Source organism: Shewanella sp. BJSY2023SW001 (assembly GCF_047314685.1).
Taxonomy (GTDB): domain Bacteria; phylum Pseudomonadota; class Gammaproteobacteria; order Enterobacterales; family Shewanellaceae; genus Shewanella; species Shewanella indica.
In genome coordinates this window covers 1-44820 of record NZ_JBKORF010000083.1, presented here as the reverse complement: position 1 = coordinate 44820, position 44820 = coordinate 1, and the positions used below count along the sequence as shown (strand labels likewise).

40 protein-coding genes, 9 tRNA genes and 2 pseudogenes are annotated in these 44820 nt (G+C 50.5%); 18 read left to right on the top strand and 33 right to left on the bottom strand.

Annotated features, from left to right (window positions below):
- From rsxC to ACMHXH_RS19865, 9 genes are all read right to left on the bottom strand, one after another.
- Nucleotides 1-1561, bottom strand: a 1561-nt coding sequence (gene rsxC, locus ACMHXH_RS19905) for an electron transport complex subunit RsxC (RefSeq protein WP_413738515.1), incomplete at its 3' end; no start/stop codon positions are given.
- Entirely contained in the window at nucleotides 1555-2124 is a 570-nt protein-coding gene (rsxB, locus tag ACMHXH_RS19900) for an electron transport complex subunit RsxB (RefSeq protein ID WP_039033980.1), read from the bottom strand. The genes rsxB and rsxC, both read right to left, overlap by 7 nt.
- Nucleotides 2125-2128: 4 nt before the next feature.
- Nucleotides 2129-2707, bottom strand: coding sequence for an electron transport complex subunit RsxA (gene rsxA / locus ACMHXH_RS19895; protein WP_039033981.1), 579 nt, complete (start codon nucleotides 2705-2707; stop codon nucleotides 2129-2131).
- A gap of 115 nt (nucleotides 2708-2822) precedes the next feature.
- A complete protein-coding gene (locus ACMHXH_RS19890) occupies nucleotides 2823-4727 on the bottom strand; it encodes an EAL domain-containing protein (RefSeq protein WP_039033982.1) in 1905 nt (634 codons plus the stop codon).
- Nucleotides 4728-4817: 90 nt separating this feature from the next.
- Nucleotides 4818-4893, bottom strand: a tRNA-Asn gene (locus ACMHXH_RS19885).
- Nucleotides 4894-4921: 28 nt separating this feature from the next.
- A tRNA-Asn gene (locus ACMHXH_RS19880) sits at nucleotides 4922-4997 on the bottom strand.
- Between the two features lie 28 nt (nucleotides 4998-5025).
- Nucleotides 5026-5101, bottom strand: a tRNA-Asn gene (locus ACMHXH_RS19875).
- A 21-nt stretch (nucleotides 5102-5122) separates the two neighbouring features.
- A tRNA-Asn gene (locus tag ACMHXH_RS19870) sits at nucleotides 5123-5198 on the bottom strand.
- A 52-nt stretch (nucleotides 5199-5250) separates the two neighbouring features.
- Nucleotides 5251-5326, bottom strand: a tRNA-Asn gene (locus tag ACMHXH_RS19865).
- Between the two features lie 891 nt (nucleotides 5327-6217).
- Here ACMHXH_RS19865 and uvrB point away from each other — a divergent pair.
- Nucleotides 6218-8230 (top strand): excinuclease ABC subunit UvrB, encoded by a 2013-nt coding sequence (gene uvrB / locus ACMHXH_RS19860; protein ID WP_039033983.1) that lies wholly within the window; start codon nucleotides 6218-6220, stop codon nucleotides 8228-8230.
- Nucleotides 8231-8365: 135 nt separating this feature from the next.
- Here the strand turns inward: uvrB and rrtA are convergent, their stop codons facing one another.
- Nucleotides 8366-8908 carry a rhombosortase gene (gene rrtA / locus ACMHXH_RS19855; protein ID WP_335912934.1) on the bottom strand — a complete coding sequence of 181 codons (543 nt, stop codon included), beginning with the start codon at nucleotides 8906-8908 and terminating at the stop codon, nucleotides 8366-8368.
- Between the two features lie 29 nt (nucleotides 8909-8937).
- Nucleotides 8938-9690 carry a 7-cyano-7-deazaguanine synthase QueC gene (queC, locus tag ACMHXH_RS19850; RefSeq protein WP_335912933.1) on the bottom strand — a complete coding sequence of 251 codons (753 nt, stop codon included), beginning with the start codon at nucleotides 9688-9690 and terminating at the stop codon, nucleotides 8938-8940.
- A 180-nt stretch (nucleotides 9691-9870) separates the two neighbouring features.
- Between queC and queE the strand changes: the two genes are divergently transcribed.
- On the top strand, nucleotides 9871-10539 hold the full coding sequence (gene queE / locus ACMHXH_RS19845) for a 7-carboxy-7-deazaguanine synthase QueE (protein ID WP_215774314.1): 669 nt from the start codon (nucleotides 9871-9873) through the stop codon (nucleotides 10537-10539).
- Between the two features lie 62 nt (nucleotides 10540-10601).
- Here queE and ACMHXH_RS19840 read toward each other — a convergent pair whose 3' ends face one another.
- The 4 genes from ACMHXH_RS19840 to ACMHXH_RS19825 form a co-directional block, all read right to left on the bottom strand.
- Complete coding sequence (locus ACMHXH_RS19840) at nucleotides 10602-11666, bottom strand: PLP-dependent cysteine synthase family protein (protein WP_101055947.1); 1065 nt, start codon at nucleotides 11664-11666, stop codon at nucleotides 10602-10604.
- 179 nt (nucleotides 11667-11845) lie between these two features.
- Nucleotides 11846-11930, bottom strand: a tRNA-Tyr gene (locus ACMHXH_RS19835).
- Between the two features lie 32 nt (nucleotides 11931-11962).
- Nucleotides 11963-12047: transfer RNA gene (locus tag ACMHXH_RS19830), tRNA-Tyr, on the bottom strand.
- Nucleotides 12048-12085: 38 nt separating this feature from the next.
- A tRNA-Tyr gene (locus ACMHXH_RS19825) sits at nucleotides 12086-12170 on the bottom strand.
- 125 nt (nucleotides 12171-12295) lie between these two features.
- On the opposite strand from ACMHXH_RS19825, the gene ACMHXH_RS19820 reads away from it, so the two are divergent.
- The 3 genes from ACMHXH_RS19820 to ACMHXH_RS19810 all read left to right on the top strand — a co-directional run bounded on the left by ACMHXH_RS19820 (nucleotide 12296) and on the right by ACMHXH_RS19810 (nucleotide 15533).
- Nucleotides 12296-12784 (top strand): VC2046/SO_2500 family protein, encoded by a 489-nt coding sequence (locus ACMHXH_RS19820; protein ID WP_039033987.1) that lies wholly within the window; start codon nucleotides 12296-12298, stop codon nucleotides 12782-12784.
- 69 nt (nucleotides 12785-12853) lie between these two features.
- On the top strand, nucleotides 12854-13144 hold the full coding sequence (locus ACMHXH_RS19815) for a DUF406 family protein (protein ID WP_039033988.1): 291 nt from the start codon (nucleotides 12854-12856) through the stop codon (nucleotides 13142-13144).
- 202 nt (nucleotides 13145-13346) lie between these two features.
- Nucleotides 13347-15533, top strand: coding sequence for a putative bifunctional diguanylate cyclase/phosphodiesterase (locus ACMHXH_RS19810; protein ID WP_413738511.1), 2187 nt, complete (start codon nucleotides 13347-13349; stop codon nucleotides 15531-15533).
- 63 nt (nucleotides 15534-15596) lie between these two features.
- Here ACMHXH_RS19810 and ACMHXH_RS19805 read toward each other — a convergent pair whose 3' ends face one another.
- Nucleotides 15597-16076: a YchJ family protein gene (locus ACMHXH_RS19805; RefSeq protein WP_335912824.1), complete on the bottom strand. Its 480-nt coding sequence runs from the start codon at nucleotides 16074-16076 to the stop codon at nucleotides 15597-15599.
- Nucleotides 16077-16685: 609 nt separating this feature from the next.
- Between ACMHXH_RS19805 and ACMHXH_RS19800 the strand changes: the two genes are divergently transcribed.
- From ACMHXH_RS19800 to corA, 6 genes are all read left to right on the top strand, one after another.
- On the top strand, nucleotides 16686-17261 hold the full coding sequence (locus tag ACMHXH_RS19800) for a YceI family protein (protein WP_039033990.1): 576 nt from the start codon (nucleotides 16686-16688) through the stop codon (nucleotides 17259-17261).
- A gap of 141 nt (nucleotides 17262-17402) precedes the next feature.
- The gene (locus ACMHXH_RS19795) at nucleotides 17403-17753 is read left to right on the top strand and encodes a DUF3802 family protein (RefSeq protein WP_039033991.1); all 351 of its coding nucleotides are present in this window, start codon (nucleotides 17403-17405) and stop codon (nucleotides 17751-17753) included.
- Nucleotides 17754-17777: 24 nt separating this feature from the next.
- Entirely contained in the window at nucleotides 17778-18143 is a 366-nt protein-coding gene (locus ACMHXH_RS19790; protein ID WP_039033992.1) for an STAS/SEC14 domain-containing protein, read from the top strand.
- A gap of 83 nt (nucleotides 18144-18226) precedes the next feature.
- Nucleotides 18227-19108, top strand: a complete 882-nt coding sequence (locus tag ACMHXH_RS19785; RefSeq protein ID WP_071476198.1) for a RimK/LysX family protein — start codon at nucleotides 18227-18229, stop codon at nucleotides 19106-19108.
- Nucleotides 19109-19625: 517 nt separating this feature from the next.
- Nucleotides 19626-19991 (top strand): hypothetical protein, encoded by a 366-nt coding sequence (locus ACMHXH_RS19780; RefSeq protein WP_039033994.1) that lies wholly within the window; start codon nucleotides 19626-19628, stop codon nucleotides 19989-19991.
- Between the two features lie 98 nt (nucleotides 19992-20089).
- Entirely contained in the window at nucleotides 20090-21037 is a 948-nt protein-coding gene (corA, locus tag ACMHXH_RS19775) for a magnesium/cobalt transporter CorA (RefSeq protein ID WP_039033995.1), read from the top strand.
- Between the two features lie 27 nt (nucleotides 21038-21064).
- On the opposite strand, the gene ACMHXH_RS19770 is transcribed toward corA, so the two are convergent.
- Together ACMHXH_RS19770 and ACMHXH_RS19765 are read right to left on the bottom strand one after the other, a co-directional pair.
- The gene (locus ACMHXH_RS19770) at nucleotides 21065-21376 is read right to left on the bottom strand and encodes a DUF3135 domain-containing protein (protein WP_039033996.1); all 312 of its coding nucleotides are present in this window, start codon (nucleotides 21374-21376) and stop codon (nucleotides 21065-21067) included.
- Between the two features lie 123 nt (nucleotides 21377-21499).
- On the bottom strand, nucleotides 21500-22759 hold the full coding sequence (locus tag ACMHXH_RS19765; RefSeq protein WP_335909050.1) for an HD-GYP domain-containing protein: 1260 nt from the start codon (nucleotides 22757-22759) through the stop codon (nucleotides 21500-21502).
- Between the two features lie 115 nt (nucleotides 22760-22874).
- Here ACMHXH_RS19765 and ACMHXH_RS19760 point away from each other — a divergent pair, with 115 nt between their 5' ends.
- Complete coding sequence (locus tag ACMHXH_RS19760) at nucleotides 22875-23573, top strand: 2OG-Fe(II) oxygenase (RefSeq protein WP_039034019.1); 699 nt, start codon at nucleotides 22875-22877, stop codon at nucleotides 23571-23573.
- 3 nt (nucleotides 23574-23576) lie between these two features.
- Here ACMHXH_RS19760 and ACMHXH_RS19755 read toward each other — a convergent pair whose 3' ends face one another.
- The 5 genes from ACMHXH_RS19755 to ACMHXH_RS19735 all read right to left on the bottom strand — a co-directional run bounded on the left by ACMHXH_RS19755 (nucleotide 23577) and on the right by ACMHXH_RS19735 (nucleotide 27980).
- On the bottom strand, nucleotides 23577-24926 hold the full coding sequence (locus tag ACMHXH_RS19755) for a sensor histidine kinase (RefSeq protein WP_071476196.1): 1350 nt from the start codon (nucleotides 24924-24926) through the stop codon (nucleotides 23577-23579).
- Nucleotides 24917-25591 carry a response regulator gene (locus ACMHXH_RS19750; protein WP_025011466.1) on the bottom strand — a complete coding sequence of 225 codons (675 nt, stop codon included), beginning with the start codon at nucleotides 25589-25591 and terminating at the stop codon, nucleotides 24917-24919. Before ACMHXH_RS19750 ends, ACMHXH_RS19755 begins: the two co-directional genes overlap by 10 nt.
- A 235-nt stretch (nucleotides 25592-25826) precedes the next feature.
- Nucleotides 25827-26162 carry a hypothetical protein gene (locus tag ACMHXH_RS19745; RefSeq protein ID WP_071476195.1) on the bottom strand — a complete coding sequence of 112 codons (336 nt, stop codon included), beginning with the start codon at nucleotides 26160-26162 and terminating at the stop codon, nucleotides 25827-25829.
- 151 nt (nucleotides 26163-26313) lie between these two features.
- Nucleotides 26314-27066: a LysE family translocator gene (locus tag ACMHXH_RS19740; RefSeq protein ID WP_335912822.1), complete on the bottom strand. Its 753-nt coding sequence runs from the start codon at nucleotides 27064-27066 to the stop codon at nucleotides 26314-26316.
- An 89-nt stretch (nucleotides 27067-27155) separates the two neighbouring features.
- Nucleotides 27156-27980, bottom strand: coding sequence for an AraC family transcriptional regulator (locus tag ACMHXH_RS19735; protein ID WP_335912820.1), 825 nt, complete (start codon nucleotides 27978-27980; stop codon nucleotides 27156-27158).
- 124 nt (nucleotides 27981-28104) lie between these two features.
- Between ACMHXH_RS19735 and nadE the strand changes: the two genes are divergently transcribed.
- A complete protein-coding gene (gene nadE / locus ACMHXH_RS19730; RefSeq protein ID WP_039034002.1) occupies nucleotides 28105-28935 on the top strand; it encodes an ammonia-dependent NAD(+) synthetase in 831 nt (276 codons plus the stop codon).
- 45 nt (nucleotides 28936-28980) lie between these two features.
- Here nadE and ACMHXH_RS19725 read toward each other — a convergent pair whose 3' ends face one another.
- Complete coding sequence (locus ACMHXH_RS19725) at nucleotides 28981-29457, bottom strand: DUF6942 family protein (protein WP_335912818.1); 477 nt, start codon at nucleotides 29455-29457, stop codon at nucleotides 28981-28983.
- Nucleotides 29458-29547: 90 nt separating this feature from the next.
- Here ACMHXH_RS19725 and ACMHXH_RS19720 point away from each other — a divergent pair, with 90 nt between their 5' ends.
- Entirely contained in the window at nucleotides 29548-31008 is a 1461-nt protein-coding gene (locus ACMHXH_RS19720; RefSeq protein WP_039034003.1) for an alpha/beta hydrolase, read from the top strand.
- Here ACMHXH_RS19720 and ACMHXH_RS19715 read toward each other — a convergent pair.
- Complete coding sequence (locus ACMHXH_RS19715) at nucleotides 30974-33142, bottom strand: diguanylate cyclase (protein WP_335912816.1); 2169 nt, start codon at nucleotides 33140-33142, stop codon at nucleotides 30974-30976. The two genes, ACMHXH_RS19720 and ACMHXH_RS19715, sit on opposite strands and share 35 nt — an antisense overlap.
- A gap of 286 nt (nucleotides 33143-33428) precedes the next feature.
- Complete coding sequence (gene yejK, locus ACMHXH_RS19710) at nucleotides 33429-34457, bottom strand: nucleoid-associated protein YejK (protein WP_039034005.1); 1029 nt, start codon at nucleotides 34455-34457, stop codon at nucleotides 33429-33431.
- 79 nt (nucleotides 34458-34536) lie between these two features.
- On the opposite strand from yejK, the gene ACMHXH_RS19705 reads away from it, so the two are divergent.
- The 3 genes from ACMHXH_RS19705 to ACMHXH_RS19695 all read left to right on the top strand — a co-directional run bounded on the left by ACMHXH_RS19705 (nucleotide 34537) and on the right by ACMHXH_RS19695 (nucleotide 36869).
- A complete protein-coding gene (locus ACMHXH_RS19705; protein WP_039034006.1) occupies nucleotides 34537-34749 on the top strand; it encodes a YejL family protein in 213 nt (70 codons plus the stop codon).
- Between the two features lie 102 nt (nucleotides 34750-34851).
- Nucleotides 34852-36633, top strand: a complete 1782-nt coding sequence (locus ACMHXH_RS19700) for a DUF3413 domain-containing protein (RefSeq protein WP_335912815.1) — start codon at nucleotides 34852-34854, stop codon at nucleotides 36631-36633.
- Between the two features lie 159 nt (nucleotides 36634-36792).
- Nucleotides 36793-36869: transfer RNA gene (locus tag ACMHXH_RS19695), tRNA-Pro, on the top strand.
- Nucleotides 36870-37021: 152 nt separating this feature from the next.
- Here the strand turns inward: ACMHXH_RS19695 and ACMHXH_RS19690 are convergent.
- From ACMHXH_RS19690 to ACMHXH_RS19670, 5 genes and pseudogenes are all read right to left on the bottom strand, one after another.
- Nucleotides 37022-37161 (bottom strand): annotated as a pseudogene (locus tag ACMHXH_RS19690) (IS5/IS1182 family transposase); the annotation flags it as partial.
- 1141 nt (nucleotides 37162-38302) lie between these two features.
- A pseudogene (locus ACMHXH_RS19685) lies at nucleotides 38303-38695 on the bottom strand (IS3 family transposase); the annotation flags it as partial.
- 48 nt (nucleotides 38696-38743) lie between these two features.
- On the bottom strand, nucleotides 38744-39397 hold the full coding sequence (locus tag ACMHXH_RS19680) for a transcriptional regulator (RefSeq protein WP_039036134.1): 654 nt from the start codon (nucleotides 39395-39397) through the stop codon (nucleotides 38744-38746).
- A 44-nt stretch (nucleotides 39398-39441) separates the two neighbouring features.
- Complete coding sequence (locus ACMHXH_RS19675; RefSeq protein ID WP_335912814.1) at nucleotides 39442-40716, bottom strand: serine dehydratase subunit alpha family protein; 1275 nt, start codon at nucleotides 40714-40716, stop codon at nucleotides 39442-39444.
- Nucleotides 40713-41048 (bottom strand): hypothetical protein, encoded by a 336-nt coding sequence (locus tag ACMHXH_RS19670; RefSeq protein ID WP_335912812.1) that lies wholly within the window; start codon nucleotides 41046-41048, stop codon nucleotides 40713-40715. Before ACMHXH_RS19670 ends, ACMHXH_RS19675 begins: the two co-directional genes overlap by 4 nt.
- A gap of 13 nt (nucleotides 41049-41061) precedes the next feature.
- Between ACMHXH_RS19670 and ACMHXH_RS19665 the strand changes: the two genes are divergently transcribed.
- Complete coding sequence (locus ACMHXH_RS19665) at nucleotides 41062-42369, top strand: amino acid permease (RefSeq protein ID WP_226684593.1); 1308 nt, start codon at nucleotides 41062-41064, stop codon at nucleotides 42367-42369.
- Nucleotides 42370-42488: 119 nt separating this feature from the next.
- Here the strand turns inward: ACMHXH_RS19665 and ACMHXH_RS19660 are convergent, their stop codons facing one another.
- Together ACMHXH_RS19660 and ACMHXH_RS19655 are read right to left on the bottom strand one after the other, a co-directional pair.
- The gene (locus ACMHXH_RS19660) at nucleotides 42489-43574 is read right to left on the bottom strand and encodes an AI-2E family transporter (protein ID WP_039036131.1); all 1086 of its coding nucleotides are present in this window, start codon (nucleotides 43572-43574) and stop codon (nucleotides 42489-42491) included.
- Nucleotides 43575-43801: 227 nt separating this feature from the next.
- Nucleotides 43802-44632 carry a TonB-dependent receptor domain-containing protein gene (locus ACMHXH_RS19655; RefSeq protein WP_413738506.1) on the bottom strand — a complete coding sequence of 277 codons (831 nt, stop codon included), beginning with the start codon at nucleotides 44630-44632 and terminating at the stop codon, nucleotides 43802-43804.
- Nucleotides 44633-44820 lie beyond the last annotated feature (188 nt).

Below are 44820 nucleotides of genomic sequence, written 5' to 3'. Positions count from 1 at the left end.
TAGCAGCGGTCGCCACAGAGGCTTCGGCGGCTTTTTTCGCCTTGATCCTGGCCATAGCCTCGGCTACGGCATCTTTCTCACCACTGCCCATGGCGGCGCGGCGCTTATCGGCTGCGGCTTTGGCCTTGGCTTCCCGCGCCTGTTTCTCGGCCTCCAGCCGTTTGAGCCTGGCATCGAATCTCTGCTTGGCCTGCTCGGCCAGCTGTTTCTCTTCGTGATTACGCTTAATGGCCGCCTTGGCAATGCGATAATACTCCACCAGAGGAATATCCGATGGGCAAACATAGCTGCAACAACCGCACTCGATACAGTCTCTGAGGTTGTAGGCGCTGGCCTTGTCGTATTCTTCGGCTTTACTGTGCCAATAGAGTTGCTGGGGCAATAGCGACGCCGGGCATACCTGAGCACATTCTCCGCAGCGAATGCAGGCCTTTTCCTCGGCCGGTGGGCTGATTTCGCTGGCCGATGGCACCAAGACACAGTTACTGCCCTTGAGCAGCGGTACTTTGATAAGGGGCAGGGTGTAGCCCATCATGGGGCCGCCTATGATGACGGTATCCTGACCGCTGGCGGTAAAACCGCTTTGCTCCAGTATATGGGCTATGGGCGTGCCCAGTGGCACCCAGTAATTACCCGGCTTGGGAATATTGCCGCCGGTCACAGTGACAACCCGCTCTATGAGAGGCTTGCCCTGGCAAACGGCTTCGCGAATGGCGAAGGCGGTGCCTACGTTGTGCACTACTATTCCCAGTTGCGCCGGAATGGCGCCGGAAGGCACTTCTTGTCCGGTAATGATCTGGATCAGCTGCTTTTCGCCGCCGGAAGGGTATTTGGTCGGGATCACAGTGATCCTGATGCTGCCCTTAGGCAGATGGCAGCTATCCAGCGCCTGCTGCATCGCCTGAACGGCTTCGGGCTTGTTATCCTCAATGGCGATAATCACCCGTTTGGGATTTAGCAGCCCGTGAACAATTTCAATGCCGTCCAGAATTTCGCTGGCGTGTTCGCGCATCAATCTGTCATCGGCACTGATATAAGGCTCGCATTCCACGCCGTTGATCAACAGCAGTTCAATTTCACTGGCGGGGTTGAGTTTGATGTGAGCCGGAAACATGGCACCGCCCAATCCGGCTATCCCGGCTTGGCGAATGCGGCTGAGGATCTGCTCGCGGCTCAGTGCTGAGACCTCTTGCTGCTCAAAATCTATGGCTTGATCCTGGCCGTCGGCTTCCAGCACACAGGTCAAGACCGGCAGGGCAGAAGGGTGGTTGCTCGGTCTTTGCTCTATGGCGCGAATGATGCCTGAGGTGGGGGCATGCACCGCCAGATACATGGCGCTCAGTCCGCGGGTCAGCGCCTGGCCCTTGAGCACTCTGTCGCCCACTTTGACTTCGAGCACGGCGCTGTCACCAACCTGGGGCACAGGCAATAAGAATTCGCTGGCAAGTGGTAGACGCCCAATAGGACTGCCGTTGGAGAGGTCTTTCATCTGCGGCGGATGAATTCCGCCGGTCAGGCGCCACTGAGTTCCTTTATCCAACTGTTCGAGTAATGTCAGCACGGCTTATCCTCTTCCACCAACTTCACTGGAATTGCGTTAAGCTGCCAGTCCCAGGTTTTCAGATCCTGTTTCACCGGGATCATATCGATACAATCCACAGGGCAGGGTTCAACACAGAGATCGCAGCCGGTGCAGTTGCTGGTCAGGACTGTGTGCATCAGCTTGCCCGTGCCTATGATGGCATCTACCGGACAGGCCTGAATGCACTTGGTACAGCCGATACACTCATCTTCGCGAATATAGGCGACCTTTTTGACCTGGGTTTCAACACTGGCATCGAGAGGCTCGGGATCGACCCCCATAAGATCGGCCAGTTTCTCCATAGTGGCGGTACCACCCGGCGGGCAGCGATTGATCTTCTCGCCGTTGGCTATGGCCTCGGCGTAGGGGCGGCAACCAGGGTAGCCGCATTGACCACATTGGGTTTGTGGCAACAGGGCTTCGACCTGATCCACTATCGGATTGCCCTGAACTTTAAACTTCTCGGCGGCGAAGCCGAGTAAAACGCCGAATACCAGCGCCAGCAGAGACAATAAAATGACTGCAATTAGCATGGAAGACATAACTCTATTTGACTAAACCGGTAAAGCCCATGAAGGCCAGCGACATCAGGCCGGCGGTGATCATGGCGATGGCGCTGCCTTTGAAAGGTGCGGGCACATCAGCCGCCGCCAAACGTTCGCGCATTGCCGAAAACAGGATAAGCACCAATGAAAAGCCCGCGGCAGCGCCGAATCCATAGACAGCACTCTGCATAAAATCGTGGTTTTCATTGATATTCAGTAAGGCTACGCCCAACACGGCACAGTTGGTGGTGATAAGTGGCAGATAGATCCCCAGCGCCCTATGCAGAGTCGCACTGGTTTTCTGCACCACCATTTCGGTGAACTGTACCACCACTGCGATAACCAGAATAAAGCTCATGGTACGCAGGTAGCCGAGCTCGAAGGGCAGCAGCAGATACCGGTTAACCAGGTAGCTGAGAATGGCGGCCAAGGTCATGACAAAGGTAGTTGCCATGGACATGCCTATGGCTGATTCCAGCTTGCTGGATACCCCCATAAATGGGCACAGCCCAAGGAATTTCACTAATACAAAATTGTTGACCAGCACAGTGCCAATCAACAACAGGAGATACTCACTCATCTCATTACAGGTGTTGTGACTTCTTGGCGGTTATTATCAGTGTTTCAGTGGTCATAAACAACATATAGAAAGCAGGGTTTACCTTCTTTGCGCCCTTAATGAGTCATAAACGGCATTAATTTCTGTTCATTTCGGCGAGGTCCAGCTGTTGGGGCCTGGCAATGTAGAAGCCTTGCATACCATCAACCAACAGTTTTTCGACGACCATTTTCTCTTCCTGGCGCTCTATGCCGCAGGCTATCACCTTGACACCACTGCGGCGGGCCACATCGACCAGCATGCGGACAAAGAACTGGTTATTGGTATCTTCATCTATTGCCTGGGTATAGCTGGGATCCAGTTTGATATAGTCGGGGCGCACCTCACGGAAGAATTTGAATGAGGTAAAACTCATGCCGAAACGCTCTACCGATACCCGGCAACCGACGCTATGCATGGCGCGAACAAACTTGTGACTGGCGGCCAGGTTACCTTGCATGCCTGCTTCGTTGATTTCGAACACCAGTCTTGAGGCTAATCTCGGATGTTTGGAGAGCAGATCTTTGGCCCAGGCAATAAAGCTTTCTTTGGAGGCTGAGCCCGGGCTCAGATTGACGCCGATATTACCGCTGAGGTTTGGCAGGCTCTGCAGTAGTTTCAAGGCGCTGAGTAGCACCAGTTTATCCAGCTCTTGGCTCATGCCGTGACGTTCGGCCATGGCAATCACTGTGGCTGTCGGTAGAAACTTGCCTTCACCGTTGTAAAAGCGTGCCAACAGCTCACGGTAGCCATCTACCTCGCTGCGACAGGGTTGAATGGGCTGTTGGTAAAATTTGAGTGCCCGGCGCTTCAGCAAGTCTTCAATGGCCAGTTTCCAGCGGTTATCGCCGAGTGTTTCATTCAGCAAATTTTTATCCTGGAATTGCACTGCATTCGGACCCAAGGTTTGCGCCACATTGGCGGCGGTATCGGCCATGGCAAGAGTGCTTATGGGATCTTTGTCGCTGGCGTAGGCCACTATGCCGCTATGGGCGATGGAGTCGGTTTGCAGTTCTGCTTGGTATTCTTCCAGCTCACGCTTGAGCTGGGTGGCAAAGGTTTGCGCGTCTTTCAGCACAATTGAGGGGACAAAGATGGCAAAGTCAGTACTGGCAATGCGAAAGCTTTCGCTGTTGTTGTAACCCTGGAGTGCCCGGCGAATACAAACCGCGACGCGGGCAAGATAGTCATCGCCGCCCTGACGGCCGCGCAGTTGATTGATATGGGCAAGCTCGGTGGCTTTTACCAGGATTAGCACCCCAATCTGGGATTTGCCGGAAAGTGATAACTGTTGCAGTTTTTCGGTGAAGTGTTGGCGGGTGCCAAAGCCGGTTATCGGATCTTCGTAGGCGAGTTTTTTCAGCGATAGGTTTTCTGACTCAAGTTTCTCAAACCGCTGTTTTATCAGCTGCCGACTTTGTTCCAATGCTTGCCCCAAGGGCCTGAGCTCACCCCGAAAGCGGCTCTGCGCCAGCGCATTGAATTCACCTTGAGACATTTTTGTCAGATATTCGGCTGCATATTTAAGGACACTATTGTGGCGTTTCATCATCAAGGCAAAGATTAACGCCAATACCAAATAAAGGGGTAATAAGCGCAATCCGTCAAGCCAGAGGGTATGGATCCCTTGTTCTCGAAGAGGGCTGAGGTCGGGCTTAAGTAACACTCGCCCGGAAGCGAAGCGGTATTGGGATTCGAGTTGCAATGGCAGTAGATAATATTGCCAGTTCATCTCCGGCAGGAAATGTCCTCGAGTGAGATTATTCTGACCATCGACGTCATCAGTATATTGAAAAAACTGCAATGACACTTTGTCTTGTAATTGCCGGTAAAAGATAGCGGCATCATCTGCGCCCTGGGCTTGCTCCTGCGCTTGTTGTAATCGCTGTAACAGGACATCAGCTTGCTGCTGCAACACCTGTCGTTCCTGTTGCAACAAGACCAAGCCGGTTGCCAGAAAGCTCAATAACAGTAACAGTTGAAAAAAGCGCGAAATGCCCATCTTTTCCAGAATTCAGACCAGGTTAAAGGGATGTCAGAATTGTATACGTATTTGTTATAAATACAAAACGCAGGAAGAGATAAGATAAGGTGGCTCCCCTGACTGGATTCGAACCAGTGACATACGGATTAACAGTCCGCCGTTCTACCGACTGAACTACAGGGGAATTGAAATTTTCAGGGGCAAAATCGAAGTGGCTCCCCTGACTGGATTCGAACCAGTGACATACGGATTAACAGTCCGCCGTTCTACCGACTGAACTACAGGGGAACAGATTTCGCTCAGGTTAATCTTGAAGTGGCTCCCCTGACTGGATTCGAACCAGTGACATACGGATTAACAGTCCGCCGTTCTACCGACTGAACTACAGGGGAACAGATTTCAACTAATTAAATTGGCTCCCCTGACTGGATTCGAACCAGTGACATACGGATTAACAGTCCGCCGTTCTACCGACTGAACTACAGGGGAATAATTTATTTAGCTAGGATTAACCTATTGTTTTCAGGTGACTTGCGTAAATTGGCTCCCCTGACTGGATTCGAACCAGTGACATACGGATTAACAGTCCGCCGTTCTACCGACTGAACTACAGGGGAATCGTTATTTATTGCTTGTCTCGCTGAGAACGGAGCGCATAGTAAATCGCTCTGTGGGTAGAGTCAACTCGCAGCCCCAAAAAAAGTGTCATTAAGCTGTTAATTGCTTATCTAATGCTCATAGTGATGGATAAAACTGCTTTGGGGAGATTTTTTGCTTAAAAAATAACGGCTAAACACAGATATTCCGTGTCATTTCAATCAAAGCGGGTTTCATTGGAAGGCCAAGGTGCGTGAGTTTCGGCGGCTTTTGCCTGTCCACAGGGCTGAAATCTGACAAGCAGGAGGTTTTTGAGCAATTTACCTGGAGTCTAACTCGTCATGAAAGCAGCGCAATAAAGGTGCAATTCAGCTGCTTTGAGTTCATTTTGGTGCATCTTACCTTTCAAGGTGAGTGCCACACTTTCATATGTTCTTTTATTACAAAAGATCCAGCAACATGCATTGGCTTACACTGCTTGCCGCAATCCCTCATGGTTACAGGGTTAGACTGACTTATCCACTAAATCTGTGGATAAACCTGTGAGCTTCCCGACTTTATGGGCTGCAAACCCTTGTGGCATCTGCATTGAACTTAAATTGGTCAGTTTGAATGGTTAAAAAATAAATTCAATCAAAACAATTAGATGTGAAAGTCAAGCTGCTTTGGTTTGCTTGGTGTTTTTTGTAACAAAGCTGTAAGGAAGTATCTGCCGATCCTTGTGCATTAAATCTACCTGTTTGACTTATTTGGGTGGAATTCCCGCCTTCGACCGCCACATCTGTCGTCTTGTTGCTGAGTTTCAGCACAAGCTGCTACTGACATCATGTTGGCAGGAGTCTTGTGGCTTTTGGCTTGGCCTTATCTGGCTCAATGGGTAAAATAAACGGCTTAACCGAAGGAGCATTAAAGTGTCAGCTACGCCGTTTCGCTTGGAGTCTCAGTATTCCCCTGCAGGAGATCAGCCCACCGCCATTGCCAAATTGATTGATGGACTGGAATCCGGGCTCGCTAATCAGACTTTGCTGGGGGTAACCGGTTCAGGAAAAACTTTCACTATTGCCAATGTGATTGCCAATCAGGGGCGGCCAACCATCATTATGGCACCCAACAAGACTTTGGCGGCGCAACTCTACGGCGAGATGAAAGAGTTTTTCCCCCATAATGCGGTGGAATACTTTGTTTCTTACTATGACTACTACCAACCGGAAGCCTATGTGCCTTCGACCAACACCTTTATTGAGAAGGACGCTTCGGTCAACGCTCATATTGAGCAGATGCGACTCTCTGCCACCAAGGCCTTGCTGGAGCGGCGTGATGTGGTGTTGGTGGCCTCGGTCTCAGCCATCTATGGTCTTGGCGACCCCGACTCTTACATGAAGATGCTGCTGCACCTGCGCCAGGGCGACATCATGGGCCAGCGGGATATACTGCAGCGGCTCAGCGAGTTGCAATACAGCCGCAACGATATTGAACTGCAGCGCGGTACCTTCAGGGTGCGCGGTGAAGTAATAGATATCTTCCCGGCCGAATCGGACCGGGATGCTATTCGGATCGAGTTGTTCGATGATGAGATAGAGCAGCTGTCGCTATTCGACCCTTTGACCGGTCAGGTGCGTAAACGCATTGCCCGGGCCACGGTTTACCCCAAGACTCACTACGTGACCCCGAGAGAAAAAATATTGGCGGCCACAGAGCAGATAAAGGCCGAGCTCAGAGAACGGCGCCAGCAGTTACTGGACGCCAACAAGCTGATTGAGGCACAAAGGATCAGTGAGCGGGTGCAGTACGATGTGGAGATGATGACAGAGCTGGGTTATTGCTCCGGTATCGAAAACTACTCCCGTTATCTCTCCGGGCGTGCACCGGGAGAAGGGCCGCCGACTTTGCTGGATTATCTGCCGCCGGATGGTCTGCTGATCATCGACGAGTCCCATGTAACAGTGCCGCAGATAGGTGCCATGTACAAGGGCGACCGTTCGAGGAAAACCACCCTGGTGGAGTACGGTTTTCGCCTGCCATCGGCACTGGATAACAGACCGCTCAAGTTTGAAGAGTTCGAGTCCTTGATGCCGCAGACGATTTATGTGTCGGCCACACCGGGCAGTTATGAACTCGAACGCAGCGGCGGCGATGTGGCCGAGCAAGTGGTCAGGCCCACAGGTTTGTTGGATCCTGAGCTGGAAGTGCGGCCGGTGGCGATTCAGGTGGATGATCTGCTCTCTGAGGCCAATAAACGCATTGCCGTCAATGAACGTGTGCTGGTGACCACGCTGACCAAGCGGATGGCGGAAGATCTTACCGAATATCTCGATGAACACGGGGTTAAGGTGCGTTACTTGCACTCGGATGTGGATACCGTGGAGCGGGTGGAGATCATTCGCGATTTACGTAAGGGGGTCTTCGACGTGTTGGTCGGCATCAACTTGCTCAGGGAAGGGCTGGACATGCCGGAAGTGTCTCTGGTGTGTATTCTCGATGCCGATAAAGAGGGTTTCCTGCGCTCCGAGCGCTCACTTATCCAGACCATAGGCCGCGCCGCCCGTAACATTAATGGCAAGGTGATCCTCTACGCCGATAAGGTGACCCCTTCAATGGCCAAGGCCATGGATGAAACCAATCGTCGCCGCGAGAAACAGCACGCCTTCAACCTGGCCAATGGCATAGTGCCCAAAGGCTTGGTGAAGAAGATAACAGATGTTATGGATGTGGGAGATTCCCCTTCATCGGCAGCGCCGCAGCCGGGTGCCCGTAAGGTGGCAGAGCGCAGGTCGGCTTATCAGGTGGACGCTGCCAATCTGGCGCATGAAATCGACAGGCTGGAAAAACAGATGCACCAGCATGCCAGGGATCTGGAGTTTGAGCAGGCCGCTGCACTGCGTGATGAAGTGGCAAGGCTCAGAGAGGAGCTTATCAAGGCCTAAATCCCTAAAATTGACCCATTGACAAAGAACCCGGCAAAAGCCGGGTTCTTTGTGCTGTTTATCTATCAACGGCTTTAAAAAGCCTGATTTAAAAGCCTAATTTAAAAAAACCTATTGAAATGCTTGAGCTTGGTATCAAAGTTTTAGTGCTTTATAGGTACTCTGTCGCCATAAACCAAACAGTGCGATACCGCCAATCAGGCCAACAAGATGCGCTTCAACCGCGACTCTGGCACCAATCAGGGCGCTGACTTCTGAAGCCGCGCCTTGCCATTGCTCCCAGCCGACTTTGGCAATAACGCCAGCAAGCAGCAGGTAACCCGAGTTTCGACCGCTGCGAATATCGGCCAAGGCGCCGAAGGCAAACAGGCCGTGCAGTATGCCACTTAGGCCCACATACCCCATAAGCTCAGGGTAGCAAAGATAAAGCCCTACGCCTTCAAACAGACACAGTGCCAGGGTCAATATCAATACGCCCAGGGCGTTATAGTGTTCCTTATGCAGATAAAGGATCACCCAAAACCCAGCGAGGTTCATCAGCAGATGCCAGAAGTTGGTATGCAGCAGATTGCCGCTGACAAGCCGCCACAGCTCACCTTGTTCTATGGCGCTGCGGCGAAAGGCCAATAGCTCAGTGAGCGGCAGAGAATACAGCAGCAGCGCCAGGGCTGTTAACACAACTCCTGAAAAATAAGCGGAGCTCGGCTTCACGCTGTCTTGGCCGCCAGTATTGCCTGGATGCTGTCCGGTGTTGCCAGATACTCATCCAGCCCTTTTTGGCGCAGTAAACAGGCGGGGCAGGTGCCACAGCCTTTGCCCAGAATGCCGTTATAGCAGGTAAGGGTTTCATCTCTTACCAGTGGCAGTTGCTGGTATTTATCTGCCAGTGCCCAGGTTTCGGCCTTGTTGAGCCACATGAGTGGCGTAACCAAACGCAGCTGTCTGTCCATGCCTTGTATCAGCGCAGTTTCCATTGCCTTGATAAAGTCATTACGGCAGTCCGGGTAGCCGGAGAAGTCAGTCTCGCAGACGCCTGTGATGACGGCATCGGCGCCTATTTGATAGGCATAGATCCCCGCCAGGGTCAGAAACAGAATATTGCGTCCGGGAACAAAAGTATTGGGCAGACCATTGTCCATCAAGTCGTTTGATACCGGAATATTGTCGCGGGTGAGGGCCGAGATGGCCAACTCATTGAGCAGAGTAACATCCAGCACCTTGTGACTGGCACTGCCGAGCTTTTGCGCCAGTTGCTTGGCAACTTCAATCTCCTGGCTGTGGCGCTGGCCATAGTCGAAGGTGATGGCATGTACTTCATCATACTGGGCCAAGGCCTGAATAAGGCAGGTGGTGGAGTCCTGACCGCCGCTGAAAACGACTATCGCCTTGGAAATAGCTGGCTTAGTGCTTTGGGTCGGCTCTGCGGTTTGGGTTTGCGGTGCGTTTGATTCTGATGACATAAGCGATTGATTGGATGAAGACATAAGCGTCTATTCAAAGGGATGACTCAATCGTCACAGTTTACCCTAATTTGGTTGGCTGTCAGCGCCGACTGGATAAAAAACGGAAAATTCGCTCATCCTTGCGCTTGGGGCTAAATTCCTCTATAAATGCCGCCCTGGCAAATATGAGGAACCCCGATGTACTACCCCGTCAACGAAGTCTTTGAAACCCTGCAGGGGGAAGGTGTATTTACCGGCGTTCCGGCCATTTTTGTGCGTTTGCAGGGTTGCCCTGTGGGGTGTCCTTGGTGTGATACCCGCCAGACCTGGGACAAGCTTGAGCACAATCAGGTGAAACCTGCCGATGTGATCCGCACCGATGGCAGTATCGGCCGCTGGGCCGAGCATGATGCCAAGTCGTTACTGGAGGCGTTTAAACTGCAGGGATTCAATGCCAGGCATATAGTGATCACAGGGGGTGAGCCTTGTCTCTATCCGCTCACTGAAATGACAGAAGCATTTAATGCCGCAGGCTTTCGCACTCAAATTGAAACCAGTGGCACCTTTGAGGTGAATTGCAGCGCAGATACCTGGGTCACAGTCTCGCCCAAGGTCGGTATGAAGGGGGGGATGCCGGTACTGCGTCAGGCGCTGGAGCGGGCAAATGAGATTAAGCATCCGGTGGCGACCGAGGCTCATATTGAGGAACTGGATCAACTGCTGCTGGGGTTGGATCTCAAAGACAAGACTATCTGCCTGCAGCCCATCAGCCAGAAGAGCCGGGCGACGGCGCTGGCGATGAAAATCTGTATCGAACGCAACTGGCGTTTGTCTATCCAGACTCACAAGTATCTGGATATCGATTAATCTGTAGTGGTAATCGACAAAAAGCCGCATTGATGCGGCTTTTTGTTATCTGAAGCGCGCTCTTAGCAGCAGAGCTCACCCGTGGTTTCAAACAGTTTCAGTTTGTTTTGATACTGGCTGATATCCCCTATATTGGCGGCTATCCACTCGGGGTTGTAATAAGTGTCCAGATAGCGCTCACCGGGATCGCAGATCAGGGTCACTATTGAGCCCTGGCGATTGTCGCGTTTCATTTCGGCCGCCAGCATCAGGGCGCCATAGAGGTTGGTGCCGGTCGAGGCCCCTGTCTTGCGGCCGATGATCTGTTCCAGCCAATGGATTGTCGCCACTGAGGCGGCATCGGGGATCTTCAACATGGAGTCGACTACCCCCGGGATAAAGGAGGGCTCGACTCTGGGCCGGCCTATACCTTCAATCTTGCTGCCTTGCTCACAGGTGATGGCCGCATCTCTTTGTTGAAAATAGTCATAGAACACTGAGTTATCCGGGTCGACCACACACAGCTTGGTGCAAAGCCGTTGATAGCGGATATAACGGCCAATGGTGGCCGAAGTGCCGCCGGTACCCGGGCTCATCACAATCCACTCGGGAATAGGGAAGGGCTCGCGCTGCATCTGATCGAAAATGGCATTGGCAATGTTATTGTTGCCGCGCCAGTCGGTGGCCCGCTCGGCATAGGTGAACTGATCCATATAATGGCCATTCAGCTCCCGCGCCAGCCGTTCAGACTCGGCGTATATTTCGCTGGAGTGATTGACAAAGTGACAACGGCCACCATAAAACTCTATCTGCTGTATCTTCTTGCGGGCGGTGGACGCCGGCATAACGGCAATAAAGGGTAGTCCCAGCAGTCGGGCAAAGTAGGCCTCGGAGACAGCTGTACTGCCGGATGAGGATTCAATGACAGGAGTATCCTGTTTGATCCAGCCGTTACACAGGGCGTACAGAAACAGTGATCTTGCCAAACGGTGTTTGAGGCTTCCGGTTGGATGGGTGCTTTCGTCTTTAAGATAGATATCCACTCCGGCTACCGCCGGCAATTCCAGTTTAATCAAATGTGTGTCGGCGCTGCGCTGAAAATCGGCTTCGATTTTGGCAATTGCTTCGTTTACCCAGAGATCGGCCATTGTTGTTGTTCTTTCTTATAACAGGATGGTCTTAATCATAACCAAAGGTAATGACAATGGATAGCGAAAACTCAGGTGCATTGAGGCACAGACACAGGCTAGGCTATTGATTATTGTGGAATTGGATAGTTTAGGCGCAGATAAAACGTTTGCGAGTTTTATTAAAGGATAAAAAGAAATGGTGGAGGGAGAAGGATTCGAACCTTCGAAGGCGGAGCCGTCAGATTTACAGTCTGATCCCTTTGGCCACTCGGGAACCCCTCCACATATTTGGAGCCAGACATTGGAGTGAAAGATGGTGGAGGGAGAAGGATTCGAACCTTCGAAGGCGGAGCCGTCAGATTTACAGTCTGATCCCTTTGGCCACTCGGGAACCCCTCCACGATTTCACTTTCGTGTCTTTTTAAATTGTAGGCAAATGGTGGAGGGAGAAGGATTCGAACCTTCGAAGGCGGAGCCGTCAGATTTACAGTCTGATCCCTTTGGCCACTCGGGAACCCCTCCTCAATTGCGGCCGCCATAGTAGTCAGAAACCTTTTTCATGTAAAGCCCGATTTTAAAAAAAGGGCTAAAGTTCGTGGTCATTTGGTCGATTAACTAACAACGAGTTGTTTTGTTGGTGTTTTTTTATGCGTGCTGATGTTTCCTTAATCAATGAGCTGCAATTGGGCGAACGGTTGAATCTGGCTGTTGAGTCCCATCGCCGGGGTGAGTTTGCCCTGCTTTTGGCATTGCTGTCTCAAGATGTGCGCGATTGGCCTCAGTTTCACCTGCACGACGATATTGAACTAGACACTGTCCTGCGGCAGCAATTTGACTTGCCTGCGCCTCAAGCTTTGCTCGGAGACTTGAGTCAGGAGCCTTTGCCGGTAGATAACAGTTATCATTTTCTCAGTGACGGTGAACGTAGCTTTCAGTTGGCCCAGGCCTTGATGCCTGAACCTGTGGTTATTCGAGGGAAGAGAGACAGCGGGATGCAGGAAGCGCTGAATAATTGTGATTGGCACACAAGGCTGCGCACGGAAGGTGTCTTGAACCAACCCAAGGTGGCATTGATGGAGTTTGTTGATCAACTATCGGAACAACGTAAACTGGCCGGTCTATATCAAACGGCGTGAGGCTTGCCTCAGTCCAGGGGTCGTCCATGGTTTATACTGTTGCGTGACTCTCACTATCGGAGATAAGAGATGAAGAGTATTGAACAGGCTCAGGCCGCCAATGTGCAGGACACTTGTGCCGAATGTGGCAGCTATGTGGATATAGGAACAGTGGTCGAAGAAGGAGACACCTTGCTTTCGTTGACTTTTCAAGGTGAGTCGGCAATGGTTGATGCCGAGGCTCTCAAGCAATTGGCCACAGACCGCTTCGCCGATGTCAAGGTAGAACTCAGCAACTCAGAGCAGACTGTGACCCTGGCGCTGACTTTTTCCTGCAGTGCCGAGAAAATGATTTTTCAGTTGGAAAACGCTTTGGCATAAGCTGCGCTTTTAGCCAAATGGTCAGTAGTGTTCTGTTCGTAAACCAAAGCCACAAAGCAAGACATAACAAGGTAAATGTAACAAAGTATGAGTTGTCTTGCTGGGTATTATGTAAAAGTGTAATCTCGCGCAGAGATATGATGGCAGGCCCGCGCATTCGGCGCGGGTTTCTTTGAGCCCGAAAGGGAACCTGAGGATATGTGTGAAGCGACGTAGTTATCAGCGATTGCTGGAGTTGTTGACCAACTCGGTTGCCAAGCAACAGGGCGACTTCGCCAAGACGGCTGAACTGGCTACAGAACTCCTGTGTCAATATCTCGATGTGCAACATGCCAGTGTCTGGTCCTGGTCCAGGGATCAGCATGTACAGTTTGAAGTTGCCCGCTTTGGCTCGGGAAAGCCTCTTAAAACGCCGCGTCCATTACACCTCAATCAAATCCCATCTTATATCGACCAACTCAAGCAAAAACGCCATATTGACGCCAATGATGCGGTGGTTGATTGGCGCATGAGCGAACTTGCCGAGATCTATTTTAGCGTCAACGGTATTGCCAGTTCTCTGGATGTTGCTATCAGGATCAATGGTCATATTGAAGGGGTTTTGAGCCTGGAGCGAACCTCTACCGGGCATCACTGGAGTGATTTGGAAATCCATTTGGCATCGCAAGTGGCTGACCAGCTTGCGCTGACTCTGGCTACCCATGACGCCTACCGCAAAGACGAGTTGCTGACGCTGTTTCAGTCGGCCGCTGAACAATCGGCCCAGGTCAGTATGCTGATCAATTTGCACACAGAAGCGATTGAATACATCAACAGCGCCCATGAACAGATCACCGGCATCCCAAAAGAGAAAATGCTGGGTGCCAGTCTAAAGCAGTTGTCCTTCTTCAAGCAGCAACCCAAACAGGCTGAAATGACCCTGGCCAAGGTGTTGCGTGGCGAAGTAGCGACGGGTGAAGTGATGCTTAATCGAGAGTCTGGCCAGGAATACTGGCTCAGATACCATGCCAGTCAATTTATTACCCAGCGTGGTAATCACTATGTGTTGGTATCCAGCGAAGATTGTACCGAGCAGCATAACTATCAGGCCGAACTTGAGCGCTTGGCCTGGCGTTGCAGCCTGACCGGGCTATACAACCGTACCCATTTTAATCGTTTACTCGATAGAACCTATAGCGGGCAGTTGCTGCTGATCGATTTGATTGGTTTTAAACGCTTCAATGATACCTATGGACATGAACAGGGCGACGCCCTGTTGATTGAAGTCGCCCGTCGTCTGAAACATTTTGCTTCTCTTTATCCCGACTGCAGTATTGCCAGAGTAGGCAGCGATGAATTTGCATTGTTGCTTGATGATAGCGGCGATCTCGATCTCGATCTCGATATCGATGCCTGCTGTCATCGCCTCTATCAACAACTGCGAAATCCTATCAATATCGGCCGTGAGCAAGTGGATCCCAAGCCGGCACTGGCTGCGGTAGACATTGCCGAAGTCGCCGAGTTGGTCGCGCCGCTGACTTGCGCCGATATTGCGCTGCAATACGCCAAAAAGAAGCAGGGCACGGCCATTCAGTTTTTCAACAGTGCACTGCTCAAGGCGTTCAAGGATGATGCCCAGATAGAAAGAGATCTGCACGCTGCCATTCGGGGTAGGCAGTTTGAACTTTATTATCAACCGCTTAAAGATCTGCAAAGCTGCAGTTACATAGGCGCGGAAGCGCTGATCCGCTGGCATCATCCCAAGCGGGGAGTACTTTATCCCGGCGCCTTTATCGATATTGCCGAACAGTCGGGGCTCATCAATGCCATAGGCACCTGGGTACTGGAGGCTGCCTGTCGCCAGCTTAATTTGTGGCAGCACCACAATATCAATATTGCCATGCATGTGAACGTGTCGGCGCGGCAGTTTTTCGGTAGTAATCTTTATGAACAGGTTTGGCAGTTGCTCAACCGTTACCGCTTGAAACCCGGCACTCTTATTTTGGAGATCACCGAAACCGAATTGATGGAGGATATACGTTATGCCACCAATTTATGCCAGGAACTGGCTGACTTGGGGGTAGGGCTTGCCATTGATGATTTCGGTACGGGTTACAGTTCAATGCGCTATTTGAAACAGTTTCCCATCAGTAAGCTCAAGATCGACAGATCCTTTATCTCTGATCTCAGCATTAGCCGCGAGAGCCGCGAAATCGTCAGTGCGATTATCGCCATGGCCAAGGCGTTGAATATTTCCCTGACAGCTGAAGGGGTTGAAACCGCTGAACAGGAAAGCTTCCTTACTTCATGCATGTGTCATCAGGCCCAGGGGTTCCTGTACAGCCCGGCGCTCAGAGAGGCCGAATTCAATGCTTTTCTGCAACAGAGTCAACCTGCATTGCTGCATTGATCAGCTAGTTTAAGTTTTTTAGGTTCCACACTTAAATCCGGCCTAAGTTAAATCCAGCCTAAGTTAAATTCGTTTCAGGCAGCAGTGTTTGAACTTGTTGCCGCTATTGCAAATGCAAGTGTCGTTGCGCTTGGGATAGCTGACCGCAAACTGCTTGCCCTCGGTGTAAAACCAGCGGCCGCCCTCACATATAAATTCAGATTCTTCAAAAATAGCGTCCAACTGGCCATCGGCCAGATACCAGGCCTTGAAAGTGACTCTGGCCTTGGTTTGTCCTGCTGTCAAAGGCTCCCGCGCGACAATTTGCAGGCCCAACCACAGGGTCTTTGGCATCTGGGCCAGGGTTTGTGCGTTCAGTCCCTGGCGATAATCCCGGTGATGGGTATCGATAAGATAATCAAACTCTGCTTTAACAAAGGCGGCATAGCGGGAGCGCATCAATTGCTCTGGATTGGCGGCACTGTGCTGTTTGGTGTGAAGCGGCTGACAACATTCACTATAAGGGAGCTTGGAGTTGCAGGGGCAAAGGAGGTTCGCTGTCATCGAGGTTTTCAGTTTCAATTTGGGGCCGGTTAAACGGCTTGGGTTTGCATTGCCGGAGATCATAGCGCTTTGAGGCCTGGCTTGCATTGAAACAATTAATTTATTCGGGTGAATTTCGCAGTTTTCCGCAAGTGTTGGCAGGAACGGAGTCACTTTGTTTGAAGGGTAAGTAAACAGATTTGAAGGATAGGGTAAGCGGGAGCATGTATCGATATTCGGGGCTGGAATGGCTTGCAGAAGTGCGTCTGGGTGAAAGCTGCGTACAGGCTACTTCAGGATGAAACGACAGTCATTTCGGTTAAAAAATAGCGAACCTGTTTTATTGAATTGAACAATATGCTTTAGTAATGAGTAATCTAGGGAAGGTGCGAGTAAGTTCTCGTGGCACTATTGCCGTAAGAGCCCCGAAGGGCGTGGCTTATCGGCCTATCTGCTGTGTTGTTCTTGCAAAGGAGTAAGGCTATCTGCTGCAAGCCACGCCTTGCATTCAGGCCGGTAAGCCGATGCAGATCACAGATGGGCTTAATTGCCCTTTCTCTGGCGAAGTGTCTGTTTTTAAACATCTTAAATCCAGGCTCAGTTCACTTTATGCCCTACAAGGAAAAGAATATGCAGAAATGGATCCCTTTATTGGCGCTCGGCGCCTTCAGTAATCTGGCGCTGGCGGCTGACTGGCAGTTGGATAATGCCGATTCCAAGGTCAGTTTTATATCGGTTAAAAAAGGTGACATTGCCGAGGTACATGAGTTTAACCAGTTGAGTGGCACGCTTGCTGATAATGGCGAATTCAAGCTGGAAATTCCGCTAAGCGGGGTCAATACCGGCATAGAGATACGGGATAAACGGATGCAAACCATGTTGTTTGAAGTGGCCAATTTCCCGACCCTTACGCTGACGGCTCAAGTACCCGCTGAGTTGGTGGATAAGCTCAAGCCAGGTGAGTTGTTGAGTACTGAGATAGATGGCGTATTGTCACTGCATGGTAAGACCCAGAACAAACGTTTTGAACTGGTTGTGGCCAGGCTTGGGCCGTCGAGCCTTTTGGTCACTTCACAGAAAGCCGTCATAGTGAATGCCGAAGAGTTTGGTCTGACCGATGGGGTTGAAAAATTACGTGAAATTGCCGGTCTATCCAGCATCAGCAAGGCTGTTCCTGTTTCATTTGTTCTAAGATTAAACAAGTAACGAACGACAGCTTGATTTGAGGCAAGACTCAAGGTGGAATTTGTTTCATAATGTGACTTTCCGGTCGCGGCTTAATCGGCAATTAGACCGGAGAGTGTGCCCCTTATGGGTTGGCCTGAGACGTTGCACGCGGGAAGAAAGATGGTTACAGACAAAGACGGCTATATGCACCTCATTCAATTCCTGACTGAACACCTTGGATTGTTTGAGACCCCTGAGGGGGGATCTTTGAGCGACAGCAGCGTTATGGAGGAGTTCGAAGAGCAGCTGTCGGCACAGATTATTATGGTCTGTGGCCAAAACCCACAACTATCTTTCGTCCAACGCAACACAGTCATCCGTGAAATCGATGCCATAGTGTATGATCTGGAAGAGATCTTGGCCAAGGTGGCCAACCATAAGGCCACGGCAAAACAAACCTTATTTATCAGTGAGTTTGCCGGTTTGATCAAGAATCTGTTCGATCAGGAAATTGCCAAACTCCAGGTTTAATAATGCATAAACTGGAGGCTCAGGATGCTGACACTGCTTTCCGGGTTTGATGACAATACTGTGGCGGTTCGTGCCAGCGGTATTGTCAGTAGTGAAGATTATGATGCTGTCTTGCTACCGGCGGTTGAGTCCAAACTTAGGGAACATGTGCTCATTAAACTCTGGTATGAATACGGCGCCGACTTCGAGGGTATCTCTTTGCAGGCCGTATGGGATGATGCCTGTCTTGGGCTGTTTCATTTGCAAGACTTTTCCCGTATAGCTGTTATTACTGACAGCTCTGTGATTGAAGGGATGGCGCAAACCTTGGCGCTGATGATCCCTTGCCCGGTATTCGTGTTTCCCAGGACGGAATTGACTAAGGCTCGAGCCTGGCTCTCGGGAACCTGAAGCGTTAACATCTGTCTTATCTTTAAGTTCCGGTATTTCTGCCGGATTTTCATCTCGTTAGTTGAAATGAATGGAATAGTCCCATGCTTAAAAAACTTGGTCTTTGTTTTATGTTGCTTTCGACATCCGTGTTTGCCCAGGAAAAAACAGTTATAGGTCAGACTGAAATTATGACGGTCGCCGAAGCCGGACTCAGTTTTGAGGCCCGAATTGATACCGGGGCGGCCAATACTTCTATGCATGCGGTCGGTCTCAAGGTGATAGGCGGCAGCGCCAAAAAGATGCAGGATAACGTGGGTAAAATGCTCAGCTTCACCACTGAGAATGAAAGTGGCGAGAAAAAGCAGCTCAAGGCAAAAATTGTCAAGACATCTACCGTCAGCAACTCTCAAGGGCGGGAGACGCGTTACATGGTGGAGCTGAATATCGCGTTCGGCAAACACAAGCGTAAGGTCAAGGTTAATCTCAGAGACCGCAGCCACATGGATTATAAACTGCTTATCGGCCGCAATTGGCTGGCTGATGACTTTCTGGTGGATGTGGCCGAGAAACGCATTATAGGACCAGTTGCTCCTATCAGTGTGCGGGAATCCGGGCTGATTTTTCAAACCCGTATTGATACCGGCGCGGTAGAAAACTCGTTGCATGCCACAGATCTGAAAGTGGAGAATGGTGACGAGGATATGGAAAAGAATATCGGCAAGCAGCTGAGTTTTACGACAGAAAATGAAAAGGGTGAAAAGCAACGTCTGCATGCCATGATTACCAATACCTCGTTGATTCGTAATGCTCAGGGCAGTGAAATCCGTTATATGGTGGAACTCAATATTGGTGAGCCGGGAAGGGAGTATCCGGTCAAGGTTAACCTTAAAGACAGAAGCAAGATGACCCACAAACTGTTGATTGGGCGAAACTGGTTGCAGGGCCACTATCTGGTAGATGTCAGCCTCAAAGAAAATGACTGATATGCGTTGCCAATCTTCAATATTATTGATGTTATTTAATGTCGATGCATAAGACAGATACCGAGAGATCGTAACGGCTTTTGTATCAGTGGTGCTTGCCTAAAAGCCGTTGGTTATCGATTCAAGCCATAAATGGGGCTACTGCTACTGAAAGGGCGGTCGGTGGGAGAGTCTTGTTGCCGTCTTAGCTAGTACATCTTAGCCCCGTTTTTGAACATAGATTGATCTCAAACCCATCAAAGTAAGCCTTTCTGCGAGTTGCTCACTGCCGTTTGCAATATAATCCAGTATTGCTTTGCATGCGCTGGCGCCAGGCTTTAGTGCTTTATGGCTGCTGAAGCTGGCGGTGAATGGTGTCGAGACGATATGTAAGTTCGGTCATCATAGTGTTAATTCAAATACTTTAAGATTTGGCAGGCAGCTTTATGATGCAGCTAACTGTCAAGGATGCGCTTTTCCTTTATAATTAATAATTTGATGCTTTGATAGATTTTTGGCTAAGAATGAGGAGTTGAGCTTGTTGACCAAAATCCTGCTGACAGCCCTGGTGTTGGCGCTGGCATGGGCCATGCTCAAACGAAGGTCAAGCCCTGAGGTAAGAAAGAAAGAGGTCGCTGAACCTTTGCCTTTGTTCAAACGCTTTTTGGTTCCTGGAGCCGTGGGTATTACCTTGATACTGGCCTGTGGCTTTTTTGCCTGGCAATGGTTTGATGGTTATCAGGTGGTCTCCGTGACCTTGGTTTCACCCAAGGAAGAACGACGGGAAGTCTATCAGGTGCGTAAGAAAGATATCTCGGCCAATGAACTGGTTACCGTGGACGGACTCAGGATCCGTCTCTCCACCGAGGAGCGTTTGATGATAGCCGAGAAAAGTGTCCCCTGACGCCACTGAACGCTTTTCATTGATGGCTTATCAGGTAAACTAGGCACATTTTTTGCCGGGCATTTCTTTCTACGGCATTGTTATCTTCAGGAGGACCCATGATTACTGCATACACCTATCAGGATCAGCAGCTTAAAATTATTGAGCTGACCATAGAAGACGGTCTTCCGGAACAGACTCTGTGGCTGGATCTTTACAAGCCGGATGACGATGAGCGGGATTGGTTGAGCCGTTATTCGGTGGAAGAGGTGCCCGACGAGGAAGATATCAATGAGATTGAGGCCTCGGCACGTTTCTATCAAAACAAGGACGGCCTGCATATCAACTCTCTGTTTCCGCAGCGGGTTGGTCAGGATGTACGCGGGGTTAACGTTTCATTCAACCTGCGTAGCCGGTTTTTGGTCACCATACGCGAAGAGGATGTTGGTCTTATTCGCCTATTGCGCAACTATTTGCGCCTTGGGCGTATCATGGTGGCCACGCCTCAGGCACTGTTTATCGAGCTCTTTAACCTCAAGGTAGAATACCTCTCTGACTTGATTGAAGATGTTTACACTGTGCTGGAAAACGTCGGCGAGCAGGTGTTCGAGAGTAATGAACTCGATGATGTGTTTAAACTGATCACCTTGCAGGAAGACTCCAACGGCAAGATACGTTTGAGTCTGCTCGATACCCAGAGATCGCTGCGTTACATACAGAAGTATTACCGTAAGGAACTGGCTGAAGACGAACTCAAGGAAATTCGCGAGATGTTGTCGGACATCGAATCCCTGATGCCCCATAGTCAGTTTATCTTCGACAAACTCAACTTCTTATTGGATGCTGCCATGGGTTTCAGTGGCTTGCAGCAAAACAAGATCATTAAAATCTTCTCGGTTGCGGCCGTGGTCTTTCTGCCGCCAACCCTGATTGCCAGTAGTTACGGGATGAACTTCAAAGAGATGCCTGAGCTTGAGTGGTACTTTGGTTACCCTATGGCGGTGGTGATGATGTTGGCCAGTGCGGCAGGCACTTACCTGTTTTTCCGCCGCAAAGGTTGGCTGTAAATCTGGTTAAGGACTTTAGTACCTTGGTTACAGGGGCTTGCGCCTTAATGGTATAACCTGAGCCTTGTGATCTCTGTATTGGTCCGGAGCTTCCAACACGCTCGCCAACGCGGCGAACTTGTGGCGCATAATACGGATGCTGACCAGGCATCTGTGATACGGGTTATTGCAGCGTGCCAGTCTCTGCTGCAGGTGGTGTTTAATGGTTCTGAGCTGGTCCTGGTTGGAGTCGGAACCATTAATCAACTCATTACTCAAACGCTCCTGTAGCTTGTCCAATTCTTCCGGCTGGTTTTGAGCCAGCCACATCAAGGTGTCAAAATCCGGTAGTTCTGTCATTGCCGGCCTCCGCCTGTGAGGGGTGAGCCTGGTTTCAGGCTACCCAAATCCAGGTTGCAACAACAAGATTAGTTCAGTCTAACTATGATGGCGATAATGACTTTGGTTATATAAGCCGAGGGCTCAGCCTTTGCTTTCGCTGCCGAAGTAATAGCTGACCCGCTCTCTGGGATTGAGATACTTGAAGATTTTCTCCGGCAGGGCCGCCGGTGGCAGGCAGCGCACGATAGCAAGGCCTTCGGCTTCCAAGTCGATAATCGGCGCCTGATCTTTGGGCACCAGAGCGTCATATACCAGAATTCGCGGCAGCAGCAGCTTATCCAGGTTGACCGACATTACCAGCCCATATTGGCCGGAAGAAAGTTCGACCACGCTGCCGGGAGGATAGACCCCGAGCATCTTAATCATTTTGCCGACATATTCCTGATTCAGTTTTCCCTTGGAGTATTTATACAGATAGCCCAGAGCAGCATAAGGCGTCTTGGCCTTGGATTGCACTCCAGGATGGCAAAGAGAGTCATATTGGTTCACCACGGCCACCAACTGGGAAGCTTGACTCAGTTCATCGGCTTTCAAGCCTCTTGGGAAACCACTGCCATCGAGTAGTTCATGGTGATTGGTGATAACGTCCCTGGCATTTTCTGGAAATTCGGCTGCCAGCTTGGTGAACTTTGCACCCATCAGCGGGTGCTGGTTCAGCAGGTTTTGCTCGGGTTTAGTCAAGGGAGCCTGCTTGCGCAGTATCTGGCTTGGCAGTTTGAGTTTACCTACGTCATGGAACAGCGAACCCAGGCCCACGGCCTCAATATCTTCTCTGGGCCATTGCAACTCTTTGGCCACCAACATGGTGAGAATGGCAACGTTGAGTGAGTGAAAATAGATGCCTTCGTTTTTATCCGAATCGGCCATTAGATGCAGGATCAGGTTGTCGGAGGATAAAAGTTGCTCGGCAATGTCCCGCACCAAGTCCTGCGCTTCGGTAACAGCATTCAGAGGGCGGCTGCGCAGTTTGTTGACCAGATTGCGCATCCTTGCCAGTGAACGGTCGAAATGCTCCTCTGTCTTATGCAGTTCGCGACGCATTTTCTTGAGAATTTCGATCCTTTGTTGCTTGTCGCTTTCCATCTGTTGTTGCAGAGAGGTGACTTCCTGTGGATTTTCCACTGGGGCAGCTTGTTGATTGGCAGGCAGCGGCGGAGTATCACTGCGGTCCGGTACCACAAACACACTGTCTATGCCCAGCTTACGGATTAGCTCGATTTGCGCCTGTTGTTTGATACGGAAGCTACTGAAAAGAAAAGGATGATCTTTCCATGCCAGAGGAAGACGGACGAAGTTACCCACCTGCAGTTGTTGGACACTGACTCTACAGCTCTTGTTCATTCAAATCATCTTTTTTAAGCAATCGAATCATTTTATCGCAAAGAGTACGCTTTACAATTAGTTAGCTCACATGTAAGCATGTTTGGATAAAAAATATAAGCAAATCGAGATTTTTATGGACTTTATCGAAGTATATCCCAACGCTATCCCTGATGAGTTATGCGATCGTCTGATTGCCGCCTTTGAAGCTCATCCCGGTGTTACCGAGGGCCGCACAGGCCATGGTGTCGACAAGGAAAAGAAAATCAGCCGCGATCTGACATTGGATCAGTACCCAGAGTTGCAGCCACTGCGTAATGAGCTGCTCGGTCATACCCTAAAGCATGCCGGACGATACTTTGATAAGTATGCCATGGCGCTGATGGGAGCCGTGGCCGTGCAGGTGGCTGATGAGTCCGGCAATGCAGTAACCCTGACACCGGATAACTATGCTCGCCTGGGAGCCCCCAGAGCTGAGGCGCTGGTACAATACCTTTATCGTAGTGGTACCATCAATTTGCAAAGGTATCAGCGCGATGTCGGCGGTTATCCCCACTGGCATTCTGAGCAGTTTCCCCAGGCCGGTCACAACGATGCCTTGCACAGAGTGGTGCTTTATATGTTCTATCTCAATGATGTGGCCGAAGGCGGGGAGACGGAATTCTTCTATCAGCAGCGCAAAATTGCGCCGAAGAAGGGCACCATGGTGATAGCGCCGGCGGGATTTACCCATAGTCACAGGGGCAACCGTCCAAAGAGTGGTGACAAGTATATTGCCACTTCCTGGATCATGTTTAATCGCGCCGAGCAGCTTTATGGACCAACTCGGCGCTGAGGCTTATTGCATGGGAATCTGAATACGGAAGCAGGCGCCTTCCAGTGCTGAATCCTCAATGCTGAGGGTGCCGCCGTAACTGCTGACGATTTCATTACACACTGCAAGGCCAATTCCCTGTCCCGGTGACTGGGTATCGGCGCGCACACCGCGCTGGATGATCTTCTGTTTAAGGCTCTCATCAACACCAGGGCCGTCATCTTCCACCTGTATCTGTAGTATGTTGCCTTGATAACCGGCACTGACGTGAACGGTTGAAATACATAGGCGGAACGCATTTTCCATCAGGTTGCCGAACAGTTCCATTAAGTCGCCTTGATTACCGGGAAACTGCAGTTCGTCCTCTATTTTGGCGCTGAACTTCACCTGTTTGTCTCGGTATACCTTGAACAACATCTGTGCCAATTGATCCACCAGAGGGGCAATCGGAGTCTGTTCCTGCTTGAGGCCCTTGCGTCCCAGCATGGCTCGCTTGAGTTGATATTTCACCAGCTGATCCATCTGGCTCACCTGTTCCATGATTTTTTCGCTGCTGGCCTGTTTATCCAGGCTGGCATCATCCGTGATGGCATGTACAGCGGCGAGACGGGTTTTGAGACTGTGGGCCAAGTCATTCATGGCATTTTGATAGCGCTGTTGCTGAGCACTGGATTGCTGCAGCAGTTGGTTGAGCGCCTGGGTGACGCCTTCCAGCTCCACCGGATAACCGCCGGAGAGTGACTTGGACTTGCCGTTGATGATGGATCTCAACTCATTTCGCATCTGTACCAGTGGCCGCATGCCCCAATAAGCGGCGCTGATCAGCAGTACCAGTGCCAGTGCCAACACCAGCGCCAGACGAATATAGGTGCGTTTGGCAAATTGGCTGTATTCCTGTTCCAGCTTGGCCGCATCCTTGAGCACCAACAGGTTGTAGTGAATACCGGCGATATCGACCGACAGCAGATAGGCAAAATAGGCACGATTGTCGGCCATGTTCAGGTAGTAGGGGGGCGCTTCGTTGCGGATTTCATTGAAACGTTCACAGGTATCAAACAGACCTCTGTCCACTGCCAGCGAAGAGGTCCATACCTGTTTGAACTTCTCGTCACAGGAGGCGATAACATAGCGCTCCTGTTTGTTGTTCTCCTCAAGCCAGGAGCTGGTGTCCGGGATCAGGTCATGCTCCCTGAGCTCGGCAGCCACTTGAGGGATTTCGGCGATTAGCTGCGCCGTCTCTTCGTTGTAGCTGTTTTGCGCATGCAATATGTTGACCATCCAGGCCAAGCCAAAACCGACCACGGCTATGATAGACAACGAAGTGAGAAACATCCGCGTCAGCAGGCGTTTCTTGGGTTTTATTCTCAATTGCATGGTAGGTTGAATTTGTACCCCTGGCCTCTGATGGTCACTATTGGATTTTCGATGCCGTCACGGGTCAACTTCTTGCGCAGTCGGCTCACCATCACCTCAATGGTGTTGGGATCGCCTTCTTTGTCGCCATAAATAACGTCCAGTAAACGTTGCTTGGCGACCACTTCATGGTTGTGGCGCATCAGATATTCGAGAATTTGATATTCGAAGGCGGTGATCTCCATCGGCTCACCATTCATGGTGACCTGCTTGGCGGCGAGATCCAACGACAGGTCGCCGCTGTTGATCACCGGCTTGACGAAGCCGGCACTGCGGCGGACCAAGGCATCGAGGCGGGCCACCAGTTCCTCTTTTTGAAAGGGTTTGACCAAGTAGTCGTCGGCACCGGCGTTGAGTCCTTCAACTTTGTCTTGCCAGTTGACCCGGGCGGTCAGGATCAGAATAGGGGCTTTGACATCTTCATCCCGCAGGCGTTGGATAAGTGCAATGCCGTCTTGATCCGGCAAGCCCAAGTCCACAATGGCGACGTCAATAGGGTAGTTGGTTGCCTGGAAAAATCCCTCTTTGGCGGTTCCCGCCACCTGAACCTGATTCCCCAATTCTCCCAGTTGTACCTTGAGGTGGTGGGAGAGTAAGGGATCGTCTTCAACAACCAAAATTCTCATATTCTTTACGCCTTTAACTGAAATCAGAACAGTGTACGCAGTTCCCAGGAGCAGCTCAAGCCGAGGCTAAAGCAAAGGTATCAGTCATACAAGATTTAAACCTAAGACCTAACTCGCTAAAAAATAGGGCTATACACTGGCTCGAGTGTATAGCCCTATTACTTAACCTACGCTGACCTCTGATGTGGATTGTCGAGTCATTGGCCCAAGATGGAAATGTTGGCGGGTGTGACGACTAGGAGCCCCGGTTACGATTTCTGGCCAGTTTATTACCGCTCCAGGCGCTCAGCAGAGTAAACAGGGTGACCCCGCCCATAATAAATGCCAGCCTGAGCCAAGGGGCATCCATGGCCTGGCGCATGGCGACATATTCAAAGCCACTCTTGGCCCATACCAGCACGGCGCCGATCAAGAGACCGATTTGCAGAACGCGAATACCAACAGCGCTTTTCACAAACAGCAATGCCGGTGCCAGCAGGCAGATTGCGGCGGCGATTGTGTGCGAGTATCTGAGGAAATGAGCGCCCAGTAGCCAATAAGCAAGACAGAGTAAAACAACACGCCACCACATAGAGATACCTTGAATCAATTGAATTGAGGTTATTCTAGTCTGAATTTAAGGTGTATTCTATTTGCTGCTTCACAGTTTATCCCTGTAGTTAAAGGTTATAGCCCGTCTGGCTTAGGGTTTCATATGCAGCTTATTGTTTAATTTTATGGGGTTAAGCCGTTAATAGCCGCAGCAGTATGGCAACCGAGACAGTCAGGAAGATAGCGCCGCAAAGGTAATCTATATAGTGACCAAAGCGTAGCAGGCGTTGCTGCACCCGGGCGTGAGACAGCAGCATGGCCAGCATGGCAAACCAGATAACCGAGAGCAGCGGCAGTAATATAGCGGCCAACAGCTTGGTCTGATTGCTGACTTCTGGGGTGATAAGGGTGGAAAACAGCGTTAGAAAGAACACCAACGCCTTGGGGTTGAACAGGTTGGTCGATAACCCAAGCAGCAGCCCGGCAGTAGCCGACATAGTGTTATTGCGGGTGCTTTTGCCAAGGTTATTGTCTACCCTGTTGTTTAACTCCTCGGACTGCATGACTTGTGCATCATTGATTGCTTCCCGGCCGGTTGGTAATTCATTGGTTTGCGCTTCAGCGAGTGACCTTGCCGCCAAGGCGCGTTTAAGCCAGGCCTGGGCACCAAAAGCTCCCAGTCCCATCCAACCCAGATAAAGGGCGCCAAAGAGTTGCACCAGCACAAACAGGGTATGCGAGCTTTGAATGGCCAGGCTGACACCTGTGAGGCTCAGGACAGTGTGCATCAATATCGCCAGAGAGATGCCAACGGCGGCCGCCAGTGCGGTATTGCGCGGCTCTCGGCTGGCGATTTTCAGGATCAATGCAAAGTCGGGTCCCGGGCTCGCCAATGCCAGTAGGTGAATGGTGCCCAGGGTCAGCAAAAGATGCAGATCTGTCATAGTCAAGGTTATCCTGATAGTGCCAGCCGAGGCTGAAAGTATTTGGGTATAGGGGGAAAATGCTCAGCCATCAGAGAGGCGTATGGCGTTCACAGCATGCGCCGCTGAAATGCCTGCGGAGAAAGCAGGAAGGCACGTTTGAAGGCCTTGTTCAGATGGCTCTGATCGAAGAAGCCGACTTGCTGCGCCACCGAAATCACACTATCTCCCCTGAGCAGAGCTTTCTTGGCATATTCCAGGCGGATCCGCTTTAGATAGGCATGTGGCGTCATGCCGGTTCTCTGGCGAAACTGCCTAAGCAGTTGGTATTGGCTGAGATCCAGCTCCTTGGCAAGCTGCGGCAACCGAAATGGCGCAGCGGGATCGGCATGAAAGGCTTCTCTTAACCTATCGAGTTGACTCTGACTCAAGGCGTGAGGCTGTCTCTCGGTATTGAGCTGGCGACCGTGCTGGCGCAGCAGCTTTTCTAAAAAGGTGATAACTGCGGCTTCGGGAACCAGGAGATCATTGGCGGCTATGGGTTGGGTCAGCAAATGGTGCAGCTGGCAAAATTCCCGATACAGCGCCGGATGATACAACAAAGGCGCGGCAAAACTGAAATATCCCAGGCCGAGATCCCGCGCCAGTTGCTGCAGCCAGTCATGGGGCAGGGACATTACCAGAGCACAATAGCCCTGCTGTTCGCTGCTCTGGCCATCATGGCTGCTGTCGGGATCAAGGGTCGACAACCAATGGGGTCTCAGGTGCCAGGTTTGGCCACGATAATGAAAGTCCTGGCCGCCGTGACTGACTACGCCGATATGAAAGTCCAGATGAACATGGGGCTCGAAGTGAAAATGTTGAAAACTGGCCCGACTGATCTCCAGTTCGGGATGGGATGGGGCGCGCCAGTAATGGATTTTCTCCTCGTGCATCTTGCTATCCTGGGTAAGAATTTATGTTATCTTAGCGGTCGGTTATCCAGGCCGCCTAGTAAATTATTGCACGGCCGGTATCAAAGTCAGACCTATAAACACCGATAACAGATTGGAGCCCACAGTGAAAGGACAGATCTTAAGAGAAATGAAAGTACTGAGTGCTATTGAACCTGAATATGAGGTGGAAAGACGGGTAGCATTTCTTAAGGCCAAACTGCAGGAGGCTCGCAGCCAGACGCTGGTACTGGGGATCAGTGGCGGGGTCGATTCTTCTCTGGCCGGGCGCTTATGTCAGTTGGCGGTAGATTCGCTCAATCAAGGCAAAGCCGAGGCTGAATACCGTTTTGTGGCCATGCGTCTACCTTATCTTGAGCAGCGTGATGAACATGAGGCGCAGCAGGCGCTGGCATTTATCCGCCCCAGCAAACTGGTGACTGTGAATATTCATGAGGGGGTGAGCGGCATTCATCAGCATGTACTCAGTGGCTTTGACCGCGCCGAGCTGGCGCTACCGGATGCCAAAAAGGTTGATTTTGTGAAGGGTAATGTCAAGGCCAGAATGCGGATGGCGGCCCAATACGAAGTGGCGGGGCTGCTGGGTGGCCTGGTGGTTGGAACAGATCACAGCGCCGAAAATGTTACCGGTTTCTATACCAAGTGGGGCGATGGAGCCTGCGATTTGGCGCCGCTTTTTGGCCTGAATAAGCGTCAGGTACGGCAATTGGCCGCCTTCCTCGGCGCCTCGGAAACCTTGGTATACAAAGCGCCAACGGCGGATCTTGAGTGTGACAACCCGGGTCTTGAAGACGAGGCTGCCCTGGGGTTGAGTTACGATCAGATAGACGACTTCCTTGAGGGGAAGCCGGTTTCCGCCGAGGTGGAAAGCAGGATTATAGCCATCTACAAGGCGACGCAGCATAAGCGCAGGCCTATCCCGACCATTTACGATTAACTGCTCAACTTGAATCGTAAAACGCCGCGTTGATCGCGGCGTTTTTTATGGCTGGCGTAGCGCCTGACGCAGCAGCAGAATACTGGCGTTGGGAAACTGGCGGTAATCCAGATAGGGGACTTTCCAGCGCCACTGATCCAGCCTTTGTATTCCGGGCGCACCGTTAAGACTCTGCCCGGCATCGCCGGCGATATTGAGTTGGCTGGCGGCTTGATTGCCGGCGATAAGTGCTATGCCGCTATCGGTTACCAACTCTGTCGCGCCTATCTCCAGTGCGACCTGGCAAAAGAGCCCCTGCTGCAGAAAACTACGCCAGTCGTCATCCGGGGCAAATATCTTGGCGCAGATCACCAGGATTTTGCGCCAGTGGTTGGAGTTGGCGGCTATCAAGGCCGCGGCGGCATCGTTCTGCTGCCAGTGCCAGTCAAGCGGCAGTGTTGGCGAGTTGGGTAAGTAAACCCGCGCTTTGGCCAGGTCGTTACCAATACGCGAAGGAAATGAAGGCGTTGAGTGTGCGTGCACGTTTGCTCTCTGTTAGACTTTTATGCCAATAGATCTCAGTGAAATGCCGTTTCAGCGCCGCCACTTTGGGGCAGTTCGAGGTAAAGGTCAATGAAAACTCTGCTTATCAGCTCGGGGAAACAGCTTACTATTGCGCTTTTTTATGCTTGTTTCGGTATAGGGCTGGCGCTGACTGTGACCGGGATCTGGTTACTCAATGATCGTGTTGATTTGAGTCCCTGGCATACTCACTTTCTGAGCCATGAGTTTGATCGTCACAAGGGCGTCGAAGACTTTAACGATTATCTCAAGTTGGAGCAGCAACTGTTTGCCGAGCTTGATCAGGAGCTTGGTAAACTTTCCGGTGGCATAAACTCACCGATAAATCGCTATCACAGCGGCAGCATAGCAGATCCCAAGCGCTGGGTTTTTCCCTGGAATCAAAGTTTCGAATGGGCCAATGCCGATGCGCAGTTCGGGCTCTTGCTGTTTCATGGTATGTCAGATTCACCCTACGCCATGCATCAGTTTGCCCAGCAGTTCAAGGGGCGCGCTCATGTGTTGGCGCTGAGGTTACCGGGACACGGCACTCTGCCATCCGGCCTGGTGCGCTTGGAATGGCAGGATCTGGCCGCGGCCGTTAAGTTGGCCAGTCGCCATATGAGCCAGGTGCTCAATGGCAAACCTCTCTATGTGATAGGTTATTCCACCGGCGCCAGTCTGGCGCTCAACCATGAGTTGGAAAACCTTCATAAAGGCAGGCCTACTGACTATGAAAAGGTGGTCATGCTGTCGCCGGCCATAGGTTTGGCTCCTATGGCGGTCGGCGCGCAGTGGCAGTCGCAGCTGGGTTATATTTTGGGGCTGGAGAAACTCAGCTGGAATACTATTTCACCCGAATACGATCCCTTTAAATACAGCTCTTTCGCCGTAAATGCCGGTGATGTGGTTTATCGTCTGGCGCAGCACAATAGCCAGCGTTTACTGGCTTTACCTGAAGAAAAAAAACGCCAGTTGCCGCCGATTTTGGCGTTCCAGTCGCTGGTGGATGATTCGGTATCGACGAGAGCTGTGCTGGAGAACCTGTTCCTGCAACTGCCCAAGGGAGCCAATGAACTGGTGATCTATGATATCAATCGTAATCAGGTGAACCTCAGTATGACACCTGTGGATCCTCTGGCGGAGATCAGCGGCATACTGGCGCGAACCAATCTGACTTTCCGGGGAACATTGATTGAGAATCAGGTGGGCTTCAGTCATCTGGTGCAGGCTCGGGAGTTTGGTACTCATTCCGGAGTGGAAAAACTCAACTTTAAATGGCCCGTGTCAGTTTATTCCTTGTCTCATGTAGCCTTGCCGTTTTCTGCCAATGACAGTCTATATGGTAATCAAATGGCCACAAGCATGGACCGCATTCAAATTGGCGCCGCCGCATCCCGTGGCGAGCGCGGTGTCATCAGCATTCCCGCCGCCGATATGCTGCGCCAGCGCTGGAACCCTTTCTTTGATTATCAGATGCAGCGGATTGAAACCTTTTTCAATCAAGATCCTGAGCCGACAAAGTACAGATGACCCGGTTACGTCCCTCGCTTTTGGCTTGGTATAGGTTAGCATCGGCTTTTTTTAACCAAACCTCCAGAGACGGACTGTAGGAGGCATTGGCAATCAGGGCACCGATACTCGCAGTGACGCTGATCCGGCGTTGATCTTCGGGGTTGATGATTTCAAGATCGGTAATGGCCTGACGTATTTCATTCAGATACGGCTCTATCTTGAAAGGGTTGCACATGGGTAGCAGTAGCAATAGTTCTTCACCGCCGTAGCGGCTGATAAGATCCGAGTCGCGCTTGAACTTTGTCTTAAGCAAATCGGCGACTCGTTTCAAGGTTTCATCACCGCCCAAATGACCAAATTCATCATTGATCCGCTTGAAGAAGTCCAGATCCATCAACACCACGGCCATGGCTTCGTTATTGCGTTGGCATAGACCCTGTAAAGTGGCGAAACTCGCTTCGGCGTGGCGCCTGTTGGCAAGCCCTGTGAGCGGATCGGTTTGAGCCAACTGTTTGAGTTTGCGGTTGGCTTGCTCCAGCTCCAGAGTTCGAATAATGACTTTTTCTTCCAGATCCAGCTGGTGGGCCATCAGTTGGCGTTGGTTCTCCTTGAGTTCAGTGTAGAGGTGAGTTACTTCCACGGGCACGTTTTGGTCATTGAGTAACTTATCCTCAGTAAGGCGCTTGCCCTTGTTGAGTTGCTCTGAAATCAATTCCAGCGGTTTGGTCAGCCGTTGCCCAACCACTCTGGCAACCAATAGCGACAGTAATAGGAACAGCAACAACAATGCGAAGGTGAAAATAAACTGGCGCTCCACTTCGTGCAGCAGTGGGGCGTAGGGATCGAGTATAAAAATTTGCCAGTTGTTTTGCAGGCGATACTGGCTGTAAACATATTCCGGACTGTCGTTATCCAATGCTTTTAGGTTAAGCATGGGCAATAAAGAGCGATAATGTTTACCACTCTGGCGGTAGTTGAGTTGCTCGAGTTTGGGTAAGGCCAACGCCTTGGAGGCGTAAATAAGACGCATATTTTCATCGACAATGAACATCGACTGATTGGTCTGTTCCAGAAAGTCATTATCCAATTCGCTGAAACGATTGAGATTTAGCGAACCTTCTACTATACCGATAACTTGTGGGCCTGTGGCCAGGTACAGTGGGCTGCTGATGGCGACTATGGCATCTGAGCCAAAGCCCCGGCCGAGAAATACGGCGGAAGTGAACAGCCGCTCATTGAAAAATGCCTGCTGAAAATAGTCTCTGTCATTGATCTTCTTATCGCCCCCCTTAAGCTCCTTTAGCCCACTGACAGGGCTTGCTTGCACTATGCTGCCTTCAGAGTTGGCAATCAGCATGGTTAAAAAGCCGGGGTTGAGTTTGTGCAGCCGTGACAGCATCCGCTGCAACTCATCCGGGCTGGGAGAACTATGTTTAATAAGTTCGGCGGCGGTAGCAATGACCGACTGATGCCGCTCGAGATAATGCTCTACCACCAGGCCGATATTTTTGGCGGTTTCATGTAAGTGTTTACCCAGGATCTGTTGCTGCTTGTTGACCCAGTAATAATTAAATACCAGGGTAGAGAGTATCAGGCTCAAGTTTAGCAGCAGCAAAAAACTGTAAAAGAGCTGCTCGCCAAAGCCGCTGCGCTTGGCTGGTAGCTGACGGCCGGTCAGGCGTTTGAGCGCAGGGGTTACCAACACAATCAAGCAGCCCAGGGTGATATAGACCATGGCATTGACCGACTGCTTGATGACGACGAAGGGAATGTATTCAGAAGGTAAATCGCTGAAAAGGTGTAGATAACCATAAATAAGTGGCATGCCCAGCAACAGCCAGAAGCAGACACCGGCGTAAAATACCGGCCAGCGTTTTTTTCTGGCAAATCCCAGGGCCAATGCCTCGAGACAGAAGAGTAGATAAACGTGCGGACTGTCCCATTGCAACATCAAGGAAGTTACACTGATGGTGGCGGCGAGCAAGGCATACCAAGGCCCCAGTAAAATGGCGATTAGTACATAGAAGGTATTACCCAATACCAGCTGCACATTGGCAAACAAGGGGATGGGGAAGCTGTTACAGGCAAAGCCTATCAGGCCAGCCATCAGACTGAGCAACAGCGGTTGTCGATACCAGGGTAAGTGGGTCAAATCAGTTCCAACTCCTGTCTGGAGTTAACAAATGGTTAATGACAAATGCTAGAGCTAAATGGTTTATTTAACAATATTTTTTGAATATTTGTCTTCAGCGCTACCCAATACCTGTTTCGAATCGGTACTCGCCAAGCTTAGTTGTGGTGGTGGTTTTGCATAAAAAGGGATGGTCGGGTGGCTAAAAAGGGCAAGCCGATAAAGATGAATAGTTGAAGATAGCGGCCGGAAAAAGCATCAAGGCGCCTTTGATATCAATGAAAGCGCCTTGATGTGTTTGACAGCCTTATTCGCCCTTGAGCCGTCGGTCCAGTTGATCTTTCAGATTGGCGGGCACGCCTTTGATCAAAATGGTATCCGATACAGGATCGTAAATGACCCGCTCACCCAGATGTGAGCTGTCAAAGCTCAGGGTCAGGCCGCCGCCGGTGCCGGAGAATTTCTTCAACTGCCTCAAGGTGGATTTATCAGCCGGAAACTCTTCTTCCAAACCGTAATCACCGCCAACGGCAAAGTCATAGAAGGAATCCATGCCGGATTCAGCCAGTTCATCGGCCAAGTCCTTAAGCATGACTTCACTGCCGCTGTCGACCTGGGAAGTACAGTATTCAAACACCCGGTCGCGGCAGGTTTGACGCTCTTCTTTGGTTAGTTCACCGCCACCGACAAAGTCTTCCACCGCCTGCATCAGGGTCTTGCTCTGCTGCTTGGGATTAACCCCTTCGACGCAGCCCATAAAGTCGAGGAAGAAGTCAGCCACCTTGCGTCCGGCTCTGCCGCGGATAAAGGAGATATATTTGCGCGACTCACTGTCGGCTTGCCACTCGGTGAGATCGATTCGCGCCGCCAACTGGATATTATTCAGATCCAGATGGTCGTTTTGTGATAACTCCATATCATCCAGCACAGTCATTGATGACTTGGCGTTCAGCAGTGCTACAAACAGGTAGTCGCTGGCCATAAAGGTGTAGCAGGCCAGTAACAAAAAGCCACCCTGGCTGAAGTCATACTTGGAGAGTTCTTCCTGCAGCAGTTTGCCAGCAGTGGCTGAGAACTCTACAAAGCCTTGCTGCCCATCGCGATAAGACTTGAGTGCTTCCTTGAAGGCGGGGTTGGCCTCGCCATCATCCCCGGGGACGCCAAAATAGCCAAAGCCTTTTCCCGCTTTACTGGAATAGCTCTGATGCAGCTCATCAAGCATGGTCTCAACGGCCTGGCTGTTCAGCAGTGGTTGAGGGCGCAGACGGCAGCTGAGCTGGCCTTCGCCATTTTGGGTGATTGCGTGAATAATCGCTTGTTCGACGTGAATACTCATAAGCCCCGATAGTGATACTCTGTTGTAAATCCGCTATTATATGCCGCTAATCCTTATCTGAGTGAATCATTTTTTATTTATGGCTATCCAATCAAAATATACCAATGTGCAAGTTGAATCCCTGATCGCCGAATTATTGGCCGTGCTGGAAAAACACCAGGCTCCGACCGATCTTGGCCTGATGGCATTGGGAAATGCGGCTTCGCATCTGTTGTCGACCAAGGTGCCCAAGGAAGCCCGTCAGCAGGTGGCGGAGCAATTTGCCAAGGCATTGACACAATCCTTGCGTTGACTTGTAACAACTGAAATGCGCTAAATAGTGGCGTTGTAAGTCAAAAAGCACATAATAGCAAACAATGTAAGATACACAGGCAACTTACAAAAGCGGATCCATATGGTCGAGCGAACAAAGCAGTTGGGCAAGGACAGGGTTTCACGCCTTATCAATTGGGGGCACTGGTTTGCCTTCTTCAATGGCTTTTTGGCCATGATAGTCGGCAGTCGATATCTGGAAAGTGTCGGCTACCCTGAAACCTGGATTGGTTGGGGCTACCTTGGCGTCAGTACCATAGGCCATTTAAGCTTCCTGGCGTTTATTGTCTATCTGGTGTTGCTGTTTCCCGTTACTCTGCTGTTGCCTTACTCGCGTATCCTTCGGGGATACGCGGCTGTGGTGGCCACCCTCGGTCTGTGTATCATGCTGTATGACACCATAGTCTATGACGACTATGGCATGCATTTGAGTCCCTTCGCTGTCGATTTGGCCTGGGCCGACCTCAATAGTTTACTGCATGGCACGTCTTATATCGTCACTCCCCTTGGGATCTTGGCTCTGGAGTTGACCGCCGCCAACTTTATCTGGAAGCGGATTGAGAAAATTCAAAAGCGCAACTATGGCAACAAGGTGGTGGCCTTTATCGGGGTTTGCTTTGTCAGTAGCCATCTCATTCATATTTGGGCCGATGCCGCCGATGTCACCGAAATTACCCGTTTCGATGATGCCTACCCGCTATCTTATCCGGCGACGGCGCGCACCTTCATGGAAAATCACGGTATCGATGGCTCCAGCAGCTTGAAGGTGGATACCGAAACCAGCTTTAAATACCCAAGAACGCCACTGACCTGCAGCGCCGAAGAACATCCCAATGTGCTGCTTGTTGCCATCGACAGCCTTAGGGCTGATATGGCCGACGAGCAGACCATGCCGTTTTTCAGCCGCTACGGCAAACAAAACCATGCGTTTATGAATCACCTCAGCGGTGGCAATACCTACCGCAGTGGCATGTTTTCCCTGCTTTATGGGCTGCAGGGCAGCTATACGGATGCGGTGGAACTCAATTACACCAGTCCCTTGCTGAGTCAGAGCCTCAAGCAGCAGGGCTACAATCTTGGTCTGTTTATCAGCAGAAGTAATTATGCCGAGGCACGTCCCCAGGCGATATTCCGCGATTTTGACGCTCATATTGCCGAAGACGATGGCGGCAGTGCCATGGCTGATATCCAGAATATCGATAGTTTCCAGCAGTGGCGGGCCCAGCAACAAGCGCCCTGGTTTGCGCTGCTTAATCTCAAATCGCCGGAAGATTATGACACGCCGGTAGGTTTCCTCGGGGTGCAGACGGTTAAACCCGACAGCGCTCTCAAACCGGCGCAGAAGGTGCTGTTCAATCAATATCGGCAATCGCTGAACTTTATTGACAAACAGCTGGAGCAACTCTTGTCTGCTATGCCGGAAAACACCCTGGTGATCATTACCGGCGTCAATGGCAAGGTGTTCACCAGTAACGCCGATGAGGCCAGACGGGATTTGTCACCGGCCAATGTCAGCGTGCCTTTGGTGATCCATTGGCCCGTCGGTGGCCACGCCCAGGCCAAGTACCGCACCAGCCACTATGGCTTGGTGCCGACCTTGATGAGCCAAGTACTGGGTTGTAGCAATCCGGCCACTGATTACAGTGCCGGCCGCCACCTGCTGCAGCCCGACAGCCTCACATGGGTCTATGTCGGTGACGCTCGGGTGTTTGCTATCTATCAGCAATCGGAGATTACTGTGATTGACCGTCACGGCCAATATCGTATCTATGACAAGGCTTATCAGAACCGCCTGGACAAGAAGATGAGTGCTCCGGAGCTCATCGAAGTGATGCGTGAAGGGCGGCGTTTGTACAACCATTAAGCGCTGCGGATTAAAGACTGTACGATAGAGAAAAAAACAGGCCACAAACTAGGCAGTTAAACTAAAAATTCTCAGATGGAGCTTGCACAGCTTCGCGACTGTTGATAAAGTTCTGCCTCGTTGAGACGGCATACTGCGCCAGCCGCTCAAGACAAATATCGGTATGTAGCGCAGCCTGGTAGCGCACTGTCATGGGGTGTCAGGGGTCGGAGGTTCGAATCCTCTCATACCGACCAAATTAAATGCTTGATTACTAATGTAATTTAGCTAAGCCAAAAGCCCGTTATTTAGCACAGCTAATGCGGGCTTTTGCCTTTTTATAGCAGATCTATAGCATTAGATTTAAAGCCTATGGATTTGTGAATTTACTTCGTAACAGCCTTCTGTATTGACCACGACCGCCGTGATGCTGCGGCAATGCCAAGTGTTAATCGCAGCATCGTCTAGCCAGAAGGTAACCGAACCACGGTTGACTAATGCCTGATTGTATTGCTTCCAGTTGGTGATATTGCGTTCTGACTTACCCATGAAACTGACCGAAGACCTGTTATGCAAGATCAGATCATGGAAAGCGAAAAAGGTTCCGCTTATTTAGGCAACAACGCCCTTTAACTTGCCCATGACCTTAAACCTGTGATGCAAGATCTGATCATGAAGTGCCAAAAAGATTCCGCTGATTTAGGCAACAACGCCCATTTGGGGAGCCGCCTTGCTGTTTCTGTTGGAGTTGTTTTACTCACTTTCGCATGACTGAATTGCTGACTCCCATTGCGGTTGCAGCCTCTTGTTTAAACTCAGCGCTGAACGTCGGTCTTGTGTTTTTTATGTCTGCCACCTATTTGCGGCGAAGCACGCCTTGCATCCAGGCCCGTAAGCCGACGCAGAGCACACATGGGACTTGTTCGCACCTTCCTTAGGTAACCAAATTCACTATGCCGCTACAGAAATCTATTCGTATCATTCTTATAATAACTGAAAGAAGTAGACTCCATCTGATACTTTTTTGAAAATATCAAATTGTGCGTGTTCTTGGAATGCTTCTATATTCATACTCTCACCAAAAACCAAACCGTTTATTCCTAACATCACAGAGTTCCCCCATTGAATGCGGACTGTATTATATTTGGTGTCGTTAAACACATCAGTAACGCCAATTTCAGCCATGTCTACAAGTATCTCATTTAGATTCTCTTGTGATAACGTTACATTTGGCTGAGTCATGGATAATACTTGGCTCCATTTTTCAATTTTATTCTCGGCAGCTTTTTGGGTATATGTCATCATAAAACCACCGTCCGGACTTTTCCCAAAAGTTTTGGTAATAGGATTAATGACAACTCCATTTAAAACAATTGTTTCTTCAGAAAGGTAAGAGATTTCTTTTATATTATATTGGTTGATTTTGATAATTAATGCCTCTGCATTAATTNCTTCATTGTAGTTAGGACTACAAGCCACTAAAATAGAGAGTATTGGTAAAATGAAAGCTTTATTTAATTTCATTGTAAGTTACCTAGGTGTATTAATATGGAATTATTTTGTATGTACAGTTTTTGTTCAGGTGGTAATGACCACCAAGACCATTTGGGAATTACCATAATTCACATTGTTACTTTCGCGCCACCGGGTATTCCAGGATTGATCTGATCCGGTAATAATGGACACTTAGCTAAGCACTATTTTTTAATTCAAATTTTTCTGGGCTCAAATACCCAAGAGCACTATGCCGTCTGGTCCGATTGTAATCAACCTCAATATACTCAAATACCGCTTGTCTCATTTGCTCACGTGCCATGAGCGGCTCGTCTTGCAACGCGTCAACTTTTAATGCGTGGAAGAAGTTTTCCACGCAAGCGTTATCCCGGCAATTCCCTTTACGGCTCATGCTTTGTACTAACTGATGTTTCTGAAGCAAAGCACGGTTATCGTTTGCGCAGTATTGGCTTCCTCGGTGGTCGCTATGGACAATCACGTCAGTAGGGAAACCTCAGCGGAATAACGCCATCTTCAATGCGTCACAAGCATGTGCTGATGTCACTCTGCTTGCCATCGACCACCCCATTTCAGGTTGGCCGCATTAGCAGTAAAGTTCTGCTTCCCTAGACGTAGTCTAAGGGGCTTTTAACTCCCTCAGGTAGCGGTAAATGGTGTGCACCGAAATATCCAGCCGCTTGGCGGCCACCTGGGCGCTATCCTTGAGTTCAAAAATGCCGGCATCGAACAGACGGGTCACGATTTCACGGTTTTTTTTCGATGACGGGATCTGTTGACAATGGCGTACTTCCTGGTTGACCTTGTCTATGGTGCTGTGCAGCGTTTCCTCAATATTGACGGCGAATACTTCTGACGTACCGCAGTGTTCTGTGAGCGGGGATTGTTGCGGCAGCATGGAGCGCAACACAGACATCAAAGGCGCATCCATATCTGTGTTGATACATAAAAGGCCTATGGCCATCTGTTTTTCGTTGCGGATAACCGTGGTGATGGATTTCAGAGTTTTGCCATTACCGCTTTGGCTCAGATAAGTCTCGGAGATATCCTGGCCGCGCTTGAGTTTTTCCAATGCCAGATTGGTAATAGGTGCACCGACACTGCGGCCGGTAATATGGCCGTTGGCTATTTTGATGATTGAAGGGTGGTCTCGGTCCAGGCTGTGTAAAACCACTTCTGTGTGTTGCCCATACATGGTGGCGATACCGTCGACCACATTTTTGATGGCGTTGAGTATCTCCATGTCTTTGGGAGTTAACTTGTGAAGTTTCACCGCTATCCTTGTGTGAAAGCCCGGTTATTGCCGGGCACTGGAGCTTAGGCAGACATGATACTGATAATGGTATTGTCGGTCGACACCATGCCATCACAGATCATCTGCCCCAGATTCTTGATTGTTTGTTCGACATCGGCGGCGACTATGCCTTGCGTCGATACGGCATGTTGGTTGAGCGCCATCAAAAATGCCCGTACAGCCGCGCTGGACGAGGTACTGACCTTCATGGCACAGGAAGCTTTGGCGCCGTCACAGACCATGCCAGTGCTGTCGCTGATGACATTCTGAATGGCGTAACAGCTTTGTTCAAAACTGCCCCCGGCAAGATACACCATGGCCATGGCCGCTGCGGCACTGGTCACCGTATTGCCGCAAAAAGCCGACAGTGGCGGGTAGTGGCACTTAATGTAAATGGCGCCGAGGTGGCTCATGATAAGTGCCCGGGCCAGCTGCTCTTCACTGCAGCTGAACTTCTTGGCGGTGACCACTACCGGTACAGTGGCGGCTATGCCCTGATTGCCACTGCCAAAATTGCTCATGGCCGGTAGGGTAGCGCCCCCCATGCGCGCATCCGAGGCCGCCGCCGTGTACATGACTATCGAGTTGAGCAGGTCGTCACTCAGCAAGCCGATATCGATATTTTTCTTCAGCGTTCGGCCCACTTCCAGACCATAGGCCGAATTCATGCCTTCGTCGGACAAGCGGGAGTTAAGATCGGACGCCGCCAGAATAAATCTTATTCGGTTAACATCTACCCCGGTGGCAAACTCATAGATTGCGGCAATGCTGATATCGACGCCGTTGCATACCGAAGCAGTACTGCCTTGGGCTGAGGCTTCGGCCTGATACAGCAACTGGCCTTCGAACCATTTCTCGGTAATTCGGGTATGGCTGCCACTGATAACGATTTTAACCTGGTGTTTGTCGTTGGCAGCGGTTACCGCGCAATAAATAAACTCGTCTGCTTGAATACGGGATATCTTGACCATGCCGGCATCAATAAGCGCCTGGGCTTCGGCTACTTGCGCCGGGTTGATATTTGCCAGCACTTCAAGACCGGCATTGGCATCGCCCCCAAGGGCTCCAGCAGCTGCGGCAATGGCCAGGCCTATCTTGCCGGTGCCGGGGACAAATACGCCCATGGCGTTTTTGTAGAGGTTATCCGAAACCTGAACTTCCAGGCTCAAAGGCTTGGTACCCAGCGTTTCAGTGGCGACAGCGGCGGCATAGGCTGCGGCAATGGGCTCGGTGCAGCCCAGCGCAGGGCGCACAACTTGATTGAGGATAGCTATATATTGTTGCCACTGTGGTTTCATGACTGGGTTCCGGCGAGTCTGAGTTGGGGATAGGCAAGGGCTTGGATTGCGATCACTGTACCAATATGGCCCATAACTCCTTGAGATAACTTGCAACTATTTTTGAATGCGTTTCGGCTTAACGATGCAATTATTTGCATACCAAGGCTGTTGTGCAAATTTATTTTGCCGTTAATGAGACGGCAATTGTTGCTAGTGTGACCCACATCTTGTAATTGATGGCGTTTTTCATTTAATCCTTTGATATCAACAAAATTGCAAAAAAGAATGGCTGCCCAGTTAAAGAGGTGCAACTTTTTTTGCAAAAAATAACAAGCAGTATCCAATAACATTTAGGGTCGTTATATGAAAACTGACACTTTGGCACCAGAGTGGGGCGCGGTCATTACTCGGAATGATACGCAGGCATGGAAGGAGGCGACCCGGTTTGACAGTACTGATTGGGGTTGGATCATCATGTCGATCGGCATGGCCATAGGTGCAGGTATCGTCTTTTTACCTGTGCAGGTGGGTTTAATGGGACTGTGGGTGTTTCTCTTGTCTGCCCTTGTCGGTTATCCGGCCATGTATATGTTTCAAAGACTGTTTATCAATACCTTGGCCGAGTCCCGTGAGTGTCGGGATTACCCCAGCGTGATTGGTGATTATCTGGGGAAAAACTGGGGCATATTTCTCGGTGCCCTCTATTTTGTCATGTTGGTGATCTGGGTGTTTGTCTACTCGACGGCGATCACCAATGACAGTGCATCTTTCCTGCAAAGCTTTGGAGCCACCAAGAGTCTGTTGTCTGAAAACCCCTTCTATGGTCTGGGGCTTATTTGTCTTCTGGTTGCACTGGCTTCCCGCGGCGAAAGCCTGCTGTTCAAGATTTCGACCCTTATGGTGCTCACCAAGCTTGGGGTGGTCGCACTGCTTGGGCTGATGATGGTCGACAAGTGGGATATCAATAATATCGGCGCTGTGCCCACTAGCACAGATTGGATCCGCGATGCGGTAGTAATGCTGCCATTTACCTTGACTTCGATCCTGTTTATTCAAAGCCTCAGTCCCATGGTGATCTCATACCGTGCCAGGGAGAAATCCATCGAGGTGGCGCGCTTCAAAGCGATGCGGGCGATGAATATTGCTTTCGGGATCCTGTTTGTTACTGTGTTCTTTTATGCTGTGTCCTTTACGCTGGCGCTGGGGCATGAGCAGGCGGTGAAAGCCGAGCAGGAAAATATTTCCGCCCTGGCGATAGTGGCGCAGGGGATGCCCGGCCAAACGCTGAAGCTCTTGAGCCTGACACTGAATATCTTTGCGGTGATGACGGCCTATTTCGGGGTCTATTTGGGTTTTCGGGAAGCGTGTCAGGGGATCACCATGAACCTATTGCAGCGCGTTATGCCCAAGGAGAAGATCAACACCAAGCTGGTGGGCTACGGCATCATGGTATTTACCATATTGCTATCCTGGAGTGCCATTGTGTTGAACGCCCCAGTGCTGAGCTTCACCTCTATCTGTAGCCCAATATTCGGCTTGGTTGGCTGTTTGATACCGGCCTATCTGGTTTATCGGGTGCCGGCGCTGCACAAATACAAGGGCGTTGGCCTGTACGTGATTATCGCTACAGGGATCCTACTGTGTATCTCGCCCTTCCTGGCATTCAGTTGATTGACTTGAAGTTTGGATGTTAAAGAATCGAGTGAAGAACGCCCCGCAATGCGGGGCGTTGTCAATGGCGCGATAGCAAATTGACGCCGAGGGGTTAGGCCAAAACTTATGTGAAGAGCTCAGGCCTTGTCCTGCTGCTGCAGAAAGTCGTGAAACTCTTCTTCATAGAGATGAAACAGCACTAGGGTAACGGCAAAGATGATAGGACCGTAGATCAGGCCGATAAGCCCGAAGAGCTGCAGTCCTCCCAGCAAAGAGAAGAAGATCAGTAAGGTACTCATGCCGGCAGAGCCTTGCATCAGAATCGGCCTTAGGAAGTTATCGATAGAACCAACCACCAATATCCCCCAGGCACAGAGGAACAGGCCCCAGCCCCAATCGCCGGTCAAGGCCAGATAAAGCGCGGCTGGCACCCAGATAAGTGCGGTACCCACCACAGGGATAAAAGAGGCGAACGCCATCATGCAGCCGAGGAATAATCCGGGCAGGCCGACTATGGCCATGGCGATACCTCCGGCAAAACCTTGGGCCAGGGCGGTGAGGAAGGAGCCGAGTACTGCCGACTTAGCCACTTTTTCCACCTCATCGAGAATTTTATCCTCCTGGCTGCGGGACAGGGGGATAACGTGTCTGAGGCTGGTAATTATTTGTTCGTTATCCCTGAGGAAGAAAAACAGTACGAACAGCATCAGGGAGAAGTTGACAAAGAAACCAGTGATATTGCCGAGCAATGCTGTACTCAGGCCGACCAGGCGAGTGCTGAGCTCCGTAAGCGCTGCGGTAGCTTTTTGCAATATTTCCTGCGGATCTATGCTATCGAACGGCAACCATTTATTGGTTAGCGCCAGCGACGATTGTACCCAGGGATGCTCCAGCAACTCTTTGGCGCCACCATGAGTCAGCCATTGATAAGCCTGAGTGGCAGAGCTGACCCCTTGCTCAATCACGGAAATCAGCATAAACAGCAGCGGGATAAGTATGATTACCGTCAGCAAAACACAGGAAAGCAGCGCGCTTAGATTGGGGTGATTGGGGAGTTTCGCTTCGATGCGCTTGTGCACGGGTAAAAACAGTAAGGAAACGATAAATCCCAGTAGAATCGCGCCCAGATAGGGAGCGACCAATAGATAACAGGCATAAGCCGCAATGGCCAAAGCGGCGAGGATTAACCAATGGCGGGGTTCGACCCGAAAACGTACGGACACGGGAATTCCTTGTTAATTCAAAAAGTATGTTGAGTTTGCCATCTGTGTGGCGGGGCCACATGCTTGGGCCTGGATTCGAGATGGCGGCAGTTATTAAACCACGGAGCGGCAGTGCAAGAGAAGAACTGCTTGGGCCATATACTCGCTTAAATAGTCAAGCGTCAGTGGTATGCCACTCCTGAAAGCCACCTGTTGTGATACAGGTGGCTTTTTCAGTAGCAATAGAATTAGAACTTGTAGTTTACCCCCACGGTGAATCGTTGACCCAGCATGTCGTAGTAAGCACCTTGGTTATACACGCCTGGCTGGCGAGGTGGGGTGCGATCAAACATGTTGAGTATCCCGGCGCGAACCTGCAAGGCATCTGTGATGTTGTAACGGCTGGTCAAATCAAAAGTGGTATAAGACGGGATGTCGTTATAGTTGTTTTGATTGGGTGACCATTCGTTATCCAACACTGTGCTACTGCGATGATTGGCGGTCAGCACGGCAGAAAAGTCATTGTAGGTGTAATCTGTGGTCAGTCGGTGACGCCAGCGTGGACGGGCCTGCTCACCTGCCGATTTAACTTCATCATCGGCGAATCCGGTCGGGTTGAATGAACGCTCTTCCAGATAAGTACTGAATAGGCGGAAGCCCCAGTCACCAAAACCGGTTTCAAGACGATAGTTGACCTCAAAATCAACGCCAGAAGTGATACTGGATGCCGAGTTAAAGGGTTTCTCGAAATAATTGACGATTTCATGAGTGGTGGGATCTCGCCTGAGTAAAGGACAGAATTGATTATTGGTTGAACTGGATTGGTAACAATACTTAACGACTGCGGCACCGCTGAAATTATTGATCACATTCTCCATATCAAACTTCCAGTAGTCCACGGTCAAGCTGAAGTTTTCCAGATAAGATGGCGTATATATAAAGCCCAGAGTGAAATCATTCGCGACTTCGTTTTTTAACTCAGGGTTACCAACGATAAAGCCTGGTCGGGTTGAACCATACCATTCTTGGGAAGGTTCAAAGGTAGTTGGGATCCCTTGGGCTGCACAGTTAGCCAGCACATTACTTAAATATGTGGGGTTAATTCTATTGCGATAACTGGCCGCGCAATAGTCATTTATTCCTCTGAATGTTTGGCTGGAAGGGTTAAATAAAGAAGTGGCCCCCAATTTTCGGACATGACTTTAAGTGGTCGATCTGTTTTGATAGTACCCAACAATACAGGGACAGATTATGACTAGAAAACGTA

Coding starts and splice junctions, on each gene's coding strand:
- rsxB (WP_039033980.1), bottom strand. CDS start 2,124: ATGTCTTCCATGCTAATTGCAGTCATTTTATTGTCTCTGCTGGCGCTG.
- rsxA (WP_039033981.1), bottom strand. CDS start 2,707: ATGAGTGAGTATCTCCTGTTGTTGATTGGCACTGTGCTGGTCAACAAT.
- ACMHXH_RS19890 (WP_039033982.1), bottom strand. CDS start 4,727: ATGGGCATTTCGCGCTTTTTTCAACTGTTACTGTTATTGAGCTTTCTG.
- queC (WP_335912933.1), bottom strand. CDS start 9,690: ATGTCATCAGAATCAAACGCACCGCAAACCCAAACCGCAGAGCCGACC.
- queE (WP_215774314.1), top strand. CDS start 9,871: ATGTACTACCCCGTCAACGAAGTCTTTGAAACCCTGCAGGGGGAAGGT.
- ACMHXH_RS19840 (WP_101055947.1), bottom strand. CDS start 11,666: ATGGCCGATCTCTGGGTAAACGAAGCAATTGCCAAAATCGAAGCCGAT.
- ACMHXH_RS19820 (WP_039033987.1), top strand. CDS start 12,296: ATGCGTGCTGATGTTTCCTTAATCAATGAGCTGCAATTGGGCGAACGG.
- ACMHXH_RS19815 (WP_039033988.1), top strand. CDS start 12,854: ATGAAGAGTATTGAACAGGCTCAGGCCGCCAATGTGCAGGACACTTGT.
- ACMHXH_RS19805 (WP_335912824.1), bottom strand. CDS start 16,076: ATGACAGCGAACCTCCTTTGCCCCTGCAACTCCAAGCTCCCTTATAGT.
- ACMHXH_RS19800 (WP_039033990.1), top strand. CDS start 16,686: ATGCAGAAATGGATCCCTTTATTGGCGCTCGGCGCCTTCAGTAATCTG.
- ACMHXH_RS19795 (WP_039033991.1), top strand. CDS start 17,403: ATGGTTACAGACAAAGACGGCTATATGCACCTCATTCAATTCCTGACT.
- ACMHXH_RS19790 (WP_039033992.1), top strand. CDS start 17,778: ATGCTGACACTGCTTTCCGGGTTTGATGACAATACTGTGGCGGTTCGT.
- ACMHXH_RS19785 (WP_071476198.1), top strand. CDS start 18,227: ATGCTTAAAAAACTTGGTCTTTGTTTTATGTTGCTTTCGACATCCGTG.
- corA (WP_039033995.1), top strand. CDS start 20,090: ATGATTACTGCATACACCTATCAGGATCAGCAGCTTAAAATTATTGAG.
- ACMHXH_RS19770 (WP_039033996.1), bottom strand. CDS start 21,376: ATGACAGAACTACCGGATTTTGACACCTTGATGTGGCTGGCTCAAAAC.
- ACMHXH_RS19765 (WP_335909050.1), bottom strand. CDS start 22,759: ATGAACAAGAGCTGTAGAGTCAGTGTCCAACAACTGCAGGTGGGTAAC.
- ACMHXH_RS19760 (WP_039034019.1), top strand. CDS start 22,875: ATGGACTTTATCGAAGTATATCCCAACGCTATCCCTGATGAGTTATGC.
- ACMHXH_RS19755 (WP_071476196.1), bottom strand. CDS start 24,926: ATGCAATTGAGAATAAAACCCAAGAAACGCCTGCTGACGCGGATGTTT.
- ACMHXH_RS19750 (WP_025011466.1), bottom strand. CDS start 25,591: ATGAGAATTTTGGTTGTTGAAGACGATCCCTTACTCTCCCACCACCTC.
- ACMHXH_RS19745 (WP_071476195.1), bottom strand. CDS start 26,162: ATGTGGTGGCGTGTTGTTTTACTCTGTCTTGCTTATTGGCTACTGGGC.
- ACMHXH_RS19740 (WP_335912822.1), bottom strand. CDS start 27,066: ATGACAGATCTGCATCTTTTGCTGACCCTGGGCACCATTCACCTACTG.
- ACMHXH_RS19735 (WP_335912820.1), bottom strand. CDS start 27,980: ATGCACGAGGAGAAAATCCATTACTGGCGCGCCCCATCCCATCCCGAA.
- ACMHXH_RS19720 (WP_039034003.1), top strand. CDS start 29,548: ATGAAAACTCTGCTTATCAGCTCGGGGAAACAGCTTACTATTGCGCTT.
- yejK (WP_039034005.1), bottom strand. CDS start 34,457: ATGAGTATTCACGTCGAACAAGCGATTATTCACGCAATCACCCAAAAT.
- ACMHXH_RS19705 (WP_039034006.1), top strand. CDS start 34,537: ATGGCTATCCAATCAAAATATACCAATGTGCAAGTTGAATCCCTGATC.
- ACMHXH_RS19700 (WP_335912815.1), top strand. CDS start 34,852: ATGGTCGAGCGAACAAAGCAGTTGGGCAAGGACAGGGTTTCACGCCTT.
- ACMHXH_RS19675 (WP_335912814.1), bottom strand. CDS start 40,716: ATGAAACCACAGTGGCAACAATATATAGCTATCCTCAATCAAGTTGTG.
- ACMHXH_RS19670 (WP_335912812.1), bottom strand. CDS start 41,048: ATGTTATTGGATACTGCTTGTTATTTTTTGCAAAAAAAGTTGCACCTC.
- ACMHXH_RS19665 (WP_226684593.1), top strand. CDS start 41,062: ATGAAAACTGACACTTTGGCACCAGAGTGGGGCGCGGTCATTACTCGG.